The sequence below is a fragment of the Marinobacter sp. G5_S1_61_S3 genome (assembly GCF_054968585.1).
The window spans coordinates 1-57,671 of record NZ_JBQKUK010000017.1; the positions used below are offsets into that span (position 1 = coordinate 1).

Here is a 57,671-nt window from a genome sequence, read left to right on the forward strand (position 1 = left end):
GAAAAAATACCCCCACCCCCCCTATCGACGTGCAGCTCAGGAATATCCAGGACCTTTCCAGTCGCTTTGTCTCTCTTCGCGAACACTCCGTGGTCAGCTCGGCGCGGGGTGGTATCTGGATTTTTCGCCAGAAAAAGATGTCTGAGCAAAGCGAGTTCTTTTTCAAGAAAAATACAGATGCCACCCCGCAAGCCCGCCCCCAAAACCATCAGGCTACGAAAGAGAAAGCAACTCCCAAAGCGTCAGGCAGTCTGAACCCGAACCCCGGAAACCTGACCAAGGGCAACCTCCGCCACTGTATGCAACTTCTCCAATTGCGACTGGAGCATGGCAATCGGCCGGGTTCCCTCCAGGGTCAGGGTGATATCGAGATGCTCCCCGGCGGATTCCACCGCCATTGTTGCAATCCGGAAACCGCGAATACGGACCACCTGGCAAAGACGCTCCAGGGCGGCCGCTTCCTGCGACATGCGGCAGCTGATTTTATAGCTCGGTGTTGAGGACTGGCTTTGCGGTTTCATGCAACGTGTTCCTTTTTGTTGGTGCGTCGGGTTTCGTCGATCATTTCGCGGTTGCTGGCGCCGGGTTTGACGATGGGCCAGACGTTCTCCTCACGGCTGATGGCTACGTGCAAAAGCATCGGGCCGTTGTAGGCCAGGATGGTCTCAATGCCACGACGGATCTGGTCAGTGCGGCTGATGTGCAACGCCGGGATGTCGAAGGCGCGGGCCATGGCGACGAAGTCCGGGTTGTCGTCCAGGTTGATCTGGCTTTCACGATTGCCGTAGAACAGTTCCTGTTGCTGGCGCACCATGCCCAGGCACTGGTTGTCCATGACGATCAGTTTTACCGGCAGGTTATAGCGGCGGATAGTGGCCAGTTCCTGGGCGTTCATCATGAACGAGCCATCGCCCGTCACGTTGATCACCGTACTATTGCGGTCGGAAAACTGGGCACCGATGGCAGCGGGCAGGCCAAAGCCCATGGTGCCCAGGCCGCCACTGGTGAGGTGGTGGCGAGGGTGGTCAAAGTCGTAGTGCTGGGCTACCCACATCTGGTGCTGGCCGACGTCACAGGCGATAACGGTATCATCCGGGGCAATTCGGGAGAGCTGGCGAACAAAGGCCGGGCCGGTGATCGGCGCCAAGGGTTCTTCGTTGTCGGCGGCATGGAAGCCGCCGGTGGTGTACCAGGTTCGGCACTGTTTCTGCCAGTCGCCAATGTCCAGCGGCTTGTCCTGTAAGGCGTTGGTCAGTGTTTCGAGAATGTCATTCAGGTCCCCCCGAATAGCCAGCTCGGTCGGGCGCAGTTTGTTGATCTCGGCGGCGTCGGCGTCAATGTGAATCATCTTTGCATTGGGGGCGAAGCCATCCAGGCTGCCGGTGGCGCGGTCATCCAGGCGGGCACCGATAACCAGCAACAGATCGCATTCATCCACGGCTTTATTGGCCGCCCGGGAGCCGTGCATGCCCAGCATGCCCAGGTTGTAAGGGTTGTGTTTTCCCGGGTTGCCGATACCTTTGAGCGTTACCACCGCTGGCAGAGCGGCGGATTCAGCAAACGTGCGAAAGCGATCTTCAGCGTGTGCCAGGCTGATGCCACCACCGCTGTAGAGTATGGGTTTGCGGGCCGCCCGCAGCATCGTGAGCGCTTCGGCCAGGTCTGGGAAGCTGATCTCCCGTGGCTCGGACCGGGGGAAGGGAGCATCGCTGACATCAGCCAGCAGCAGGTCCTTGGGTATATCAATCCACACCGGCCCCGGCCGCCCATTTTGAGCGAGTTCCATCGCCTCTTCCATGATCGCGGGCAGGCTGTCTGCGTCGTCAACCAGATAGCTGTGTTTAACGATGCCCAGCGTCATGCCCAATACGTCGGTTTCCTGGAAGGCGTCGGTACCGATCAATCCCGAGGGCACCTGGCCGGTGATGACCAGCATGGGGATGGAGTCCCGGTGAGCGTTGGCAACGCCGGTGATCAGGTTGGTGGCGCCGGGGCCTGAGGTGGCAATACATACGCCGAGCTTACCGCTTGCGCGGGCGTAGCCGTCGGCGGCCAGGGCGCAGGCCTGCTCGTGGCGGCACAGCACGTGTTCCACACCGACATCGTCCACCAGCGCATCGTATAGCGGCATGATGCAGCCGCCCGGATACCCGAAAACCGTGCTGATGCTGTGGCGGTGGAACGCGTCAAGAATGTGCTGTGCGCCGTTCATGGTTGTTATTCCTTTTTCCTGATGCAAAAAAAAGCCCCCGGGACCTTTCGGTGCCGGGGGCTTTCGTGTGTTTGTCGAGTCTGTTTCTATCTCACCCGCTTGTCCACGCAGAAGCCCCCGGACGGTACCACGACCACCAGGACTAGCTTCACAAGGACAACCACTGCGTTGAGATTCATAAAATCAGTATCTGCTCTGAATCTGAGAGAAGTTTATGTGTAGAATCTACCCCACGAAAACAACCGGATGCAACCGTTTTCTGACAGTTTCTAAAACGACTGCCTGGACTGTAAACCGACATCACCCGAATTTAACTGCGAGCGATCAATGACCAAAGCAAAACTGGGATCTATCGGATTGTCCTTTCTGGTACTGGCTTTATTGGTGGTATGGATGGCAACCGGTGACGTCAAGGAAGCGCGGGACGAGGCACCAGAGGACACACCTGAGGAGTCGGTCAGCGCGCCCTCCGTTCAGGTGGATGTGTTGCGTACAAGGCTTTACGAGCCCGGGTTAATGCTGCAGGGGCAGTTGGAGCCCTGGCGAACCGTGTCAGTTGGCGCTCGGGTAGCCGGCACGGTAGAAGAGCTGATGGTGGAGCAGGGTGACCAGGTTGAGGCGGGGGATGTCCTGCTTCGACTCTCCGAGGATGGGCGACGTACCTCGGTAGAACAATGGCAGTCCCGCATTCGCAAATTGGAAGCCGATTTATCGGCTGCCCAGAAGCTCCGATCCCGGAATCTCACCTCCGAATCCGAAGTGTTGACCCTGCAAAGTGATCTGTCTGCGGCAAGAGCTGAGCTCACTCAGGCACGTCTTGCTGTTGACAACCTGGAGCCACGAGCGCCTTTTGATGGAACGGTGAATCGACGGGATGTCGACCTTGGTGATCTGGTCCAGGTCGGGTCACCACTGTTGGAGCTGGTACGCGTTGATCGGCTGAAAGCGACGGGGCAAATCCCGCAGCAGTCAGTGAGCGCCGTCGAAGAAGGGCAGGCCGTAACCATTCGCACGTTGGATGGCGACAGCCTGGAAGGTGTGGTGAATTTCGTGGCCAGTGCCGCAGACCCGGACACCCGTAGTTTCCCGGTGGAGGTGTCCATAGATAACCCGGAACGTAAGCGGGTTGCCGGCGGTAGTGCCACGCTGCGCATTGCGCTGCCGGAAGTGGAGGCGATGTTCATTTCGCCGGCCTATCTCAGTCTTGGGGATGATGGCCGGCCCGGTGTTCGCTATGTGGGCGACAATAACGAAGTGGTGTTTACCACGGTCAAACTCCTGAACGTCACCACGGATGGCGCCTGGGTCACTGGCCTGCCGGATGAAATCCGGTTGATTACCCGGGGCGCGGGTTTTGTATCCATCGGGCAGCAGGTACGCCCGGTTGATCGTGATTCGGACCGGGGCTAACCGATATGCGAACCTTGATTTTCGCCGCTCTCGACCGCAGCCGGACCACACTGCTGACACTGGCTTTCCTGATCCTGGGTGGTGTTGCGGCTTTTCAGACCATCCCCAAAGAAGCGAACCCGGACATCACCATTCCCATGATCTATGTGTCAATGACACTGGAGGGAATCAGCCCGGAAGACGGTGAGCGCTTGCTTATCCGGCCCATGGAGCAGGAACTGCGTTCCCTCGAGGGCGTCAAGGAAATGCGTGGTACGGCTTCCGAGGGTCACGCCTCGGTGATGCTGGAATTCGACGCCGGGTTTGACCCGGACATCGCGCTTCAGGATGTGAGGGAAAAGGTTGATACCGCCCGCAGCAAGCTGCCTCAGGAAGCTGACGAACCAAGAGTCAATGAAATTAACGTGGCGCTGTTTCCGGTCATGTCGGTTGGCCTCTCCGGGCCTCTTTCCGAACGCGAGCTGGTCACTATTGCCCGGCGTTTGCAGGATGCCATCGAAGGCATTCCGGAAGTGCTGGAAGTGGACATTGGTGGTGACAGGGAAGACCTCTTGGAGATCGTTGTCGATCCCCAGGTGCTTGAAAGCTATGGCGTCGACTTTGATCAGTTGGCGACGTTGGTCACTCGCAACAATCAATTGGTTGCTGCCGGAAGCCTGGATACCGGTGCAGGTCGCATGACCATGAAGGTTCCGGGCGTTATTGAATCCGTGGAAGATGTTATGGCCATGCCGGTCAAGGTAGGCGGCGACACCGTCGTGACCTTTGGCGACGTGGCTATGCTTCAGCGAACCTTCAAAGACCCGCGAGGGTTCGCCAGGATCAACGGTGAGCCGGCGCTGGTGCTGGAAATCTCCAAGAGGACCGGTTCCAACATCATCGAAACCGTGGAAAAGGTGAAGGCGCTGATTGAACGTGCCGGGCCGCAACTGCCCGACGAGCTCGAGGTTCGCTACATCATGGACCAGTCTGGCGAGGTCCGGGACATCCTTAGTGATCTGCTCAACAATGTGCTGACGGCCATCGTGCTGGTGATCGTCCTGATCATTGCCGCCATGGGTCCCCGTTCCGCCCTTTTGGTGGGGCTCACCATTCCCGGTGCGTTCCTGACCGGTATCCTGGTGATCTGGGGAATGGGTTTTACTCTTAATATTGTGGTTCTGTTCAGCCTCATACTGGTGGCTGGCATGCTGGTGGATGGGGCCATCGTGGTGTCGGAGCTTGCCGACAGGAACCTCTCCGAGGGCCAGAACGTAAAGTCTGCATGGGGCGAGGCGGCCAGCCGCATGGCCTGGCCCATCATCGCGTCAACCGCCACCACGCTGGCGGTATTCATCCCGCTGTTGTTCTGGCCGGGCGTGGTCGGCGAGTTCATGAGCTTTTTGCCCACCACCGTCATCATCTGTCTGACCGCCTCGTTGGCCATGGCTCTCGTATTTTTGCCGGTCCTTGGCAGCATCAGCGGCGGAAAACGCCGTCCCCAGTCTGCGATCAGTGGTCGGATGACGGACGTCTACCGTGGCGTTCTCGGGCGACTATTGGCAAAGCCCGGTTTTACACTTCTTGGCGTGCTTGGCGTCGTTGTGGTCATCTATGCGGCTTATGGCAAGTTCAACCATGGTGTTGAATTTTTCCCGAGCGTGGAGCCGGATTCAGCGCAGGTACATGTCAGGGCCAGAGGGGATCTGTCGGTGCAGGAGCGCGATGCCATCGTTCGGCAGGTCGAGCAGCGTTTACAGGGAATGCCTGAGGTGAAAGCCCTCTATGCCCGCTCAATGGTCAGCCCCGGAAACCAGATGGCGCCGGACGTCATCGGTGTGCTGCAGTTCCAGTTCACGGACTGGTTTGAGCGCCGGCCAGCGACACAGATACTGGAAGATTTCCGTTCACTCACTGCGGACATTCCCGGCATTGAACTGGAGTTTCGCAAGCAAGAGGGTGGTCCTGCGGATGGCAAGCCCATTGAGCTTATGGTCAGCAGTATGGACAGCGACCAACTGGAACGGTATGTCGCTCTTGTCCGGGAACGGATGTCTGGCATCGACGGCTTCGTGGATGTCGAAGACGACCGCAGCCTTCCGGGCATCGAATGGCGCCTGAACGTTGACCGCTCAGCCGCCGCCCGATTTGGTTCAGACGTGCTCAGCGTTGGCAGTGCGGTGCGACTGATTACCAACGGACTGGTGCTCGCCACCTATCGTCCTGAGGACGTGCGCGACGAAGTCGATATCGCCGTGAGAGTGCCTAATAACTGGCGGGAGCTGGATCAGTTCCAGCGCCAGACGATTAACACCAGCCGTGGGCAGGTACCGCTCTCGGAGTTTGTTGAGTTGGCACCTGGTGACAAGATTGGCAGCATTACCCGCGTGGACGGACAGCGCACCATTACGATCAAGTCCGAGATAGAGCCGGGTCGCCGTGCGGACGAACTGCTGATGGAGTTGCAGCAGCAAATGCCTGAAACGCCCGAGGGTGTATCCGTCCGATTTGCCGGCGAGAATGAGGACCAGGAACAAGCCTCGAATTTCCTGGCATCGGCGTTTCTGGTCGCGATTGCCCTGATGCTGTTGATCCTGGTGACCCAGTTCAATTCGCTCTACCAGACCATGCTCATTCTATCGGCCATTGTGCTTTCCACAGCGGGCGTATTGCTTGGCCTGCTGCTCAACGGGCAGTCGTTCGGAATCGTAATGGTGGGCATGGGCATCATTGCCCTTGCGGGCATCGTGGTGAACAACAACATCATTCTGATCGACACCTACAACCAGATGCGAAAAAGCGGTATGGCGGCATTCGAGGCCGCATTGGAGACCGGATGCCTGCGCCTGCGACCGGTATTGCTGACGGCCATCACCACCATACTCGGGCTGATGCCAATGGTGCTCGGGGTAAATGTGGATCTCCTGACCCCGTCTTTGGGCATCGGTGCTCCGTCCACGCAGTGGTGGACTCAGCTATCCAGTGCTATTGCCGGCGGGTTGGCGTTTGCAACGGTGCTCACGCTGTTGCTGACCCCGGCGCTGCTGGTTTTGGGTGACAAGACCGGCCAACGGGTACGTGGGTTTGTAAACCGATAGTGGTGTGGTTTACAAACCGCGTTGGCCGGGTGGAGGGAGATTAGCGTCGAATGCGGCTTGATAAGTCCCGTGCCGCCTTCGCCATGCTTTCAAGCTTTGGAACCATAGTGAGGTTTTCCTCCGCAGCGCGGTTCATCGTTTCGGATATCTCTGCAACTTCGGTCACGTTACGGTTAATTTCCTCGCTGACGCTGGTTTGCTCTTCGGCCGCCGTTGCCACTTGAGTGGTTGCGTCATTCACGCTGCCCATGCGGCGATTGATCTCGCCCAATGTCTGCCTGACCGCCTCCACCGACTGCCCGCTCTCCTGAGTGACAATCTCGCTTGCCTGCATATATTCAGAGGCGTCTCTGGACCCGGTGGCTATGGTGTCGATGATTCGGTCAATCTCCACGGTGGCTTCCTGGGTCTTGGCTGCCAGATTCCTGACTTCGTCTGCGACTACGGCGAACCCTCGGCCCGCCTCTCCAGCGCGGGCGGCCTCAATGGCGGCGTTTAGTGCCAGCAGGTTGGTCTGGTCCGCGATTTCGCGGATGACTTTCATTACGTCGCCAACCTTCTTGCCGTCGGAAGTGAGCTGATTGACGGTTCGTGACGAGGTCTGAATCTGGTCAGCGAGTCGATTCATGCTGTCCACTGCGGCGTGGATCTGCTTGTCAGCTTCGCCCGTCTGGCCGGATGTTTCCTGCACTTGGTTTGCAACTGCCGCGGCGTGTTGTGCGACATCTTGAGCGGTTGCCGACATCTCGTTCATGGCCGTTGCGATCTGGTCAATTCGCTGATGGGCAAGTTCGGATTGGGATGAGACTTTGCCGGCATTGTCCCGGATCATTGAGCCCGTGAGTTCGAGTTCGCGAGCATTTTCTTCCATCAATTCGCCGGTTTCTGAGAGAAAGCCCTGTAGCTTGCGGGCGCTATCAGCCAGTCGACCCAATTCATCCCGACGGATTAGAGTTGCGGGATCAGACAGGTCACCTTCCCCCAGTTTGTGCATTTGGCCAATCAGTGTTTGCGTCGGTCGGACGACGGAACGAACCAGGACAATGACGCAAGCGATCGTTCCCAGAAACACTGCGAGTAGCATCAGGCCACCGACGCGCCAGGTGCTCGTGGTGACGGATTCGTTCAGGGCCGCGGCCTCGGCCACACCCTGTTGACGAATGAGTGCGGAAGCTTCTTCAATCAGCCTTGATGGTTCCCGATCGATGCCGCTGACGGCCCGATCGCCTTCGCCGTGCTGGTAGCCTGATGCCACAAAGTCGGCGAACCCGGTCCGGTAAGCTTCACCCATCTTCTGGTGGGAGCGCTGGAACTGACTCATCAGTGCGCGGGCCTGATCATCTTCCAGCCTTGGGATAAGACTATCCAACTTCTGCTGGATGAGGGCTTCCTGTTCCTGGAACTGGGTCCAGTACTTTTTACGCTGACCGGCATCCGAGCCGCGAATCAATACGTTTTTCCATTCCTGGACCTGGGTCTTGAAATCACTGAGGATGTCCTGCGCCTCCAGTGCCCTGACCATTTGTTGGCTGGCCAGCCGGTGATAGTCGTTCTTAGCCTGGAGGGAGTAGTTGAAGTAGTAGCCGGCAACCAGTATGACGACCAAGTTTGCGGCAATGACAACGCTCAGCACACGATTGAGAATGCTTCGGGAATACCAATTCATAACGTAGGGGGCCTGTTTCTAGCTAGAGCTTTCGATCGCGCGTAGTAAAACACGATCGGTCGGCTCACGCACTACGAAATGGCGGGCGTCAATACAATTACATATGATCAATCAGAAGTAGTGACTGGCCACTAGATGGGAGTGAAATACTGTTCCAGCAGGGCTTCAAAGGGCAGAGGCCTGCTGTATCGATAACCCTGCAGGTAATCACAGCCCCGCTGGAAAAGCCATTGTTCATGGGCTTCGGTTTCGACGCCCTCAGCGACGACTGAGAGCCCAAGCCCTCGCGCCAGGCCAATGATCGAGAGGGTAATGGCGCAGTCGTCCTCGTCGTCTGGCAGTTGGCTGATGAAGGAACGGTCAATCTTGATCCGCGAGAAGGGCAGGCTCTTGAGGCGGGACAGTGAAGAATAGCCGGTTCCAAAGTCGTCTATGGACAGGCTTGCACCGTCGGCCACCAGCTCTTCCAGGATACTGTTCAGTGAGTTGAAATCCCCTTGAATGGAATCCTCGGTTACCTCGAAATGCAACGCGCTGGCCGGCACGCCATATTCATGGCAGGTTTCCCTGATCAGGCTGGGCAGTTCCGGTATCGATACCTGCTCGGCCGCCAGGTTGACGGAAATCTCTGGCAGCGTAATGCCCTGGTTGTGGGCCTGTTGCCAGTGTTCGCACACGCGGCGAAGCACGCACTCCCCCAACGCATACATCAGGCCACCGCTTCTGGCTATCCCCAGAAATTCAATGGGTGACAGCCAACCCCGTTGCGGGTGTTGCCAGCGTACCAGGGCTTCCAGCGACTCCAGTTTCATCCCGGCGGCGCTCATGATGGGTTGATAGAACACCTCCAGGGTGTGGTTGCTGATGGCTGCCCGCAACTCGTTTTCCAGAACGAATCGCGAACGGGCCGTTACCTGGATGCTCGAATCAAAGAAGCACGCCTGGTCCCGGCCCCGCTGCTTGGCGTTGTACATGGCGGCTTCGGCGCCACGCAACAGCTCTTCGGTGGTTTGACAGTCTCCGGGCAAGTGGCAGATGCCCAGGCTCGCGCCAACGGAGATGGAGTGGCCAGTGAGGCGGATGGGCCTGTTGATTTCCTGCCTTATACGCGAGGCGGTCAGTTCCAGAGAGTCCCGCATGGTGTGGTTGCGCACCATGAGGGCGTACTCATCGCCTCCAATCCTGGCCAGTAGATCTTTGCCTGGAACAGAGAGCTTTTTCAGGCGGCGACCAACTTCGGCAATAACGTTGTCACCCACTTGAGGCCCAAGCCCATCGTTGATGGATTTCAGGCGGTCCACGTCAATCCATATCAGCGCCAGGCTACCAAGCCCTCGTCGGTCTATTTTGTCGGCGAGGTGACCGATACGGTCTCGCAGGGATTCGATGTTTGATAGCCCGGTCAGTGAATCGTAACGGGTAACGTATTCAAGTGCGCGTTGTGAGTGGAGCCAGGCTTCGTGGGTATTGATCAGGCTGATGGTATCGGCAATAGCGATGACGAAGGATATTTCCGGCAAGGTCCAGTCACGTTGGTGCGTTGATTCCAGACAAATGACGCCACTGAGTCGGGCGCCATCAAACACCGGTGCATCAAGCATCGATAGGATGTTCAAGGGTATAAGGTAGCCCGGCGCGAATGCCCGGGTGCGGGGATCGTTCTGGGCGTCCCGGACAGACAGCACGCGTTCGGTTTCCAGGGCCGAGAAGTACTCCGGGTTGCCGGACTGGTACAGGCTGGATTTGTCACCGGTGGCAGCGTCCGCAGTATGAAGCCACTCGGATTCAATGCGATCACGTTCCTCTGGAAACTGCCAGACACTGACCCGGTCAACGTTGAGCAGCCTCGCACAGAGCGCCGTCAGGTCTGCGAGTTTTTGCGGGCGCTTCTTGTCGATAAACGCCGGACTGTGGCTGAGTTCCGTCAGTGCCTTGTGAAAGGTCACGAAGGTGTCCGTATCGTGCATAGTCTCTGGCTGTCAGTTTCGAGGACGATAGTAGGTGTACGACAAGGAGCGGCGTTTGGTCGCTTTGCGCCAGCATTTTTCATTTTTCGACTTTCTCATACTGGCACCCGGCCCCGATACTGTCCACTTTGAAGTCATAAGAGTGGGACATGGGTCGTCACCAGCGTTCGGAAGTACCGCAGTTAGTTAGGCTTTATTGTCTGATTGAGTCATTTTAAAGGCGCCTGCGGCGAAATGCCGGTTTCTGGTTTATGCTGGTAGCGAAAAAACAACAAATTTATTGTCTCTCTTGAACTGGGAATATCTTTGCAAAAGGGTCTGACGCAGATTCTGTTCGCCATTATGCTGTTTGCGCTGCCTGCTCTGGTTTCAGCGGAGCCGGCGGTTTGGGACAGTTATGCCAAGCGGTTGGAGCTTCTCAGGTATGTGGAGTATTGGCAGGAACCCGCCGGCGCCGTTCCCCTGGATTCCGTGAGACAGCTTCCCGAAAGAGAGTGGCAGTCAAACGGAAAAGACAGCGTTAGCCTGGGATACGGTGATGAGGTTTACTGGTTCCGGGTAAATGTTCGCAACCCAGGGGCCGCCACGGCTCCCCTGTTCCTGGAAATCGGGTATCCGGTGTTGGACCATATCGAGGTCTATCTGCTCGAAGATGGCGAGCTTGTAAAACGACAGTTATTGGGTGATAAGCAGCCGTTCTACCAGCGCCCAATCTACCACCGCAATTTTCTTGTCCCGCTCTCCCTTTCACGTGACGACGAGCTCTCCATCTATCTTCGAGTGGACACCACCAGTTCCATGCAGGTGCCCCTGACCCTTTGGGATCAGGATGCTTTCTACGTGGCCGAGCAGGCCCGCAGCCTGTTCGAGGGCATTTACTACGGCATTGTGCTGGTGATGATCCTCTACAACTTGTTTGTGTATATGGCGGTTGGCGAGCGGAGCTTCCTGCATTATGTGGGGTACATTTCGGCCATGCCCCTGTTCCTGGCGAGCCTGCATGGCGTTGCTTTCCAGTATCTCTGGCCGGAGGCTACCTGGTGGAATGACCAGGCGATCACCGTGTTCCTCAATCTGGTCGTGCTGTTTGGCGGCACCTTTAGCCTTCACTTTCTCAATGTGACGTCAGCCAACCACCCGTTTCTCAACAGACTGACGGTGGGGATTGTCGTTATGGCTGGTGTGATGGCAACGGCGGGATTGCTGGTTCCGTATCGACTCTTGATCCTGCCGACCATTCTGCTTGCTTTCCTGGGCTGCACGACCATGCTGGTGCTCAGCATTGTGCGCTGGCTGAAAAAGGACCCCGCAGCGAGGTATTACGCGTTGGCTTGGGTGTTTATGCTTTTCGGAGGGATTGTCCTGGCGTTGAGCAAGTTCACCGTGTTGCCACGCAACCTGCTGACGGAGAACGCAACCCAGGTGGGATCCGCCATGGGCGTCATTCTGTTATCGATGGCGCTGGCAGACCGGCTCAACAGGGAAAAGAAGCGTGCTTTCGAGGCCCAACAGCGCCTGTTGCTTGAAGAACGCAAAGCCAGGATGGCTCAGGAAAAGTCCCTTCGTATTCAACAGGAAGCCAATACGTTACTTGAACAGAGAGTACAGGAGCGCACCCGGGACCTCGAGTCGCTCAACGATCAGTTGCGCGAACTCAGTGCCACCGACGCGCTCACCGGGCTCAAGAACCGTGGTCACTTTGACCGTACCTTCAGCTCGGCGGTGGTGAAGGCGTATCGATTTAGTCAGCCATTGTCACTGCTGCTTCTGGATATCGATCATTTCAAGAAGTTCAACGACACACATGGTCATCTGGTCGGCGACGATTGCCTGCAGATGGTGGCCAACTGTATCCGCGACTATGTCACGCGCCCACAGGATTTGGCTGCCCGCTACGGCGGCGAAGAGTTTGTGGTTCTGTTGCCGGATACCCCGAAAGAGGGGGCGCTGAGAGTGGCCGAGAAAATCCGGAGCCGGATTGAGGAAACCGGGTTCCGGGTGTCGGATGAAGTCTTGCACCTGACGGTGAGTATTGGTTTGTGTGCCGTCTGTCCCAGCCAGGCGGATGCCACCAAAGACATCTTCAGTTGGGCCGATGGGGCCCTCTACGAGGCCAAGGGGCGTGGGCGGAATCAGGTCGTCGTCTGCGAGCCCCCCTCCGTTCAGGGAGCGGAACCTGTCATGACCTGATGGGCTGGCTGTCTATCCTGGGCCAGTTCATCGTCTCCTCCAGCAAAAACGCCAGTTCCAGCAGTGTCTGCTCACCCCCGTGCTTACCCATCAGCTGAATAGAAACCGGCAGACCCTGCTCAGTGAGGCTGGCTGGCAGCGAAATGGCGGGTGCGCCGGTGGCGTTGGCCAGTGGCGTAAAGCTGACGTATTGGGTCAGGCGGTCGAACAGGGTATCAAAGTCGACCGTGGGGCTCAGGTAGCCGATTTCGGGCGTGGTGTGACCCAGTACCGGAGTGAGAATGGCATCGTAACTGGCCATGGTGCGAGCGTAGTCCTGATACGACCGGTGCAGGCGCCAGAGTGCCGCCGGTAATTTGTAGAACTGCCTCCGGAAGGCTTTGTCCAGCCCAAGGGTTAGCCCGTCCAGCTGTGACTTGTCAAAACTAGGGTGAATCAACCGCTTGCCATTTGCGCGCACACCAAAGGCCAGCATTCCCCAATAGAGCGCAAAATCATCAGGGAAAGATGAGGCAACGGGAACTCCTACAGGTTCCACCTTGTGGCCAAGCTTTTCGAGTAGTTGTGCTGTATTTTCAACGGCTGCGCGGGTTTGATTGTCGGTGGCGTGACCGTTGATGGAGTCGGTCACCAGGCCAATACGGAGTGAGCGTGTGGCGGGGCGCTCTACCTTTCCTATGGCCGGGAGTTTCGGGTTTCGGAAAAAGCGTTCCGCTCCGTGATAGAAGTTGGCGGTATCCCTGACCGTGCGCGTTACCACACCATCACTGACGATATTGATGGGGAGTGTTTTAGCCGCATCGTTGTCGATCAGCCGTCCCCGGGTTGGTTTCAACCCCACCAGCCCACAACAGGCGGCTGGAACGCGGATGGAGCCACCGCCATCGTTGGCGTGTGCGATGGGGATGACACCTGCGGCAACCAGCGCCGCGGAACCTCCTGATGAAGCACCGGTGGAATATTGAAGGTGCCAGGGGTTGCGGCTTGGGGTGTCATGGGCGGGTTCGGTGGTGGCATTGAAGCCGAACTCAGGCAGGGTGCTTTTGCCAAAACACACCAGGCCCTGGGCCAGCAACTGACGGGCGAAAGGGCTGGTTTCGTCGGCCGGGTGGGAATGGATGGCCGCAGTGCCATGGGAGGTGGGGAATCCCTTCACCTCGGTGTTGTCTTTGATCACCGTGGGAACGCCCGCAAAGATGCCAGGCACCGTTTTTGCAGCCGGAGTTTTATTTGCGATCATGCCGGCACCGTCGTCCGGAATGGGGGTAACCAGGCCATGGATAAAGGGTTCGGCTATTCGCGCCCGGGCCAGGGTAGCCTGGAGGACTTCGCCGGCTGATACGTCGCCGTTGTGAATCAGTTCGGCCAGCCCGGTGGCGTCGTGCCGGCCCAGCAGATCGTCACTGAACGTGTGCATTGATTGCGGGTGGGGTTGCAACGGATGTTGGGCGGTCAAAGCAGATACTCCGTGTTGTTTTCGGGACTGTATCCACTGTATATAAAACCTAAACGTGACGATATGTCATATCAGGAAATTGCATCGCGGCGCACGACAAGTAGAGGGGATGTAAGTAAAGGCCCTCGCCGGGCCTTTCGTTAGTTGCGGGCGTCCTTTATTACGTCGTAGGCGTGGCTGATCTCACGGGTGCGCTCTTCTGCCATTTCCCGCATGCTTTCCGGCAGGCCGCGCCCAGCCAGTTTGTCCGGATGATTCTCGCTCATCAGTTTGCGGTAGGCTTTCTTGATCTCGGCGTCGCTGGCGGAGGGCGACACCCCGAGAACCTTATAGGCATCGTCGATCTGGCTGGCGGACGATGGTTGGCCAGACGCACCTGCCTGGCCGGCGTGAGCGCCCCTCAACATGGCTTCCAACTGGTCTACCTGGGCCTCGGGCAGTCCCAGCCCCCGGGCAATACGCACCAGCATCTCATGTTCGGCCGGGTGGACCACACCATCGGCGGCAACGGCAGACACCTGTACCTGAAGGAACATCTGCAGTAATGCGGGCTGGCGGCCACTCACCCGCAGGAAGTGTTGCAGTTCCGCATCCAGGTCGAAGTCATTGGCCTTGCCACGGTTGAAGGCAGCCTTGGCGCGCTCCCGGTGTTCGCCGGAGAGACGAAACCGATCGAACAGGCGTTCCGCCACCTGGATCTCATCGCGAGTGACAACGCCATCGGCTTTGCACAGGGCGCCCATCACCGCAAACACGGATTCCAGGAAGTCCGTCTGCACATTGCGCAGTTTTTGCCACAGACGGCTCTTGATGTATCGGGTCAACAGTACGCCTGCCACAGCGCCAATCAGGAGGCCGGGAAAGCGGCCAAACAGGTAGCCGATCAAACCGCCGATAAACAGGCCGAACATGTCAGTGTCCTTTTCAAGTGTTTAAAACTGCGCAAAGTATACGGGTTTCGGCGAAGAATTCGAAAATAACCCGTCGCGATGGAGGAATGTTCATGTCAGAAAGCGTTCTTCATTCACGGCGTCGATTTGTTCCGGACGCAGGTGTTGCTCTGCGTATCTGCGGTAGATACCTGTCTGGACGAACAACTGGAACACCGCCCGGTCGATGTGTCCGTCATTCACCATTCCCTGCATGATGGTCAGGGATTCGGTCAGTGTCTTGCCCTCCTTGTAGGGGCGGTCCACGGCGGTCAGCGCCTCGAAAATATCCGCCACCGCCATGATCCGCTCGGGAATGCCCATGTCGTCTGCGTTCAGCCGGCAGGGGTAACCTTGTCCATCCATGCGTTCATGGTGGGTGCCTGCCAGGTGGGGCACGTTCGCAAGTCTGTCAGGCAGGGGCAGGGCGTCCAGCATGCAGATGGTCTGTACGATGTGGTCGTTGATCCGGAAGCGTTCCTCGGGGGTCAGGGTTCCTTTTGCCACGGTCAGGTTGTGGAGCTCACCCTGATTAACGGCATGTTCTGGAAGTGTCATGTCGAATCCCCACCGGTTTCGTGGGTCGTCTTTGGCAACGGGTGGTTTGTGTTCCCCCCAGGGACGAAGGTGGCCGGGTTTGTCTGCCAGCAGAGGTTCTGTAGCAGGTGGCGTCTGCTCCGGTGTGCCAGTCAAAACCTGCTTTTCGTCGCCGGATAATCCCAGCCTGTCACTGAAATGACGCACCCAGGTGCGTTGGCCGATCTGTCGGATGTGCTCTATGTCGTCCTCCGACATGAATTCGCCACCAGTGTTGGCGTTGGCGACTGCGCGAAAGGCTTCCTGCAGCTCTTCCTGTTCCCGATCCCGGTCGGTTTCCGCCTGCTGAGAACTCTCTCCAGCCAGTTGCCTTTTCAGGCACCGAATCTCCGCATCCTGATGCAGAACTTCAAAGCGGGTGCGAATCTCATGGATGCGGTTGTAGATCGTTTCCAGTTTGACGGCCTTGTCCACCACATGCTCGGGGCTGGTGATCTTTCCACAGTCGTGAAGCCACGCTGCCAGGTGGAACTCGTAGCGCTCGTCGTCGTTCATGGTGAAGTTGGCAAAGGGTTCTGCGGGGCTCTGGATAGCTTCATCGACCATCATCTGGGCGAGTTTTGGTACGCGGTCGCAGTGGCCACCCGTATACGGTGACTTGGCATCAATGGCGTTGGCAACAAGGCGAATGATGCCCTCAAGCAACGCCTGCTGGCTTTCAATCAGTTCACGGGTTTCGATCGCAACGGCGGCGGAGCCGGCGATCTCATCGACGAATACGATCAGGTCGTCGCTAAGGTGGGTGTGCTCACCATGCTCCATTTCGATAACGAGGGCCCCAATCAACTGTTTGCGCCGGTTTCGGAGAATGGCGAATACCGGATGGCCGGAAAGGGCGTTACGGAGCGCCCTTATCACGTCGTTGTCGTCGTCCTTGGCGTTGACGCCGGTGATGGTCTCCGGCGGGTGTATGTCGCGGTCCACGGAAAGCCTGAGTTCGCTGTTCTGACGGCTCATCAGGTAGATAGCGCCCCGGGTCTGCCCGAGGATGTGAACGATCTGTTCGAGAATATCCTGCAAAAGGCTATCCAGATCCTGACCCCGATTGAGTGCGGTCGCAATGCTTTGGAAGCTGCGGATCGTACTGGCCATATCGTCCAGGGCGACGCTGAGTTGACGCGCTTCGCGAATATGGGAATCAACGGAAACGGACGTGTCGAAACGAAAACGGGAGAGTGCCCCCACCCGGCGTGTCAGCAATTCCAGTGGCCTACCCACACGACGGCCCAGGAACCAGCCGATGACCAGCAACAGAAGTGCGATAGCACTCGCCAGGATAGTCTGACGGGTCAAAGCTGCCCAAACATCAGCCAATAGTTCGTCGGCGGGAATGGCCACGGCGATTTTCAGGTTCTCCTGGTCCAGGGACTCAAGGGGCTCGGTCATGCCGTACCAGTCCCGGTTTTCAGTGGTAAAGCGGTTTACCAATTCACTCGTGGCTTGCATGCCATCGCGTTCCAGGACGGCGTTGATGGCTCCGTCATTCAGCCCCTGTGGCTTTGTTGTGTTGGATGTTGTTCCGCTGTTGGTGGTATCAGGCCCTGTGTAGGCCAGGGGGGAACCCTCGGCATTGACGATGGCAATCCGGGTGCCGGGCGTCTGCCGCAGTTCGGCCAGCTGCGTACCCAGGTCGGTAACAGTTACATCGATGCCAAACACGGTATTGTTGTCCATCCCCTTCGCAGTGGCTTGCCGTCGGGAAAGCGTCAAACCGGTTTCACCCGTGGTAAAGAAAACATAGGGCGCGGTCAGTTCCGTCGTACCGGAGGCATCAGCGAGCTCGTACCAGCCACGATCTCTGGGATCAAAGCGGTAGTCGGAAGGCGTGCGGCGTTCCAGAAGGGTGCGGCTGGCATCGTAGAAGTGCCATATGGGTTGCGGCCTTCCATCCTCGGCCCTGGTGATGGACTGGAGCAGGTATTGCGCATTGGTGGGGGCGTCAGGAAACTGCATGGCGCCAGAGCTACGTATCTTGCGTAGCAGGAAAAAATCGCCGTTGTCATAGCCAGCGTAAACGGCACTGACGATGTCGCTGCTATCGAGAATGTCTGCGACAACCGGCATCCGGACCAGGCGTTGTTGCAATGTATCGGCGACGGCCAAAGGGTCGTGGCTGAGGACCGCGAGGGCGGTTGACGGCGGGCCTGTAATGGCGCGGATACGGTCATCTACACTGACGGCAAGCTGGCGGGCCGTGGCGCTGGCGGCAGTTATCTTGGCGCTTTCCATGCCGCGAAAGCTTTGCCCGACCAGTACAATGGTGAGTGCCAGCATGCCGAGGGTGATTGTAGAGGCAATCAGAAAGGCAAGCGATACCTGTGCGGACTGGCGGTTCCGACGCATGGTTCATCCTTAAACGGTGGTCTGGCGTAGCGAAGCGCAGGGGACTGCACTGCCCTAAGGGTAGACGTTAAACTCCCGGTTTTCCTGATCATACGGTGAACGCGTAATGACCATGGATTTGTTCGAGTCATCTTCATCAGAGCCCTGGGTCGAGCCGCTCTGCGACGGGGCAGTTGTCCTTCGCCGTTTTGCCCGGGCCGACGCCAGCCGATTGCTGGAGGCGATTTCAGTCGTGGCGGAACAGGCCCAGTTTCGGCAAATGCAGACACCCGGTGGCCACACCATGTCGGTGGCGATGACTTGTTGCGGAGACTGGGGCTGGGTGACGGATGCGGGCGGTTATCGGTATCAGCAAACCGACCCGCTTTCGGGGGAACCCTGGCCTTTGATGCCGGCCGTGTTTCGGTCCCTGGCGGCAAAGGCAGCAAGCGCGGGGGGCTACTCGGGGTTTGAGCCGGACGCCTGCCTGGTGAACCGCTATGCACCTGGCGCCAAAATGGGGCTCCATCAGGACAAAGACGAGGACGACTTCGATCAGCCGATCGTTTCTGTGTCCCTGGGCACGCCGGCAATGTTCCAGTTCGGAGGCGCCCGGCGCAGTGACCGGCCGCAGCGAGTGCCCCTTGAGCATGGTGATGTTGTGGTCTGGGGCGGCCCGGCGCGGCTCCGCTACCATGGCGTGTTAACGCTCAAGCAGGCACTGCATTCGCTGACGGGCGCCTGCCGTTACAACCTGACGTTTCGCCGTGCGCGGTAATGGTGGGTGATGGCACCCTCAAGCGTGGTGGTCAAACGCTGTAGCAACTCCCCGCTGTGTCGCCAGAAGTGCCAATAGAGGGGCACCTTCAGCTCATGACCCGGTGCAAGATTGACCAGGCCCCCATTGTCCAGCCAATGACTGGCCTGGATTTGCGGAATCATGCCGTAGCCCATGCCGGCCCTGGCAAGCTGGACGAAACCTTCGGAGGAGGGGCACAAATGGTAGGGGAAACGGCCGTGGTAGCCACAGCCGGCCATGAATCGGTGCTGTAGCTGGTCGTTGGGGCCAAATACAATAGCCGGAGAGGTGGCGAAAGCTTCTGGTGTGATGCCATCCGGAAAAAAATGGCGAACATACTGTGGGGTCGCCAGCGGCATGTAGGTCATTTCCCCCAGTGCCACGCAACGCCCGCCAGCAATGGGCTGGCTGCTGCTGCACAGACAGGCGGCCACATCGCCATCGCGCATTCGCTTCAGGCCTACGTCCTGGTCCTCAATTACCAGATCGAGCAATAAACCCTCTCGGCTGCAGAACTCCCCAACCACAGCGGCCCACCAGGTGGCCAGGCTGTCGGCGTTGATAGCGATACGCAGGCGGGTGGTGTCCTCGGCAAGGGCGGGTATGGTTTTGCGCAGGTCCCTTTCCAGAAGCTGTACCTGCTGGAAGTGGTTCAGCAGCTTGTTCCCGGCCGGCGTTGCCTGCAGTTCCGGGTGCCGGACCAGAACCGGCTGGCCCAGGCGTACTTCAAGTGACTTGATGCGTTGTGATACGGCGGATTGCGTGAGCCCGAGTATCTCCCCGGCACGCTCAAACCCACCGTTCTCGATCACCGCGGCAAGTGCCTGCAGAAGCTTGTAATCCAACATAAGAAATATTCATGGGATATAAGGTTTATGATTTTTAAGTATAGCTCTTACCCCTTAAGCTTCCAGCAAATTCGGAGGGAAATATGCTGACAAGTTATCTGACAGGGCTGCTGGTGTGCGGCGGCATCATCATTGCGATTGGCGCTCAGAACGCCTACATCCTGGGGCAGGCGATTCGCCGGGAACATCATTGGTATTGCGCCGGCATTTGCATGACGGCGGATATCTTGCTGTTCACGGCAGGCATGTTCGGCGTTAACGCCGCGTTGATGGCCGTGCCTGAAGCGCTGGACGTGATGCGCTGGTTGGGTGTGGCGTTCCTCAGCTGGCTGGCGTTGCTGGCCTTCGCTCGTGCTGCGAAAGGACGTGATGCCCTGGATGCCAGGAAAGCGGATGTTTCGAGCCTGCGGACCGTAGTGTTGACCACCCTGGCGGTAACGCTACTGAATCCCCAGGTGTATCTGGATACCTTGTTGCTGATCCCTGCCATCGGCGCGCAACAGGCCAGCCCGCTGGTGTTTGTGGCCGGCGCCAGCAGTGCGTCTGTCATGTGGTTCTGCCTGCTGGCGTTCGGCGGGGCGGCGCTTTCTCCCTGGTTGTCGAGCCCCATGTCCTGGCGGTTCATTGATGGCGCCATTGGTTCCATGATGGCGATCATTGCCTTTCACCTCGCCAGCAACGGCCTGTCCGGGCCGGTGGCGTAAACAGGGCCCGGTCTCCGGGCCCGCCGGTTACTTTTCCGGCACCGTTCTGGTATGCTTCGCCGCCTTTAATTCGCAGCTTATGAACGTACCTTAATGAACGTCCCCACGACAGTTACGACGATCACTCCGCCCTAGCGTCCTGTGCTCCCAGGTTTGCGTCCTGATTGAACTCCGGTAGTCACTTCATGAGGACTACAACCGGTTTTTACGTCCCGAATTTGCCCTCTCTGACTGGATACCAACGATATGGTGAACAAGCTTAAGGCCGACTGGCTTTCCAATATACGCGGCGATTTGCTTGCCGGCATTGTGGTGGCGCTGGCGTTGATTCCCGAAGCCATCGCTTTTTCCATTATCGCCGGTGTGGACCCGAAAGTGGGTCTGTATGCCTCGTTCTGTATTGCGGTGGTGATTGCCTTCGTCGGCGGCCGCCCCGGTATGATCTCCGCCGCGACAGGCGCTATGGCGCTGTTGATGGTGACTCTTGTAAAGGAGCACGGCCTGGAGTATCTGCTTGCAGCTACGCTGCTGACCGGGTTGCTGCAGATCGGCGCTGGCTATCTGAAACTCGGTGGCCTGATGCGCTTTGTGTCCCGTTCCGTGGTGACCGGGTTTGTGAACGCGCTGGCTATCCTGATCTTTATGGCGCAGTTGCCAGAGCTGACTAATGTCACCTGGCACGTTTATGCGATGACCGCTGCCGGACTGGGTATCATTTACCTGTTTCCACTGGTGCCGGTCGTCGGCCGCATACTGCCATCGCCGTTGATCTGTATTGTCTCGCTGACCATCGTCGCGATGGTCTACAACATCGATATCCGCACGGTCGGTGATATGGGGCAACTGCCGGATACGCTTCCGATTTTCCTGTGGCCAGACGTGCCACTGAATCTTGAAACCCTGATGATCATCCTGCCTTACTCCGTCGGTCTGGCCATTGTTGGCCTTCTGGAATCCATGATGACCGCCACCATTGTGGACGACCTCACGGACACAACCAGTGACCGTAACCGGGAGTGCAAAGGGCAGGGCGTTGCCAATATTGGCTCTGGCCTGCTGGGTGGCATGGCTGGTTGCGCGATGATCGGCCAGTCCATTATCAACATCAAATCCGGCGGCCGAACCCGGCTTTCCACGCTGACAGCGGGTGTATTCCTGCTGGTTCTCGTGCTGGTGCTGGACCAGTGGCTGGTACAGATTCCAATGGCGGCCCTCGTAGCCGTGATGATCATGGTGTCCATCGGTACCTTCAGCTGGGCGTCGATCAAGAACCTGAAAGAGCACCCCCTGTCCACCAATATTGTGATGGTGGTGACCGTTATTGTCGTCGTCGCCACGCACAACCTGGCCTTCGGCGTGCTGGCAGGCGTGCTTCTGGCGGCCCTGTTCTTCGCCAACAAGGTGGGCCATTACATGCTGGTGACGTCCGACTTTGACGAAGCGACTGACACCCGCACCTACAACGTTGTCGGGCAGGTGTTCTTCAGTTCCTCGGAAAAATTCACGGAATCCTTTGATTTCAAGGAAGCAGTGGATAATGTGGTGATTGACCTGACCCGGGCTCACTTCTGGGACATCACGGCAGTGGGCGCTCTGGACAAGGCCGTTATCAAGTTCCGTCGCGAAGGTGCTGAGGTGGAGATTATCGGGCTGAATGAAGCCAGCGCCACCATTGTTGACCGCTTTGGGGTGCACGATAAACCCGACGCCGTTGACCAGTTGATGGCGCACTGATATGACACAAGCCAAGGAATTCAAAGACGTAACCGGTCAGAATAACAACCACAAGGATCACCAAGGCGAGGTTGAAATGCTACGAGTAGTTGCCTGTATCGACGGCTCCCGGGCTGCACCGGCGGTGTGTGATTACGCTGCCTGGGCCAGCAAGCACATGGAAACCCCGATGACTCTGCTGCACGTTCTCGACGAGGAACGCTATCCAACAGAGCCGGACCTGGCTGGTAGCATTGGCTTGGGAAGCCGTGAACAGCTGATGGATGAGCTTGCCGAGCTTGACCGCAAGCGTTCCAAGCTGGCCCTGGAACACGGCCATCACATGCTCGATGAGGCAGAACACCGGGTGAAGGAACAGGGCATTGACGACGTGATCAAGCGCCAGCGCCATGGGGATCTGACGGAATCCTTGCTGGCCCTGGAAAACCAGACCCGTCTGCTGGTCATGGGGCTGCACGGTGAGAGCAGTTCAGACCGTGACGTACATGTGGGCAGCCAACTGGAAACGGTGATTCGTAGTGTCCACCGCCCGATTCTTCTGGTTCCGGACGAGTACGAGCAGCCAAAGAGCGCCATGCTGGCTTTTGACGGCAGCGCCACGGCGTTCAAGGGCGTGGAACTTCTGGCGGGTAGCCCGGTACTGAAAGGCATGCCGATTCATCTGGTGATGATTGGAGCGGACACCAATGACCGCTGGGAACAGCTCAAGAAAGCAGAGAAGATGCTGGGTGACCTTGGCTCCGACATCACCCTCGCGATCCGCGCCGGGGATGTAGAGCCAACGCTCCACGCCTACCAGGAAGAACACGACATCGACATCCTGGTAATGGGTGCCTATGGCCATTCACGAATTCGACAGTTCCTGGTGGGAAGCACCACAACCACCATGCTGAAAACCGCGAAAAAGCCGCTGGTGATCCTGCGCTAATGCTGAACCAGCGGCGCTCTGTTGCCGGGCTGATGTCGGCCCGCTACTTTCTGTCGGGGCTGCTAGTGCTGCTGGTCTTGCTGACAGGCTGTGCCGGCAGTTTGCCGCCGGCCACTCATTCCGGAGCCGAAACCGCCGTGTTGACTGACGACAGTTTCCTTTCCAGCCAGTCCCGGCAACGGCTGGCTGACGCGAACGGTCAATCCGGTTATTACCTGCTGGATTCTGGTCAGGATGCCTTCCTGTACCGAGCCGCTATGATTGAGGCGGCTGAACACCGTATTGATGCTCAGTACTACATCTGGAATCGTGATGACTCCGGACTGCACCTGGCCGGCCGGCTGTTACTCGCAGCGGACCGTGGTGTTAAGGTCCGGCTGCTGCTGGATGACTTTAACGCCGAGGGGATCGGCGAATTGTTTGCTTCCCTGGATACCCACCCAAATATTCATATTCGCATCTTCAACCCAGCCAGAAACCGCAGTGGCTGGGGCCGATGGGTATCGTTCCTGATGGATTTCCAGCGAATAAACCGCCGAATGCACAACAAGACATTTGTGGTTGACGGGACTGCGGGCATTGTCGGTGGTCGCAACATTGGTGATGAATATTTCGGCTTCGATGAGAGCCGCTATTTCAGGGATCGCGATGTCCTTGCCCTGGGGCCGGTGGTTGAGGGTATGGCGGATAATTTCCAGGCTTACTGGAGCAGCCCCTGGGCTTACCCCGCTTCCGATCTATACACATCCATGCCTACTGGCGCGGAGTTGGCCGAGACGCTGGAGGGGCTTCGGCAGCAGGCCATCGCACAACCCCGGCTTCCCATCTCTGCCCCCACCGGGGCGGAACAGGGCAGGTCTGAACTGACCAGCGTGTTCAGCCGAATGACGATTGCTCAGGGGGAACTGGTGTTTGACCCTCCCCCTGAACATATGGACGCGCCATCCGAGACACCCAAACGGAGCGCACTGGCGTTGCAACGCCTGGCGCAGACAGCCACCCGGGAAATCCTGATCGAGTCCGCCTACCTCATTCTTGCCAGGGAACAGTTGCAGGCCCTGGGTGCCAATGAGCGCCCGCAACTGGAGGTTGCCGCGCTGACCAACTCTCTGGCTTCCAATGATCTGGTCACCAACCATGCCGGTTATGCCCGCTGGCGTCCCTACATGCTGGAGCAGGGCATAGACATCTACGAACTCAAGCCTGATGCCGAGGCCTGCCAGCAATGGTTGAGTGACGACGACTTCTGCGCCACGGGCGAGGTCAGCCTGCACTCCAAATCAGTGGTTTTTGATCGCAGCACCCTGGTGGTGGGGTCCTTCAACGTTAACCTCCGCTCCATCTACCTCAACGGTGAAACCGTATTGATTATCCACAGTGCCGAGCTGGCAGAGCGTGTGGCGGCAGATATACGGCTGACCATGGAGCCCCGTAATAGCTGGGAGGTGGCTCTGGACGAGGAAGGAGATCTCCAGTGGCGCAGCGGTGAGGCAGTGTTCACCAGCGAGCCGACCGTCCATTGGTGGCGCCGGGCGAAGTCCGGGTTCTTGTCGTGGTTGCCTATCGAGAAGTACCTTTAGTCTGGGCTTTGCCCGGGGTGTCAGGCAGCGCTCCCTGCTGCCACACCCGAGGCCCAGGCCCACTGGAAGTTATGGCCGCCAAGGTGTCCGGTAACATCCACCACCTCACCAATAAAGTACAGGTCAGGCTTGTCCAGAACCGCCATGGTCTTGGAGGACAACTGGCGGGTATCCACGCCACCCAGGGTTACTTCGGCCGTTCGATAGCCTTCGGTGCCGGCAGGTTTGATGGTCCATTGATCCAGGGCGCGGGCCACCTGTTCTATGTCGCTGTTCTTATAGCCCTGCAGTGGGCCGGCCCAGCCGTGAACGTCGTTCAGGGCCTGGGCGAAGCGTTTGGGCAGGTGTTGCGCAAGGTATTGGGCCACCGTGGATTGCGGTTTTGATTTACGCAGGTCGTGCAGGTCCTGTTCTACGTTGGTGGCGGGCAGCATGTTGACGCTCAGGCTGTCGCCGGGGTGCCAGAAGCTGGAAATCTGCAGCATCGAAGGGCCACTGAGCCCGCGGTGGGTGACCAGCATCGGTTCGCGGAAATGTTCGTTGTTGCAATGCACATCCACAGGGCAACTGACGCCGGACAGGGGCGCCAACTGTTCCTTCAGCTCCGGGTGTAGGGTGAAGGGCACCAACCCTGCCCGGGTGGGCAGTACGGCAAGCCCGAACTGTTTCGCAATATCGTAGCCAAAGCCGGTTGCGCCCATGGTGGGGATGGACAGCCCACCGCAGGCGATGACCAGGGATTCGCAGGTCAGGGTACCGCTGCTGGTTTGTAGCTGATAGCCGTGATCGACACCGCTGATTGTTTTAACGCTTGTCTTGAGCTGCACTTCCGCGCCAGCCCATTCGCATTCGGTGAGCAGCATATTGAGTATTTCCTTGCTGCTGTCCTTGCAGAATAGCTGCCCGGCGGCCTTCTCCTCGTGCTCGATGCCGTGGCGTTCCACCAGGTCCAGGAAGTGCTGGGGGGTGTAGCGTTTCAGGGCGGAGATGCAGTAGTGGGGATTGTCCGAGAGGAAGTTCGCCGGCGTGCTGTTGAGGTTGGTGAAGTTGCAACGGCCACCGCCGGACATAAGGATCTTCTTGCCGGGTTTGTTGGCGTGGTCGATCACCAGCACGTTGCGGCCACGGTAGCCTGCAGTCAGAGCGCACATCAGGCCTGCGGCACCGGCGCCTATGATGATGACGTCGTAGCTCGCCGTGTTCATCTGATGTTTTCCCGCTGCAGGCCTACGGAGTTCCGGCACGGGTTGAGGGCGGTCAGGGATACGCGGTGAATACGTCCCTGTACGCTCGACAAAAATATCCCTGTTTTTGACGATCTCTGACAGCTCTCAACCCGTGCCTTGCCAAACATCTGTGCTTGTACCGCCCTGCATGTATTAGTTGGGCGCAGTATACATTTTTGCGGAGACGTTAGGGCAGTTGCACGGAACCTTCCATATAAAACGCTGCCTGGCCCGCAATGGCGACGCGGTCGCCCTTCAGTTCACATCGCAGAACGCCGCCCCTTGCGGACACCTGATGTGCCAACAGGTGATCCTTGCCGAGCTTTTCGGCCCAGTAGGGCACGAGTACGCTGTGAATGGAGCCTGTAACCGGGTCTTCATCAATGCCGGCGCCAGGGGCGAAGTAGCGGCTGACGAAGTCGCAGTCTTCTCCCGGTGCGGTGATGATGACGCCCTGATTGCCCAATTCTTTGAGCTTTCGGATGTCAGGTAGAGCGGCTTTTACAGCGGCTTCGTCCTTGAGGGCCACGAGATAGTTGGTGTCGTTGGGCACGAATAACGAGGTCGCCGGAGCGCCCTCGAGTGCTTCGAGAATCTGGCTAGGCGTTGGGCGTTCTTCGGAGGCCAGGTTGGGAAAGTCCAGTTCCAGCCAGCCGTCGTCGGTCTGTTTCACTCCCAGGGGCCCGCTTTTGGACTGGAATCGGATTTGCCCCTTTTTCCATCCGAGTTTGTTGAAGATAACCCAGGCGCTGGCGAGAGTGGCGTGACCGCATAGCGGCACTTCAGTGCCTGGGGTGAACCAGCGTATGTGGAAGTCTTCGTCCGCTTCCTCGGGTAAGGGCACCAGAAAGGCTGTTTCCGAGAGGTTATTTTCCAGTGCCAGTTTCTGCATGGCGTTGTCCGGCAGCCACTCTTCAAGCGGCATGACGGCCGCTGGATTGCCGCTGAAAACCTGACTGGCGAAGGCGTCGACCTGATATATCGGTAGTGTTTTCATTCCCTTTCCTTTTGCGAGATTCGATGGATGATAGCCAGAGTCACCATTCTCCGTTTATGCAGACAACCATAACAGATTCAGATATTGTGATTTTGGACCGGTACAGGCTTTTCTGTTCGACATCTGTACTGGTGAGAATCTGTTTGATCTGTACTGCAGCCATTCTGGATTGATCTGGCAGGATGAAGCGATGGGCATTCTCTATAATCAGGTAGCAGACCAGTTACACGCATTGATTCGCGATGGGGTTTATCGCGAAGGCGAGCGGTTGCCTGGTGTTCGGGCCCTCAGCCGCCAGTTTGGCGTAAGCGTTTCAACGGTGCTTCAGGCCCACCAGACGCTGGAGGCCCGAGGCTACCTCGAAGCGCGGGAGCGCAGTGGCTATTTTGTGCATCTGCCCAGGCGGGATACGCCAGAACCAGTAATGCAGAAGCACAAAGCCAAGCCGGTGCCGGTGAGTGCCCGTGACATGGCCCTTGACCTTTGTGCTGATGAAGAGAAGCGCATGGTGCCTCTGGCCGCTGCTGTGCCACATCCCGATTTTTTGCCCGTGCGGCAGATCCAGCATGCCACCCTCTGGGCTGCGCGGCGTGGGCTGGAAACATTAGACTATGCCTTTCCCGGCAAGATCGAATATCGCCGTCAGGTGGCCCAGCGAATGGCGGCGTTGGGGATTATTACCACGCCCGACGACATTCTTGCCACCAACGGCGCCCAGGAAGCCATTATTCTTGCCCTGCAGGCGGTCACTTCGCCTGGGGATATCGTAGTTGTTGAGTCGCCGTCATTCCCGGGTATCCTCCAGGCGCTGGACGTGGTCGGGCTCCGGGTCATTGAAGTTCCCACGCATCCTTCGGAAGGGCTGAGCCTGGAGGGACTGGAGTTGGCGCTGGAACAATGGCCGGTGAAGGCATGCGTGGTGGTCCCCAATCACAGCAATCCCATGGGCGCGACGATGTCTGATCTTCGCAAGCAGCAGATGGTAAGGATGCTGGAAGCGGCGGGCGTTCCGTTGATTGAGGACGACATCTACGGCGACCTGTATTACGGCACCCATCGACCCAGACCGGCAAAGGTCTTTGACCGCACCGGCAACGTTATCTATTGCAATTCCTTCTCCAAGACCATCTCGCCCGGTTTGCGTCTGGGATGGATGATGCCGGGAAAATACCTCGCCGAAGCACGGCAGCAGAAGTATTTCAGTAATCTGGGTACGGCGAGTGTGCCGCAGATTGCCGTAGCGCATTTCCTGGAGCAGGGCGGTTACGACCGATACCTGCGTTCTGCCCGGCAGCGTTACCGAGAGGCAACGGACCGCATGCGTGCGGCCGTAGGGCGATCGTTTCCGGAAGGCACTGCCGTCAGCCGTCCCCAGGGCGGTTTCGTACTGTGGGTTCAGCTTCCGGGTAAAGTGTCCGGTACAGAGGTGTTTCGCCGGGCGCGGGAGGAAAATATCAACGTAGCTCCGGGCCTGATGTTCTCCATCACCGACAAGTACGAAAATTGCCTGCGGCTGAACGGTGCCAACCCTTGGAGCGAGCGGGTTGAACACGCCATTGCCCGGCTTGGCGCCATAGCGACCGCGGTTGCTGCCGAATCCTGAGCGTGTTTGGGGCCGTTGTTCGCCCCTCTGCTCGCTGACAACCTGTCATTTCGTGACAATCTGTCCAATTTTTCGGGTTATCACCTTCCTTCCGTATTGAATTCGGGTTTAAACTGAAGTCTCTGATCAATTTTCGTACGCGACGTTGCCGCTGTACGGTGAATGCCGCTCCATAATCACAATAACCCGGAGGCAGTCATGACCATCAGTTCCACGCCCGAAGGCGTTTCGGTTGCACCTCGACACATGCACTTCGATATTGCCGACGACCTCAAAACCCTGTGGCACGGCAATGACACCTTCCGCACGGCGTTCTTCAATGCGCTTTCGCTCCAGTTCCCCGATGGTGAGCAGCAGTTTATCAATGCGGTTCGGCTCTACCGGGACAAGGTGGACGATCCCAAGCTTAAGGAAGAGATTCGCGGGTTCATTGGCCAGGAGGCGCTGCATAGCCGGGAGCACAAGCACTACAACGAAGCGTTGAAGGCTCGTGGGTACAACATTGATGCCATTGATGAGCGATTCCGCAGGCATATGGCGTGGGTAGGCAACCTGCCGCCCAGTCGCCAACTGGCCGGAACCTGCGGCGCCGAGCATTATACCGCGGTGCTGGCGAATGCCATTCTCCGTCACCCGGAATGGATGGAAGGGGCCACACCGGACATGGAAAAGTTGTGGCGCTGGCACGCCATCGAGGAGACTGAGCACAAATCGGTGGCTTTTGACGTCTATCGACACTGCGTTGGCAATGAGCGTCTTCGCCGGATTGTATTCCTGTTTGTGACCTGGAATTTCTTCAAGTACACCTTCCTGAACACCTGCAGCCTGTTGAAAACCGACGGCAAGTTGTGGAGCCTCGGCACGTGGATCGGTGGTATTAACTTTCTATGGGGTAAACCGGGGGTGTTGCGCAAGTGCATGCCGGACTTCCTGGCCTATTTCCGCAAGGGGTTTCATCCGTGGCAACAGGATAACCGTGAACTGATCGAGAAAAACCTCAATGAACTTGAACTGAAGCCATCCGCTCGCTAGCAGGGTGCTGAAATATTGACCGCTTTGTGTAAGACTGGGCCTGCCAAAAACAATGACAATAAAGGGAAGCAACCGGCTGGAATAGCTTCCCATAGCTGGAGGCCCCATGCGCGTTGGTCTTATCGTTGATTCCGCCTGCGATCTGCCCTATGAGTTCAGTCGCAAGCACGATCTGTTTGTTCTGCCGGTCACGGCCGTTATCGATGGCCAGACCTACATCGACGAGCACGACCCGGTCAGGACCCAGGAATTCTACCAGAGCGGCCTGTTGCAGAAGGGCCACCACGCCGAAACACACGCCTTCTCCGCCGAACAGATCCACGACCTGTTCATGGAAAAAATTGTCACGGAATTTGACGTTGCCATCTGCGAAACGGTCACCCGGTCTCGCAGCCTGATTTTCCAGAATGCCACGGAAGCCATGAACAGTGTGATGGGGCACTATCATGAGGCCCGCCACGCCGCCGGGCGGGAGGGCAAATTCTCCATGCGAGTGATCGACAGCAAACAGATCTTTGCCGGTCAGGGTCTGCTGGCGGCTCACACCCTTCGCCTGATTGAGCAGAAGCTTTCGAAAAACGCCTTACGCAATGAAGTCGACACGTTTACCGACAGAATCTACACCTGCGTGATTCCCCGGGATTTGCACTATATCCGCGAACGGGCCCGTCGGCGTGGAGACAAGAGTGTGTCGGCTCTGGTGGCGTTTCTCGGCAAGGCACTGAACATCACCCCGGTCATTTTTGGTCAGGGCGCTGAAGGACAACCGGTTGCCAAAACCCGGAGTTTCGACGTGGCAGTGGAAAAAGTGATGAACTATGCCACCGCGAGGGTCGAGGCAGGACTGTTGACGCCCTATGTCAGCCTTTCCTGCGGCCTGACCTGGACTGAAATCGAGGACCTTCCAGGATTGAATCGCCTGCGTGATGCCTGTGAGAAAAACGGTGTTGAGCTGTTGCTCTCCCAGATGGGCATTACCAGCAGCATCTACATCGGCCCCGGCAGCCTGTGCCTGGCGCTTGCCGCAGAACCCCACGAATTCAGCGATTTCCAGTAGCCGGGGCTATCGGGCGCCCAGGCACCACCTCCCGTTTCTTGGCTCACTCGCACACCAAAGGCTGTATCTTCGGCAAACGCAGCCGGTCGGGCTTCGTGTTAGCCTCATGTCGTTCTCAATTCAGAAGCCCACTTCCAGACAGCACCGGACCCCGATTATGACCAAAGGTAAAACGGATCTCGCCAATGCGTTGCTCGAGCAACACGTAAAACACGAACTGGCTTCCCTGAAAGGGGCAAAGTTGCGGCGCTTTCTCGAAACCGAAGTGGATGAACTGTTTGACTACGCCGGGGCCATCACCCTGAACCGGCTGACCTCGGCGGAACAGGTTATGGGCGTGATCCAGCGCATTGTGATCAACATGGAACTGGATGCCGGTATCCCGGAACTGGCGGCCGAAATGGCCACGGAGGTATTGAACGCGCCAGTCCAGCGCACGTCCCGGTTACGGGATATTATCACCCGAGAACAGGCCACCGGGTTCCTCGAAGAGGCCCTTGAGCTACGTCAGCAGCGTGAGCGGGTGATCAGCGAGATCATGGCTCACCCGGTCTATCAGGAGCTGGTTTCAAACGTGGTGTATCAGGGCGTGGTGAACTACCTCTACGAGGACAACCTGATTACCAAGAGTGTTCCCGGTGTCGGCTCGATGATGAAGTTTGGCAAGCGCATGGCCAACAGGGCGGTTCCGGGCCTGGACGAGACCTTTGAGCGCCGTTTCAAGGCCTGGTTGTCCGACAGCCTGCCGGGGTTGATCAGCCGGAGTGAACAGTTCCTGAACAAGTCGCTGAGCGACGAGGAGCTGCGCGACAGCGTGATGGCCGTATGGGTGTCACTGGAAGACCGCACCATCGAAGAGTTGCACGAGGGGCTTGGAGACATACAGCTCCAGGAGTTTGTGGTTCTGGGGTATGAGTTCTGGCTGCAGTTCCGACAGACGGCCTATTTTGAGGGGTGTGCCAGGGCCGTGGTGGAGCACCTGTTTACCCTGTATGGCGACAAGCCGGTAATTGAGCTGTTGGCTGCCGTTGGGGTCGATCGCGATGTAGTCATGGCGGAGGTGGATGCCTACGCACTTCCTGTGATAGACGTGCTGCGGGAGGAGGGGTATCTTGAGGCCCTGATCCGTCGTCGTCTTGCGCCATTCTATAAGTCGGCCGCGGCGAAAAAACTTCTGCAGCAGGAGAGCTGAGCACTCCTGCGTTCGCGTGGGATGTTTGGCAATGCTGGTACCAACGGAGCTGTTCTGGGCCTATCTGGTGGCCATCTCGCTACTGACTGTCACGCCAGGGGTGGACACCCTGCTGGTGATGCGGAACGCCGGACGCGGTGGATTGAAACATGGTTTGCGGGATGGCTGTGTCACCAGCGTGGGCATCTGCTGTGGGTTGTTTATTCACGCGACCCTGTCCGCTCTGGGTATTTCGGTGCTGCTGGTAGAGACGGCCTGGGCGTTTACCGCGGTCAAATGGGCAGGTGCCTGCTACCTGATCTGGCTGGGGTTGAGTTCGTTGCGTCAGGCCATGGCCCGGGGCCCCGCAAACGCCGATGAATCCTCGATATCGAGCGCCGAACCGCCATTGATGAAACCGGTATCAATCTGGGTGGCGTTTCGAGAAGGCCTGCTGTCCAACGTGCTGAATCCGAAAACGGCGCTGTTCTATATGGCGTTGCTTCCTCAGTTTATCGATCCCGCCGGGAATGCATTCCAGCAATCGCTGTTCCTTGCGGCGGTTCACTTTGTGCTGGCGATGGCCTGGCAATGTGGGCTGGCGTTGGTGGTGGTCAAATCAAGAAGGCTTGGCGTGGGGCAGGGCGTAAAGCGCATGCTGAACGCGCTGACTGGTGGCTTCTTCGTCGCTATCGGGGCAAAACTGGCGACGCAGTGAAGTGGTGATGTATGAAAAAGGGGAGCCGAGGCTCCCCTTTTTGATGGTAATACGCTGAACGCAGCTATTACTTTTCGAGGTACTGCAGCTTGTCCGGCTTGCCGTCCCACTCTTCGGCTTCTGGCAGCGGGTCTTTCTTTTCGGTGATGTTGGGCCACTTGCCTGCCAGGTCGGCGTTGAGCTCCACAAACTGGACCTGATCCGCCGGTAGCTCGTCTTCCGAGAAAATGGCCTCAGCGGGGCACTCCGGCTCACACAGGGCGCAATCGATGCATTCGTCCGGATCGATTACCAGAAAGTTCGGGCCTTCGTAGAAGCAGTCAACCGGGCATACTTCCACGCAGTCCGTGTATTTGCACTTGATGCAGTTATCAGTAACGACAAACGTCATAGTCAGTTTCCTGGTCCAGTAGTCAATCTCATCAGTGTAATAATAATTGCGCGATATTGTATTGAGCGGCCTGCCCTGTCGCAAGCGCTGAGGCGCACTATCGTTATTACACAGATCAATTCTGCCGCTGAGTTCCGCTATTTCCCCAGCAGTTCTTTCAATTCGTACAGTCGGTTAAGGGCATCCCGCGGAGTCAGTCCGTCCACGTCCAGGTCGGCCAGACATTCTTCCACTTTGCTGGGCTCCAGGCTGGCGAACATATCTGCCTGCATTACCAGCTCGCTAACGCGGGCGGTGCGTGGCTGTTTTTCAGGTTCAGCCGGCGCCACGGCGGTATGATCGGCTGCCGGCCTGGCTGGTGCCGCACCGCCTTCAAGGTGGGACAACTGCTCCTTGGCATTGCGAATCACGTCCTGGGGCACGCCAGCCAGCTTCGCCACCTGCAAACCATAGCTCTGGCTCGCCGGGCCGTCATGAACGTTGTGCAGGAACACGATGGTGTCGTCGTGCTCGGTGGCTGTCAGGTGAACATTAACGGCGTGCTCAAGATCGTCGGCCAGTTGCGTGAGCTCGAAATAGTGAGTGGCAAACAGGGTGTAGCAGCGAATGTGTTTGGCCAGGTGTTCCGCTGTCGCCCACGCCAGGGACAGGCCGTCGAAGGTGCTGGTGCCGCGCCCAACCTCGTCCATCAGCACCAGGCTGTATTCCGTGGCGTTGTGAAGGATATTGGCGGTCTCAGTCATTTCCACCATAAAGGTTGAGCGGCCGCCGGCGATGTCGTCTGACGACCCCATGCGGGTGAAAATACGATCCAGTGGCCCGATGACCACGCGGTTGGCGGGCACATAGCTGCCGGTGTAAGCCAGCAGGGCAATCAGTGCTGCCTGGCGCATGTAGGTGGACTTACCGCCCATGTTGGGGCCGGTGATCACCAGCATGCGCCGTTGCTGGTCCATCAGCAGATCATTGGGCACGTAGGGATCGCTCAGTAGTTGTTCTACCACCGGGTGGCGGCCTTCTTCGATATCGAAGCCGGGCGTGTCACTGAATTCCGGGGCATTGAAGCGAAGGCTGGTGGCCCGCTCGGCAAAGTTGCTGAGCACATCCAGCTCCGCCAGGGCCTGAGCCGCGTCCTGCAGGGGCGCGAGTTCGGCGGCGACAGTTTCCAGCACCTCGTCGTACAGGGCTTTCTCTCGTGCCAGTGAGCGGCTCTTGGCGCTCAGGGCCTTGTCTTCGAATTCTTTCAGTTCCGGGGTGATAAAGCGTTCGGCGTTTTTCAGGGTCTGGCGGCGGATGTAATCCACTGGCGCCTGCCCGGACTGGGCGCGGGTAATTTCGATGTAGTAGCCGTGTACCCGGTTATAACCCACTTTCAGCGTGCTGATTCCGGTACGTTCGCGCTCACGAGTCTCAACGTCCAGTAGGAACTGACCTGCGTTCTCGCTGATGTTACGCAGCTCGTCGAGCTCTTCGTCAAAGCCTTCGCGGATAACACCACCATCCCGGATGACCACCGGCGGGTTGTCGATGATGGCTCGTTCCAGCAGGTCCGATAGTTCGGGGTACTCGCTGATCGTTGTGGCGAGTCTGACGACGTGGTGGGAATTGACCGGTGTCAGTGCGTTCTGTAAATCCGGCAGGCTTAGAAAAGCATCCCGCAGCCGTGCCAGATCCCTTGGGCGCGCTGAACGCAGCGCCACGCGGGCCAAAATCCGCTCGATATCACCGATGCTTTTCAACAGGTCATGAACCGGCTCATAGTGAAAGCCGTCCAGAAGTGCTGAAACCGCCTGCTGGCGTTGTTCCACCACGGTAATGTCCCGTAAGGGCCGGTTAAGCCATCGTCTTAGCTGGCGCCCACCCATGGCGGTCGCCGTCCGGTCCATCACCCAGGCCAGGGTGTGCTGGGTGCCGCCCATGAGGTTAGTGTCGATTTCCAGGTTACGGCGGCTGGTGGCGTCCAGGATTACCGCTTCCTCGCGCCGTTCACGGCTGAGTTTGCGAATGTGGGGCAGGGCGGTGCGCTGGGTTTCTTTGGCGTACTGCAGCAGGCATCCGGCGGCGCAGATGGCCAGCGTGAGGTCTTCGCAGCCAAAGCCGGTCAGGTCGCGGACCTGCAGTTGCTGGGTAATCACGCGGCGGGCGGTGTCGGACTCAAACAGCCATGGGCCCTGGCGACGGATACCGGTATAGCCGTCCAGTACGTCCTGATAAGGAAAGTCCTCACTGATCAGGATCTCCGCTGGGCGCAGGCGCTGGAGCTCCCCTTGCAGGCCCTCGAGATCGTCCAGTTCAGACACGGTAAACCGTCCGCTGGAGATGTCGAGGGAGGCAAAACCAAACTGCTCCCGGTGGCTGTAGATGGCGACCAGGAGGTTATCCCGGCGGTCCTCCAGGAACGCATCGTCGCTCAGCGTGCCCGGCGTCACAATGCGAACCACCTTGCGCTCTACCGGCCCCTTGCTGGTCGCCGGGTCGCCAATCTGCTCGCAAATGGCGATGGATTGACCAGCACGAACCAGACGTGCAATGTAGCCTTCAGCGGAATGGTAAGGAATGCCCGCCATGGGAATCGGGCTGCCCCCGGACTGCCCTCGGGCCGTCAGGGTGATATCCATCAGCTCGGCGGCTTTCTTGGCATCCTCGTAGAACAGCTCGTAAAAGTCCCCCATGCGGTAGAACACCAGTTCATTGGGGTGTTCACCCTTGATCTTGAGGTATTGCCTCATCATCGGGGTGTGGTGGGACAGATCGGTCTGGGCTGCTGACATGAACGGTTCCGGATCCATTGGCTTTATGTGAAGGCAGGGATTGTAAGAAAATAACCGCCATGATGAAACGAAGGAGATCATTATGCCACTGACTGACGAGGCATTGGCGGAAGCCGGCACGCAATTGGCTGACGTATTAATGCAACGCGAGCTTACGATAGCCACTGCCGAAAGTTGCACTGGCGGCTGGGTTGCCAAGGTGCTGACCGACCGCGCGGGCTCTTCTTCATACGTTCTGGCGGGACTGGTGACCTACAGCAACGATGCAAAAAGGGGCTTGCTGGGTGTGACTGAACCGTCGCTGGGGGAGCACGGAGCAGTTAGCGAACCGGTGGTACGGGAAATGGTTGCTGGTGCCCTGGCGGCCACGGGTGCGGATGTGGCTGTTGCGATCAGTGGCGTGGCGGGCCCTGGTGGCGGCAGTGACGACAAGCCGGTAGGCACGGTGTGGTTTGCCTGGGGGCGCTCTCCGGCTGACACCGAAGCGGTGGTTGAGCAGTTCCAGGGTGACCGTGATCAGGTTCGGCGCCAGGCGGTTCTTTATGTGTTACAGGGAGTTAGGGGCTTTCTGGAAAAGCCCTGAAACGGAGGGGTTGGTCTTGCCTTCGTGTTGTGTTTTAATACTGTTCAAATATACAGGAGTCCGGTTTTTCCGGGTTCCGCAGTCCATGATTTTGGCCGCCGGGCTCCCGTCCCGATAACGGCATTGGCGACAGAGGGTTTGCAACGATGGAAGACAACCGCAAGAAAGCACTGGGTGCAGCACTGAGCCAGATCGAACGCCAGTTCGGCAAGGGCGCCGTCATGAAGATGGGCGACCAGCCCAGGGAAGCGATCCCTGCGGTATCCACCGGTTCCCTGGGCCTGGATGTGGCGCTGGGAATAGGCGGTCTGCCTTATGGTCGTATCTGTGAGATCTACGGCCCGGAAAGCTCTGGTAAAACCACGCTGACCCTGCAGGTGATTGCCGAGGCCCAGAAGGCTGGAAAAACCTGTGCGTTTGTGGATGCGGAGCATGCCCTGGACCCGGTCTATGCCGAAAAGCTGGGCGTGAACGTGGATGAACTCCTGGTATCCCAGCCGGACACCGGTGAGCAGGCGCTGGAAATCTCTGACATGCTGGTACGCTCCAACGCTGTTGACGTCATCATCGTGGACTCCGTGGCAGCGCTGACGCCCAAGGCCGAAATTGAAGGTGAGATGGGGGACAGCCATGTTGGTCTCCAGGCCCGCCTGATGTCCCAGGCGCTGCGTAAGCTGACGGGTAACGTCAAGCATGCCAACTGCCTGCTAATCTTTATCAACCAGATCCGCATGAAAATTGGTGTGATGTTCGGCAGCCCCGAAACCACCACCGGCGGCAACGCCCTGAAATTCTACTCATCCGTTCGCCTGGACATTCGCCGCATCGGTGCCGTTAAAGATGGCGATGAAGTGGTGGGCAACGAAACCCGAGTGAAAGTGGTCAAGAACAAGGTATCTCCGCCGTTCAAGCAGGCCGAGTTCCAGATCATGTACGGCAAGGGCATCTACCACATGGCCGAAGTGCTCGATATGGGTGTGAAGGAAGGCTTCGTGGACAAGTCCGGCGCCTGGTACGCCTACAAGGGCGACAAGATCGGCCAGGGCAAGGCCAATGCCTGCAAGTTTTTGGAAGAGAACCTTGAGATCGCCAATGAGATCGAAGCGGCGGTGCGTGACAAGCTGATGCCCAAGCCGGCCAAGAAAGAAGAAGCTGCAAAGGAAGAGGCAACAGCAGACGCGAACGGTGAGCTTCTCTAAGCTCTGTTATTAGTTCCTGCGTTATCGGGGAGATAGTATGGATGCGAAGAAAAAACTACTGGTTGTCGCCCATGCACCCTCCCCGAATACCCTTAAACTAAGGCAAGCCGTAGAGCAGGGCGCAAAACACGAAGACATCGAAAATGTCGAGGTCACGGTGCTCCCTCCGCTGGAAGCAGGCCCGGAAGATGTTCTGGCCTGTGATGCCATCATCCTCGGTACCACTGAAAACCTTGGTTACATGAGTGGTGCGTTAAAGGATTTTTTTGACCGCAGTTACTACCCCTGCCTTGAGAAAACCCAGGGTTTGCCCTTCACCTTCTACATCCGCGCCGGTCTCGACGGTACCGGCACCCATCGCGCTATCGATTCCATCACCACGGGCCTGCGTTGGCGGCTGGTGCAGGAGCCATTGCTCTGTCATGGCGACTATCGGGACGAATTCGAGGATCAGTGCCGGGAACTGGGGCTCTACATGGCCGCCAGCCTGGATGCCGGGCTGTTCTAGGAAGCTTTAGTTGGCGTAGCGGTTGTACAGGCCTTCAATGCGGGAAAGGGCATTGTCCACGGTTCGTGAATACCCCTTTTTGTCGAAACAGTAGCTGAACTGGATGCTTACCCGGTAACCGGTCTGATAGGGCTGGCAACTGATCACCCGGGCGGCGACACGGGATTCGCGGATGTACTTGCCATGAAAGTCCATATAGAGACGGGCGCCAGACTCTACTGGCCTTGGGCAAAGCACCGCCATGCCATAGCGATTCAGGTCCAGGCAGGTGACAGCGGTCGAATTCTTCCCTCGACCAAAGAAGCCACGCTCCTGCAGCTGTACCTTCAGGCACATGGCAGGGTAGCGGTCCTTGATTCTGCGGTCTGCGGAATCACTCATCATACGTTGGCATCCGTTGCGTATCTTGTGATTATTATTGGCCCGTTCTTCCACCGGGACGTTGAAGTCTAGTGCCCACGATGGTGACTGAAAAATGACCAAGCGAAGAACTGTGACCGGGTTATCAAAATGGGGCTGCAGTGTGCCAACAGCAAAATCATGCCCCTAATGACATGGTGTTCAGACCTGGGTGCTGACCAGTCGCCCCCGGCGGTCTTCGGTGGGAGCGGCCTTGCCGGTTTTCGGGTTCAGTAATCGCGGGCTGCGCCTGGACCGCTTCTTGCGGCGGTCTGGCCCCTCAAAAGCCACCTGTGCCCGGCGTCGGTCGGGCTGTACACGTCGGTCGCCCTGCGGTTTTTCCGGCGACGGTGACGCCTGTTGCGGCTGCGGTGCGGTAAAGGGTTTGCGTTTTCGCAGTGACTCCAGCACCGTCAACGGTTGTGACTGATTTCGATAAATATCCATTGAATGAGTGTCCCGCCCTGAGGTTGAGGCCTCTGTTATTATGCCCGATTGATCAATTTATCGACAAGTTGGGCTAAATCTTTAGCGAGAGCGCGACAGGGCCGGCCCCAGATTCTACAATGAGCGGCCAACACCAAAATGCTTTCATACCGTTACAGGACCGAACCTTGAAGTCACTGTCCCTGAACCAGCTCTACAAAGCCTGTGTTTTAAAAGATCTACCGTTCAAGACCACGCGACAGCTCGAGCCCCTGGCGGAAATTGTTGGCCAGAATCGGGCCCAGGCAGCGGTGCGTTTTGCGCTTGCCATGCCCCATGGCGGTTACAACGTCTATGCCGTGGGCCGTAACGGCTTAGGCAAGCGCACGATGATGCTCCGTTATCTGGAGCATCACGTGGACACTGAGAATCAGAGCCACGACTGGTGTTATGTCGCCAACTTCGAGGAACCGCGAATTCCCCGTGTTCTTCAGTTGCCCGCCGGTAAGGGCACCGAGCTCAAACAGGATATGGAAAAGTTGATGGGGCGTCTGATGAAGATGATCCCCCAGACGTTCGACAGCGACAGTTTCCTTGAGCGTGCAGAGCAGCTGAAAAACGGGTATGGCAAGAAGCAGGAAGATGAACTGGAGAAGGTGGCAGCCCAGGCCAAGCGAAAGAAGGTCAGCCTGAATATTACGACACCCGGCGGCTATCGGTTGGTGGCGATGAATGGCGAGGAACCCCATACCGCTGAATCCTTCCAGGCGTTGACAGAAGCTCAGCGGGACAAGTTCGAGAATGATATCAACAAGCTCGAGAAGAAGCTGCGTCAGGCCCTACGCAAACTGGCGGATTGGGAGCAGGAATACGCCGAAAGCCAGCAGGCACTCAACGAGGAAACGCTGGAAAGCATCTCCGGACACCAGATCGACGAGTTGATCGAGAAATACAGGGATATGCCGGAGGTGGTTTCGTACTTCGAGGAAGTGCGTAAGGATCTGTCCGAGAGCCTGGAAATTTTTCTGGAAGACAATGAAGAGCAGGCGGCCATCGCCTATGCGTCGCTGGATAAAAAAATGCCCCGGCGCTATCTGGTCAATGTGCTGGTTCACCAGAAAACCGACGAAGTGCCGGTTGTGGTCGAGGACAATCCCACCTACCACAACCTGTTTGGCTACGTGGAAAGCGTAACCTTCAAGGGTTCGGTGTTTACCGACTTCTCGCTCATACGCCCTGGCAGTATTCACCGTGCCAACGGGGGGTATCTGCTGATGGATGCGATCAAGGTGCTTGAGCAGCCATTTGTCTGGGACGGGTTGAAGCGTGCCTTGCGATCCAAGTCCATCCAGATCAACTCGCTGGAACGGGAGCTGACCCTGTCGGGCACGATTTCATTGGAACCCGAAGCTATTCCGCTGGACGTAAAGATCGTACTGTTTGGCGATCGGGAAACCTGGATGCTGTTGCAGGAATACGACCCCGAGTTCGCTGAGTTGTTTCGGGTCACCGCAGACTTTGAAAACGAGATGATGCGTACGGACGAGAGCCAGCTCCTGTACGCCAAGTTCATCGCCAGCCTGGTGAACGAAAAGAAGCTGCTGCATTGCAGCAACAAAGCCGTGGCACGTGTGATTGAGCACAGTTCGCGCATGGCAGAACATCAGGATCGGCTGTCGCTGCACGCAGCGGATATCGCCAATCTGCTGAGGGAGTCTGATTACTGGGCGAGACAGGCGGGGGCAAAGCTGATCCAGAACTCCCATGTGGATCAGGCATTGGAGAGCGCCCAATATCGCAGCAGCCGTATCCGTGATCAGTTTTACGACTCCATCCGCGATGGCACCACGCTGGTGTCCACAACGGGCACCTGTGTTGGGCAGGTGAACGCGTTGTCAGTGCTCTCTACCGGCGGATTCGAGTTTGGTTTGTCCAACCGTATCACCGCTACCTGCTATTATGGAGATGGCGGTGTGATGGATATCGAACGGGACGTCAAACTGGGTGGTAACATTCACTCGAAAGGGGTGATGATCCTCAGTTCCTGGTTGTCTGCCCATTTTGCCGTTACGGATCCCATGCATCTGTCGGCCAGCCTGACCTTCGAGCAGAACTACGGCGAAGTGGACGGTGACAGTGCTTCGCTGGCGGAACTGTGCGCCCTGGTGTCTGCGTTATCCGGCCTGCCTGTCAGGCAGGACCTGGCGATTACCGGGTCGGTGAACCAGTTCGGAGAGGTTCAGCCCATTGGTGGCGTGAACGAGAAGGTTGAAGGCTTTTTCAGCACTTGCAGGCTGACCGGGGAACTCACTGGCACCCAGGGGGTGATCGTACCCTCCACCAACGTCCAGAACCTGATGCTTGAGCAGGAGGTTGTCCAGGCTGTTCGCAATGGACAGTTTGCCGTGCATGCGGTCAGCCGTGCCGAGGAAGCAATTACGCTGTTGCTCGGTAAACCGGCAGGCAAGGCTGATGACAAAGGCAGGTACCCTAAGCAGAGCGTTTTTGGCATTATCCAGCAACGTCTGGAAAAAATGCGCGAGCATGAGCGTCAGGAGCATGCCCGGGACGACCACAAAGATCCGTCGATTCATTAAGAGCCACGGCGGTCATTGAAAGGAGAGACAAGGCACATGACTGATACCCAGCAAACGGTCTACGTAGTTGAGGACGATGAGGCGGTTCGTGATTCTCTTGAACTGCTGCTGAAATCCGATGGCAAGCCGGTCAAGACTTATGACAATGCCAACGCATTCCTCAAGGATTACTCCGAAAAAATGGCCGGCTGTATCGTACTGGATATCCGCATGCCGGGCATGGATGGTATGGAACTCCAGAAGAAACTGAATGAAAAGCACTCCATCCTGCCAATTATCTTCGTTACCGGGCACGGTGATGTCCCCATGGCCGTGGATGCCATGAAAGAGGGCGCGGTCGATTTCATTCAGAAACCCTATCGTGAAGAGGCCCTGCTCCAGAAAATCGAAGCCGCCCTGGAACAGGACAAGGAGCAGCGCAAAACTCTCGGTGAGAAGCAGGAAATCCTGCGCCGCGTAAAAAGCCTGACGCCCCGGGAACATGAAATCATGGATCGGATGATTGCCGGGCAGGCGAACAAGGTCATTGCCATCGAACTGGAGATCAGCCAGCGTACCGTGGAAATTCATCGCTCACGGGTGATGCATAAGATGGGCACGCATTCACTGGCACACCTGGTCCGTATGGTTCTGTCCGTAAAGGACCTTATCGACGCGCGCTGATTTGGCCGGCATCATGCATTCATCATCGTAACCGGCCGTACTTCTATGACAGATGCTGTCCTTGAGACAACAGACGTAACGGTTCTGCTCGTTGACGACAACCCGCAGAACCTCAAGGTTCTCTATGAGACCCTGAAAGACAAGGGTTATCGCCTGCTCATTGCCAACGATGGTGAAAAGGCGCTGGACCTTGCTCATCGCCATCAGCCGGAAGTGATCCTTCTCGACATCATGATGCCGGAACTTGACGGCTATCAGGTGTGTGAACGCCTCAAGGCAGACCCGGTTACGTCAGACAGCGCCGTGGTGTTTCTCTCCGCTCTGGATGATCTGCAGGCGAAAGTCCGGGGATTCTCCCTGGGAGGCGCTGACTACATCTCCAAGCCGTTCCAGGCCCAGGAGGTGATTGCCCGGGTGAAAACCCATGCCAGGGTCATCCGCCTTGAGCGGGCGCTTCAGGCCCGTAATCGCCAGCTTGAAAACGATCAGGCCCGCATACTCAATTCCATCAGCGAAGGTATTTACGGTCTCGACGCCAGGGGTACCATCGTGTTCGCCAATCCGGCGGCGGCGCTGATCATGCGCAGGCCTGTTGAAGAGTTGATTGGTGAGGGTTTTTTCGATCTCCATTTCCGCACCGCCGGCCACGGATGTGAGTCACTTCCTGTTTATGCCACCTGTACCAAGGGTGTTGCGGAGAACCAGCGCGATATCGAGATGTTACGCGCAGATGGTTCACCGTTTCCGGTGGAGTATCGTGCGACACCGAAACTGGATGGTGATGAACTGCATGGCGCGGTGGTTGTCTTCCGTGACATCACTGCTGAGCTTGAAAGTGAGCGGGCACTGGACGACGCCCGGCACATGGTTCAGGAGCAGCGTGAGCAGTTGGCCCACTTCTCCCGCCTGACCACCATGGGGGAGATGGCGGCCGGTGTGGCACATGAGGTTAACCAGCCACTGACGGCCATCACCAACTATGCCCGCGTTGCCAAGCGCGTGTTGGCCAAGGAAGCGCCGGACCACGAGTTGCTTGAGGAAACGCTGGAGAAGATCGAAGCCCAGTCACACCGCGCCAGTGAGGTGATCCGACGCATCCGGCGGTTTATGAAGAAGCCGGCTGCCGGAAAGGATGTGTTGTCGATTGCGGCGCTGTTGGAAGATACCCGCCAGTTCGCAGAAGTGGATATCCGCAACAACGAAGGCGGCGTCGAGATTTCGGTGGCCAATGACGTGCCGGATGTCCTGGCGGACCCGATTCAGGTACAGCAGGTTGCGTTGAACCTGATTCGTAATGCCTTGGAGTCAACTCGCAGCGCCCAATCGGAAAAGCCTGTGGAGGTAACCGTGGCGATGTCAGGCACGGGCTGTGTCCGTGTGGCGGTCACCGATCATGGTGTTGGCCTGCAGGACGATGCGGAAGAAAAGCTGTTCCTGCCGTTTTATACCACCAAGGAAGAAGGCATGGGGATTGGCTTGCCCATGTGTCGATCCCTGATCCAGGCCCAGGGCGGTGATATCGGGTTTGAGCGGCCCGAGCACGGTGGTGCGTGTTTCTTCTTTACCCTGCCGGTCGCCGGTGCCGTGGGTTCGCCCTGTGCGTCCACTGACGGCTCCGGAGAGCCGACAGAGTAACCTCTCTCCCCACTTAACTTTCCCAATGTATCTGGCCGCTCAGGTGGGGTGCGTTTCCGGACGCATTCAGTAGCTGATAATCCCAGCCGTCTTGCCCCGCCTGCCAGTTGAGTTGTGCGGTTCCGGGAAGGAACAGCGGCTTCTTGAACTGGCAGGAGACGGATATCGCGTCCGGGCGCCAGCCGCTTTGCTGTTCCAGTAATGCCAGCACTCGGGCCTTGCTCCACATGCCGTGGGCAATCGCCCGGGGGAAACCGAAGGCCTTTGCGGTCAGCGCGTGAAGGTGTATCGGGTTTCTGTCACCGGATACCCCCGCGTATTGCCGGCCAATGGATTCCGCGGCACTGAAGTCGGTGGTCTCAGGGTAGTGGGGTAGTTCGGGAGGTTTATCGGCCGAGGCCTTTTTGCTTTTATCCGGCTGTCGGAACAGGTTGGTGCTCGTCTCTTCCCACACCAGCCTCCCTGCGGACCAGGCTTCGGTGACCAGATCGAACTCCAGGCCCCTCGACGTATTGTTCTGACCGTCCAGCCGTGCGGTGATGTCCAGCGTTTCCCCGGTGCCGATGGCTCGGTGCTGCGTGATGTTGTTGCGAAGGTGAACGAGCCCAAGCAGGGGCAGTGGGAAGTCTTTCTCGGTCAGCAGTTTCAGATGCAACGGAAACGCCAGGATGTGGGGCCAGGTGATGGGCACGTTAGCCTGTGTATCGAAGCCACATACCTTCCGGTAGCGTTTCAGGTTATCGTTGGCCGTACTGACACCGATTAATCGGGTGGACAGGCCGGGGATTCTGAGTTCGTCGCCGGATGGCTTGGTTTTCGGGAGTAGGGCCTTGCTGTAAAGCGACCATAGGCCGGGCGGGTGACGGTGGTAGATTGAAGTATCTGTCATATTGCTATCTCTCCTGGTACACCTGTGCGTCTGTGGCCTGATATGCTCTAATATAAGACTAAGGTCTCAGAGTCTGGCAAACCCGGCCAGTATGAGCATTGACCTGGCTTGCCAGCAAGGTTGTCCGGCCGGCCAAGCCGATTAATAAACAACTATAAAGCGGGATTTTATGCAGGAACTTCGCGATGCGGGTGTGATGTTGCGCCTGATTTATCAGGCCATGAAACGCAAAGGGATTGATACAGATGCCATTTTTGCCCGGCTGGGAGTGGATGAAGACTATGTCTACACCGAGCAGCTAAGAACACCTCACAGTGCCCAGTTGTATTTCTGGCAGGTGGTTGAGGATGTGTCGGGTGACTCCGACGCCGGCCTCCACCTGGGTCAGTTGTTACCGGCTTACAAGGGGCAGGTACTGGAATACCTGTTTCTGAGTAGCCCGACGTTTGGCGAGGGCCTGCGGCGGGCTCAGAACTATCAGCGCCTGTTGAGCGATGCTGCCAATACCGACTTCTTCATCGAGGGTGACGAGGCTTGCATGGTTCTGGATGCCGCTTCCAGCGAAGTCAGCCGTCTGCGGCACTTCAACGAATGCTTCGTGCAGGGTCTGATTACCTTTTTCAAATCGATCACCGATGACCGCTTCTACCCGTCGCGCATCGAGTTTGAGCATCAGCGTGAGCATGGCCAGGAGCATGTGATCGACGTGCTTGGCTGCGATGTCATATTTGGCGCCAAGGAAAACCGGCTGTATTTCCCTGCCACCCTGCTGTCCCATGCTTCACCCCATGCGGAACCGGAGTTGCTGGACCTCCATGAGCGGTTTGCCAGTGAGCAGGTGGCCCGTCTTGAGAAGAAAGACATCGTCGGACAGGTCGAGCGGATTGTTGCGGAACTGCTGGACAGCGGCGAGGTTACTCTGGATGCAGTGGCCGAACGTCTTGGCATTAAACCCCGAACCCTGCGTACCCGCCTGACTGAAGCAGAAACCAGCTTCAACCAGGTGCTGGCGGATTTCCGTTATCGCCTGGCGCGGCAGCTGCTGGCAACCACCGACGAATCCATTGACGAAATCGTTTATCTCACCGGCTTCTCGGAACCCAGTACTTTCTACCGGGCGTTCAAGCGTTGGTCGAGCATGACGCCTATCGAATACCGAAAGACCGCACAGGGAAAGGATGCCATGGTTGATGCCATGTAAGAGCCTTCCGAAAACCGAACTTTTTTCATGAAAAACGTTGACATGCAGGGCGGCCTCTTTATAATGCGCCCTCGTTGTCACCGAGCAGTCACACCCTTGATTGCGCCCGAGGTGGCGGCTCACGCGGAGCGGTAGTTCAGCTGGTTAGAATACCGGCCTGTCACGCCGGGGGTCGCGGGTTCGAGTCCCGTCCGCTCCGCCATTTTCCCTTCTTTGATTACCTCTTTTTGTTGTCATTCCCGATTCATCTCTCTGTAATATTGTCCATGCTATCGTTCTCCTGTTTGAAACTTGGGAGACGAACAATGTCCGATTACGAAGAAGAGCTGATGGATTGTCAGTTTGAAGACTATGATGATGACGATACTCTGGACGATGCCACTGAGTTGTAGTGGTGCTTTCAGGTTTTTAGAGAATACCTTTGGCAGCCTGCTCCGCCAGGTACTGTTTTCGATGTTCCCCCGGGCTGGTGTTGAACCAGCGACGCCACGCCTTATGAAATGCTGCCGGATTGGCAAAGCCCAATAGCCACGCAATTTCTGACAGCGATACCCGTGTTTCCCGTATGTACTCGATAGCCAGCTCCTTGCGGGTGTCGTCCACCAGTTCCCGAAATCCGGTGTTCTCCTCTGCCAATTGCCTTTGAAGTGTCCAGGGCGCGACGCCGAGCTTATGGGCGACGGTCATCAGGGTCGGAGTGCCGCCCTGTAGCAGGGGTGGGAGCTGGTCTTTCACCCGGTCAGCCGTGCTCCACCCGGCGCGGATACGTGACAGTTCCTGCGCGCACTGCCCTGACAGTGACTCGAACATGGCGGCCTGCGCCTGTAGCGAAGCGGCTTCCGCTATTCCCGGGGCCAGTCTGAGGCTGTTGCCTTCGGCACCGAACTTCACCGGGCACCCGAACCACTGTTCAAACACATCGTCGTAACCCTGGGAAGGGTACTCAATGCAGACCCGTTCAACGACCCCGTCGTGGCCGGTAATGAGCCTCAGGAATTGGGCCCAGGCTGCAAGGACCGAATCCACCACGAAGTAATTAAACACGTTGTAGGGTTTGATGGAGTAAAAATGCGCTTCACGGCCCTTGCCGGCTGTCCAGGGAACACCCCTGCTGTTGCGGCTGTTGAGTAGGGAATAATGAATCAGCGTGCTGATGGCTTCGCCAGCTGTGGCGGCAGATTGGGCGGCAAGCCCTGCGATACCCGCGTCCACGGGGCGAGACAGCTGGCCCATCGTCAGGCCGAGCGCGGGGTTGCCGGTGAGGGCGATAGCCGCCTGACCCATTCTCATGAACCGGGGGATGCTGATCCGGGCCGCAGGCGCTCCCAGTGCTTGTTCGTCCAGCCCAAACCGGCTCAGCAGGTCTGTGGGGTCCCGGCCTTCGGCCCGAAGTGCGCGGGCCATGACGGCGACGTACAGCACGCTGATATCGCCGAGGGGGTTTTTGTGTCTGGTGCTCGTTTTCATGATGCAGGTATTGTCCGACAAGTCGTTACAGGATATCAAACTGTTGTTTCGGGATATTGTTTGGGAAGGGCCGGATGGCTAATTTAGAGCCCATATCACGGCATTGCCGATCCAATAACAGGAGAGAGATCATGACCGAATCGACACCGGGCGTTAAACGTTACCCCAATTTGCTGGAGCCGTTGGATCTGGGGTTCACGCGTCTTCGCAATCGTACACTGATGGGGTCCATGCATACTGGCCTGGAAGAGGCGAAGAATGGTTTTGATCGGCTTGCCGCTTTCTACGCCGAACGTGCCCGTGGCGGTGCGGGTTTGATTGTGACTGGTGGTATTTCCCCGAATGTGGAAGGTGCGGTGTTCCAGCACGCGGCCAAGATGAACACCCAGGAAGAAGCGGACAAGCATCAGGTGATCACCCGCGCGGTGCATGAGGCCGACGGCAAGATCTGTATGCAGATTCTCCATGCCGGTCGCTACGCTTATCATCCGGAGCTGGTGGCCCCGTCCGCGATTCAGGCGCCCATCAACCCGATGAAGCCTAGAGAGCTGGACGAAGCGGGTATCGAAAAGCAGATTGAGGATTACGTCAACTGCGCGGCGCTCGCGCGGGAAGCCGGGTACGACGGCGTGGAGATCATGGGTTCGGAAGGTTACTTCATCAACCAGTTCATCGTGGCCCATACAAACCATCGTACTGATCAGTGGGGTGGCAGCTACGAGAACCGCATTCGACTGCCGATCGAGATTGTTCGCCGGGTTCGCGAGCGTGTGGGCAGCGATTTCATCCTTATTTACCGTTTGTCGATGCTGGATCTTATCGAAGATGGCAGTACCTGGGATGAAGTGGTGCAATTGGCGAAAGAAATCGAGAAAGCCGGCGCAACCATTATCAACACCGGCATCGGCTGGCATGAAGCCCGTGTACCGACCATTGCTACCTCTGTGCCTCGAGGCGCGTTTACCAAGGTAACGGCCCGCCTGAAAGACGAGGTCAGCATTCCCCTGGTGACCACCAACCGCATCAACATGCCGGATGTTGCCGAGAAGATCCTCGCGGAAGGCGATGCTGATATGGTGTCCATGGCCCGTCCGTTCCTGGCGGATGCGGACCTTGTTCTGAAGGCTGCCGAAGACCGCGCGGACGAAATCAACACCTGCATCGGTTGCAACCAGGCCTGCCTGGATCATACCTTCAGCGGCAAGCTGACCTCTTGTCTGGTCAACCCCCGTGCCTGTCACGAAACTGAGCTGACCTACGTCAAAACCGCCGAGCCCAAAACGATCGCGGTGGTTGGGGCCGGCCCCGCAGGCCTGGCGTTTGCGACGGTAGCGGCGGAGCGTGGTCATAAAGTAACGCTGTTTGACGCCGGTAGCGAAGTGGGTGGTCAGTTCAACGTGGCCAAGCGGATACCGGGCAAGGAGGAGTTCTACGAAACCCTGCGTTATTTCCGGGTCATGTTGGACAAGCACGGGGTGGACGTACGCCTGAATACCCGTGTGGATGTCGATGCCCTCAAGGCTGGTGGATACGACCATGTGGTGCTGGCCAGCGGCGTCAGCCCGCGCACACCGGAGATTGAGGGAGTGGATCACCCCAGTGTCATTGGTTACCTGGATGCGCTGTTGGGTCGCAAGCCCGTAGGGCAGAAAGTGGCGGTGATTGGTGCCGGTGGCATCGGTTTCGACGTCTCGGAATTCATCGTCCACAAGGGCACCTCGGCGGCGCTGGATCCCGAGCACTTCATGCGTGAATGGGGAGTGGACCTGAGCGTTGGTCATCGTGGCGGTATTCAGGGCATGGAGCCGGAGGTGCCGGAGCCGGCCCGCGAGGTGTACCTGTTGCAGCGCAAGGCATCGAAAGTCGGTAAAAACCTGGGCAAGACCACAGGCTGGATTCACCGCACTTCACTGAAGAATCGCCAGGTGCAGATGGTTCCGGGCGTGAGCTACCGCAAGATTGATGATGACGGGCTGCACATAACGGTGACCCCGAAAGGTGCCGAGCAGGGAGAGGATAGGGTATTGCCGGTGGATACCATTGTTGTGTGTGCCGGCCAGGAGCCTTTGCGTGAGTTACAGAGTGGGCTTGAAGCCGCTGGAATTAAGGTGCACTTGATCGGTGGCGCCGACGTGGCCGCGGAACTGGATGCCAAGCGCGCGATCAATCAGGGCAGCCGCCTGGCAGCGGAGCTCTGAGTGCCACGGGCGTGCGGGCCCTGATCACAAAACGTTGCAGTTTTACTCTACCTTCAGAGGTTTGACCCGCTAGACTATTACCCGGAAGTCTGTCAGTTTGAAGCCGGCCCCGCGCACTGTGCAGGGCCGGTTTCTGGTGTCTGACGAAAAAACGGAACACTTTTGGTGTGTTTGTCGTGTAGCGGTCGGGTTTTCGGAGAGTGGGGAGTTAGCAATGGGGTCTGCCGACCAGGCAAGCGATGGTTATTCGGCGGTGTTTTTCATGGACGGCAGCGACGTGTCGCGCCAGATGCGTGCGTCTGAGTTCGGGGCCTTTCTTGATGGCTACGTTGGCCTGTCCGACCTGGCAGATACCGATGTAAAGGCCGTTTACGTATTGCTTGGCAGCGACCTTCTGGTGCGTTCGCTGGTTTTCTTCCGAATCTATTTTGATGAGGAAGGCAGGGCTGACAGCCATTGGAACTTGCCCGTAGAAAAACTGGCCCGCAAAGGTGCCAAGGGCCCGGATATGGGTGCTGGTCCGATTCGATTGGTGTGTCGCAGTCAATGCCCGAAGTCTGCCAGTGCCGAGGATTTCTGGGATCCTGATATGACCCCGGGAAGCAACCACTTTCAGGCCATTCGGCGCGCCGTGGATGCGAACACACTGAGGTTCCGCAAGGTGGAGCCCACGCCGGAAGAGGATATTCCTGTGTTGGGTGCCGAGTCCCGTTCCCAGGAAGAACCTGAGGTTTCCGCAGACCGGGTGCGGCTTGCCCGTGTTATCCGGGAACAGCGGCTTCGCATCAAAACCCTGCAAAGTGTTCATCGCGATGCGCTGTCTGATCTGCAGCGTGAAAACCGCCATGAGATGCAGGCCCTGCGTAATGAAACCGCCGAACTCCAGCAGAAGTATGAGCGCCAGAAACTCAGCAATGAACAGCTGAAAAAACGCCTTGCTGAGCGCAATGAGCAGTACCTGATGATGCAGGAGCAGATCGCCAGTGGTGAGGCCCGTAATGAGCGCGAGGGTGCTACGGCGGATGCCGAGGTGGTGTTGCTGCGAGAGCAACTGGAGCGCCGTCAGCGCGAACTGGAATTGAGGGACGAAAAGATCGTGGTGCTGGAGCAGGAAAACTATGACTTGCGACACCAGCCGCCAACCGAAAATTCAGTCATGGATCATCTGCAAAACCATTCGGTCTTCCTGGTGGCCTACCACGCCGGGGTAGGTCATATTACCCTGCCTTACGATGATATCGAGAGCTATTTCCGCAACCCTGTGGCCTACGCTGCTGAGCGTTGCGGGCTCAATGAGCCGGCCTACCGGCAATGGCTTGACCACTATGAACACCCGGTCTGCCATCATAAGCTTACCAACGGTAAACCCTGTGGTGAGCCCGTCATGCGCATCAGTCAGCCGGCTGAGTTTCGGGCAGAGGTGGATGATCGCTGCGAACAGCACCGGCCGAAGGACTCCAACTAACCTGCCTCTAGCGATTTCCTGCGGGATCTTTTTTCAGAATCGGGCCGTATTTCGTTACTATGGGTGCTGATACGCCCCCGGGTGATGAATCAGCTCCGCCCCGGCCCAACCCAGACACCCACAGGAAGCTACATGGATCAATTCAGAAACATTGGCGTGATTGGCCGCATGGGCAGCGTAAAGGTGGTCGAATCGCTGCGTCAGCTCAAACAGTATCTGGTGAGCAATAACTATCACGTGATCATTGAGGAGGACACCGCCAGTATGCTGCCTGGTCATGGTCTTCAGGTGGCCAGCAAGAAGCTGCTGGGTGAAATTTGTGACCTGGTTATTGTGGTGGGTGGTGATGGCAGTCTGCTGGGCGCTGCCCGGGAACTGGCCAAATCCAAGATTCCGCTGCTGGGTGTGAACCGTGGTCGTCTTGGTTTCCTGACCGATATTTCTCCGTCTGACCTGGAGGAACGGCTGGGCAAGGTCCTGCAGGGGAAATACATCGAAGAGACACGTTTCCTGCTGGATGGGCACGTGGAGCGCAATGGCCAGCCCCTGGGCTTTGGAACCGCCCTGAATGACGTGGTGCTGCATCCCGGCAAATCGACCCGGATGATCGGGTTCGACCTCTACATCGACGGACATTTCGTATACAGCCAACGCTCGGATGGGCTTATCGTGGCTACGCCGACCGGGTCGACCGCCTATTCGTTATCGGCGGGCGGGCCGATCATGCATCCGAAACTCGATGCCGTCGTGCTGGTGCCCATGTTCCCGCACACGTTGAGCAGTCGCCCGATCGTGGTGGACGGCAAGAGCGAGATCAAGCTGGTGATCGGTGAAACCAACGAAACCTATCCGCAGATCAGTTTCGACGGGCAGATGAACATTGCCTGTGCCCCCGGCGACATCATCCGAATCACCAAGAAACCCTTCAAGATTCGCCTGATTCACCCCGCGGATCATAATTTTTACGCCACATGCCGGGACAAGCTGGGCTGGGCCAGTGAGATTGCAGCGAGCTAACAACATGCCAGGACAGGAAAGATCCGCGAGCCGCGGCTACGACATTATCGGCGATATTCACGGATGCGCTCATACCCTGGTGCGGCTACTGGACCAGATGGGCTATCGCAAGGTTAACGGTGTCTATGAACACCCCCGGCGCCAGGCCATATTCATTGGTGACATCATTGACCGCGGGCCTCGTATCCGTGAGGCACTACATCTGGTCAGGGACATGGTCGAGCATGGTTCCGCCCGCATCGTAATGGGAAATCACGAGTACAACGCCCTGGGCTACTGCACCCGTGCCCGCCCCGGCAGTGGCAAGACGTTCCTGCGGGAGCACAATGCCCGGCACGACCGGTTGATCCGCGAAACCCTCGAACAGTTCGAGCATTACCCCCACGAATGGAACGAGTTTCTGGAGTGGTTCTACACCATTCCCCTGTTTATCGATGAGCCGGATTTCCGGGCAGTACATGCGTGTTGGGACAGCGACCTGATCACCAAATTCAAGGAAAATCAGGGGGGTGCCTGTATCGATGACGAGTTCCTCCATGCGTCGGCGGCGATTGAGTCCTTCGCCGGCCAGGTCATGGATACCTTGCTGCGCGGCACGGATCTTCGCTTGCCGCCGGGCGTGAAGATTACCGGTAAAGACGGCTACGTCAGGGAGTTTTTCCGCACCAAGTTCTGGGCTGATAATCCGAAAACCTACGCCGACGTGGTGTTCCAGCCCGACCCCTTGCCGGAGGACGTCGCCTGCCGTGAGCTGACGGACGCTGAGCGAGGCCAGCTGATCAGCTATCCCGCTTCAGCGCCACCGGTGTTCGTGGGCCATTACTGGATGGAAGGCGAGCCGGCACCACTGAAACACAATGTGGCCTGCATCGACTTCAGTGCGGTCAAATACGGCAAGCTAGTGGCTTATCGCCTGGATGGCGAACGTACCCTGTCCCGTGACAAGTTCGTTTGGGTGGATGTGGAGAGGCCGGAGCAGCCGGACTATCCCACCAGCGAAGACAGCGTGGCGAGGTAACCTGTGTATCGCGTGAAACAGATTGATACCGACATAAACCTGGCTGGTTTCAGTCGTTGGCTGAAAGAGCAGGGGGTGGAGCACCGGATCACCGAGGAGGGTGGGGCACAGGTGCTGTGGCTGGAGAACCCTGAGCATACGGAGCCGGTGTTACAGGCTCTTGAACGCTTCCTGAAGGAACCCGAGGTGCAGGACGCTGTCAATACGACAGCGCAATCGCCGGTGTTTGTCGGGGGGCGTTGGCAGCCGTCGCCACGCCACGCACCCATGGTGCTCGCCATGATTGCCCTGGCCGTATTGATGGCTTGGGTGACGGCCATGGGACAGAATCAGCTATCCACCCTGTTGATGTTCGTCGATCCGCGTTTCTATGATGTTGGTACCATGGCGGATCGAATCCAGGCGCTGTCTTCTACCTTGGCTGGTGGGCAGGTCTGGCGCCTGATCACGCCGGATTTCCTGCATTTCAGCTGGACCCATATCATCTTTAATTCCGTCATGTTGTGGTTCCTGGGCAGTCAGGTTGAGTGGTTCGATGGCCGTGCGCGGTTACTTGCCCTGTTCGTAGTGACCAGCCTGCTGTCCAACGGATTGCAGTACATCGTGAGTGGGCCTCTGTTTGGCGGTCTGTCTGGCGTTGTGTACGGCATTCTGGGTTATTGCTGGTTGAGCCAGCGGCGCGTGCCCCGTTTCCAGTTCCCGCCTGCACTGGTGACGTTTGCCGTGGCCTGGATGGTGATTGGCTTTACGCCATTTACCGAAATGGTGGGGTTGGGGCAGATGGCAAATGAAGCCCACCTGGGAGGCTTTGTGGCTGGCCTTGCCCTGGCGGCCATTTTGCCGGTACCAAAAAAAGCCCCGCGAAACCGCGGGGCATGAAAAGAGCGTACAGCTCCTGATGAGAGAGACCAAATGAATACGACCTTCGTCATTTGGTGAGTTAATGATAATCATTATCGTTTATTGTTGTCAACGGGTTTCCTCACATTTTTTGCTAGCAAATGATTGGAGAACGAAATGACCTACGAAGAGCTGATCAAACGGCTGGACCCCGCTGTTTATCAGAGCCTCAAGCGCGCCCTTGAGCTGGGCAAGTGGCCGGATGGTCGTAAACTGAGTGACGAGCAGCGGTCGATCTGCATGGAGGCCGTTATTTATTACGAAGACCACCACAACACACCGATGGAAGAGCGGGTTGGTTACCTTGACCGCGGCGAAAAGGCGGGGACTGCGTGCGATCCCAGCGTGTCGCGCACAGCAGGGAAATCGTCAAACGGTACCGCTGGCTCAGATCAGTACTTTGAGGTGAAGTCTTGACCGCATTGGTTGATGTGACCGGTCGCCTGCGCAAGATGCCTGCAGAGGCCGGTGATCCGGTCAGCTATACCATCCGGGTGGGCGATACCCTCATCCCCCTTAATGAGATGGTCGGGTACCCGTTGCAGTTTGATTTCGATGGCGTGATACGCTGCATCAACTGTGATCGTAAGACCAACAAGAGTTTCAGCCAGGGTTACTGCTATCCCTGTTTTCGCAAGTTGGCCGCCTGTGACAGCTGCATCATGAGCCCGGAAAAATGCCATTACCATGAGGGCACCTGCCGTGAGCCGGAGTGGGGAGAGACTCACTGCATGATTGAGCATGTGGTGTATCTGGCTAATTCGTCCGGTCTCAAGGTGGGCATAACCCGTGGTTCTCAGGTGCCAACTCGCTGGATAGACCAGGGTGCCGTCGATGCCATCCCGATGGTCCGGGTGACTACCCGACAGTTAGCAGGTTTTGTGGAAGTCGCGTGCAAGAAGTACGTCGCGGACCGAACCAACTGGCGGGCCATGCTTAAAGGCGACGTGCCGGATCTGGACCTGGTTGAAGAGCGTCGCCGCATGCTGGAGCTGGTCGCCGACGATTTGTCGGAATTGCGCGCCGCCCACGGTGAGAACAGTATCCGGGCTGTCGATGAAGACGGGTTGGCTCTGAGCTATCCGGTCGAGGTATGGCCCCGGACGGTAAAAACTCATAATCTGGACAAGTCGCCCTCGGCGGACGGCGTGCTCCAGGGGATCAAGGGCCAATACCTGATCCTGGATACCGGTGTTATCAATATCCGTAAATACACCGGTTATGAAGTCCGCTTCCGGGTCTTCCCAAACCACTGAGCCCGGCCCAACGAATTCTGGAGAAAGTGAATGCGTACCAGTCAGCCACAGACCATTTTCCTCAAGGATTACCGCGTGCCCGCCTTTCTGGTGGACCATGTGGATCTGCGTTTTGAACTGTTTGAAGATGGGGCCAGGGTTCACTGTACCCTGGCCATGTGCCGGAATCCCGACAGCGATTCCTCGGACAAGAGCCTTGAACTCGACGGCGACAGCCTGACCACACTTGAATCGGTGAGCCTGGATGGCAAACCCCTGGAGGGCAGCGCCTACGAGGACCGTGACGACAAACTCACCCTTCATGAAGTGCCGGATCAGTTTAACCTGGGGATCGTGACCTGGATCGAACCCCAGAACAACACGCGCCTGGAAGGCCTGTACAAATCGTCGGGCATGTTCTGTACCCAGTGTGAAGCCGAAGGCTTCCGCTGCATTACGTACTTTCCTGACCGGCCCGATGTGATGGCCCGTTTCCGCACCCGTGTTGAGGCGGATAAAACCCGCTATCCCATCCTGCTGTCTAACGGCAACGATGTTGAAAAGGGCGATCTGGCCGACGGCAGGCATTTTGTTACCTGGGAAGACCCATTCCCGAAGCCCTGCTACCTGTTTGCTCTGGTGGCCGGTGACCTCCTGGAGAAGCGGGACACCTTTAAGACAATGTCAGGTCGTGACATTGATCTGCGCATGTACGTTGAGCCCCGCAACGCCGAGAAGTGCGACCACGCCATGGACTCCCTGAAACGCGCCATGCGCTGGGACGAGGAGGTGTATGGCCGCGAGTACGATCTGGATATTTTCATGATCGTCGCAGTGGATGACTTCAACATGGGCGCCATGGAGAACAAGGGGCTGAACATTTTCAACTCCTCGTGCGTACTGGCCAGCCAGGAAACCGCGACGGACATGGCGTTCCAACGCATCGAGTCGATCGTGGCCCACGAGTATTTCCACAACTGGTCCGGTAATCGCGTGACCTGTCGCGACTGGTTCCAGCTTAGCCTGAAAGAAGGCTTCACGGTGTTTCGGGATTCCTGTTTTTCTGCCGATGTGGGTTCGCCCACTGTGAAGCGGATTGAGGATGCGACCATGCTTCGTACCGCTCAGTTCGCCGAGGATGCGGGGCCAATGGCGCACCCGGTTCGTCCGGAATCCTATATGGAGATCACGAACTTCTACACGCTGACCATCTACGAGAAAGGTTCGGAAGTGGTGGGCATGATCCATACGCTGCTGGGGCCCGATCTGTTCCGCAAGGGCAGTGACCTGTACTTTGAGCGGCATGACGGTCAGGCGGTGACAACAGACGACTTTGTCCGCGCCATGGAGGATGCCAGTGGTCGTGACCTGTCGCAGTTCCGTCTCTGGTACGAGCAGTCTGGCACGCCAGAGCTGACAGTGCGGGATGAGTTTGATGACGCTGCTGGCATCTATCGCCTGACCATCAAACAGTCGATTCCGGATACACCGGGACAGACCGACAAGAAGCCGCAGCACATCCCGTTTGCCATCGGCCTTCTGGGTGCCGAGGGTGAGTCGTTGCCACTGAAGCTGGCTGCAGATGATGCCGATGCGCCAACGGACCGAGTCCTGGAGTTGACCGACGCCAGTCATACCTTCGAATTCCACGGCTTGTCGGAGCGGCCAGTGCCTTCATTGTTGCGGGGGTTCTCGGCGCCGGTGCGGGTATTCTACCCGTGGACACGGGAGCAGCTCACCTTCCTGATGAGCCATGACTCGGACGGTTTCAATCGCTGGGACGCGGGACAGCGCCTGGCGGTGGAAGTTATCAACTCACTGGTGTCGTCCACCGATGGGAACGTGGACGCCGGCCTGGTTGAGGCGTATCGCAGCCTGTTGGCGGACTCGTCTCTGGACCAGGCGCTGGTTGCCAAAATGCTGCAACTGCCATCCGAAGCCTATCTGATCGAACTGGCTGATCAGCCCAACGTACCTGCCATCCACAGAGCCCGTGAACGCGTGCTTGCGCATCTGGCGAGATCGCTGAGGGACGAGCTTCTGGCCTGCTATCACCGCAACACCCTGAGCGGCCACTACGAGGTGACGCCGGAGGCCGTGGCGCGTCGAAGCTTGCGGAATACCGCCCTGGCCTGGCTCCTGCACATCGATGATGAAGAGGGCCGGACGCTGGCGACAAGCCAGTTTAACGAGGCCGATAACATGACGGATTGTATGGGAGCCCTTCGTGCCCTGGTGAACTCCGGTTACGAAAAAGAGCAGGAGCAGGCACTCGCAGACTTCTACCATCAGTGGAAGGACGACCCCCAGGTGGTTGAGCAATGGTTCGCGGTGCAGTCGGGCAGTACCCGCACCGGAGGCTTGCGCAAAGTCCATGAACTGATGGAGCACCCGGCGTTCGACTGGAAGAACCCCAACAAGATCCGCTCGGTGATCGGGGTGTTTGCCGGCCAGAATCTCCCTGCCTTTCACGCAGAGGATGGAGCCGGTTATCAGTTCCTTGCGGAGCAGGTGCGAAAACTGGATGACAGTAACCCACAGATTGCGGCCAGGCTGGTGTCTCCGCTGACCCGCTGGCGCAAATTCGCGCCGGTTCACGGCGAGCAGATGAAATCGGCGCTGGAGACCGTTCGTGACAAGTCTGGATTGTCGCGGGATGTCTACGAGGTGGTTCACAAGAGCCTTGCCGGCCAATAGGGAAGCGAGATCGCTGGGGTATCCGTCTGCCGCAACGCGGGGCCTGTCACAGGCGGATACAAAATCGCACTTTCGGTCGATAGACAATATCGGCCAATCGGCTACTCTGTCAGGAGCCGATATTCCATGACAACACAATAAGAAAAGCCTTCTACAGGGCTTTCAGACAGGTTTAAGGTTAAAAAATGA

Annotated in this window: 45 protein-coding genes and 1 tRNA gene (1 of these 46 running past the window's edge); 30 read left to right on the top strand and 16 right to left on the bottom strand. The window is 57.7% G+C overall.

From position 1 onward, the window contains the following. Window positions 1-242 precede the first annotated feature (242 nt). Both ACTRWH_RS16465 and ilvG read right to left on the bottom strand, forming a co-directional pair. On the bottom strand, window positions 243-521 hold the full coding sequence (locus ACTRWH_RS16465; protein WP_126810413.1) for an ACT domain-containing protein: 279 nt from the start codon (window positions 519-521) through the stop codon (window positions 243-245). Continuing rightward, window positions 518-2,212, bottom strand: coding sequence for an acetolactate synthase 2 catalytic subunit (gene ilvG / locus ACTRWH_RS16470; protein WP_462826647.1), 1,695 nt, complete (start codon window positions 2,210-2,212; stop codon window positions 518-520). Before ilvG ends, ACTRWH_RS16465 begins: the two co-directional genes overlap by 4 nt. Window positions 2,213-2,539: 327 nt before the next feature. Between ilvG and ACTRWH_RS16475 the strand changes: the two genes are divergently transcribed. After that, window positions 2,540-3,622, top strand: coding sequence for an efflux RND transporter periplasmic adaptor subunit (locus tag ACTRWH_RS16475; protein WP_041334683.1), 1,083 nt, complete (start codon window positions 2,540-2,542; stop codon window positions 3,620-3,622). Between the two features lie 5 nt (window positions 3,623-3,627). Further along, window positions 3,628-6,699 (top strand): efflux RND transporter permease subunit, encoded by a 3,072-nt coding sequence (locus tag ACTRWH_RS16480; protein ID WP_213479484.1) that lies wholly within the window; start codon window positions 3,628-3,630, stop codon window positions 6,697-6,699. A 40-nt stretch (window positions 6,700-6,739) separates the two neighbouring features. On the opposite strand, the gene ACTRWH_RS16485 is transcribed toward ACTRWH_RS16480, so the two are convergent. Together ACTRWH_RS16485 and ACTRWH_RS16490 are read right to left on the bottom strand one after the other, a co-directional pair. Continuing rightward, entirely contained in the window at window positions 6,740-8,365 is a 1,626-nt protein-coding gene (locus ACTRWH_RS16485; RefSeq protein WP_462826648.1) for a methyl-accepting chemotaxis protein, read from the bottom strand. Between the two features lie 131 nt (window positions 8,366-8,496). After that, window positions 8,497-10,311: an EAL domain-containing protein gene (locus ACTRWH_RS16490; protein ID WP_462826649.1), complete on the bottom strand. Its 1,815-nt coding sequence runs from the start codon at window positions 10,309-10,311 to the stop codon at window positions 8,497-8,499. A 327-nt stretch (window positions 10,312-10,638) separates the two neighbouring features. On the opposite strand from ACTRWH_RS16490, the gene ACTRWH_RS16495 reads away from it, so the two are divergent. Beyond that, window positions 10,639-12,522, top strand: coding sequence for a sensor domain-containing diguanylate cyclase (locus ACTRWH_RS16495; RefSeq protein WP_258955189.1), 1,884 nt, complete (start codon window positions 10,639-10,641; stop codon window positions 12,520-12,522). On the opposite strand, the gene ACTRWH_RS16500 is transcribed toward ACTRWH_RS16495, so the two are convergent. From ACTRWH_RS16500 to ACTRWH_RS16510, 3 genes are all read right to left on the bottom strand, one after another. Next, complete coding sequence (locus ACTRWH_RS16500; RefSeq protein WP_227517770.1) at window positions 12,512-13,978, bottom strand: amidase; 1,467 nt, start codon at window positions 13,976-13,978, stop codon at window positions 12,512-12,514. The genes ACTRWH_RS16495 and ACTRWH_RS16500 overlap by 11 nt on opposite strands. 140 nt (window positions 13,979-14,118) lie before the next feature. Next, a complete protein-coding gene (djlA, locus tag ACTRWH_RS16505; RefSeq protein WP_036204533.1) occupies window positions 14,119-14,889 on the bottom strand; it encodes a co-chaperone DjlA in 771 nt (256 codons plus the stop codon). Between the two features lie 90 nt (window positions 14,890-14,979). Further along, on the bottom strand, window positions 14,980-17,847 hold the full coding sequence (locus ACTRWH_RS16510) for an HD domain-containing phosphohydrolase (protein ID WP_462826650.1): 2,868 nt from the start codon (window positions 17,845-17,847) through the stop codon (window positions 14,980-14,982). Window positions 17,848-17,953: 106 nt separating this feature from the next. Between ACTRWH_RS16510 and alkB the strand changes: the two genes are divergently transcribed. Beyond that, window positions 17,954-18,604, top strand: coding sequence for a DNA oxidative demethylase AlkB (alkB, locus tag ACTRWH_RS16515; protein ID WP_036204535.1), 651 nt, complete (start codon window positions 17,954-17,956; stop codon window positions 18,602-18,604). On the opposite strand, the gene ACTRWH_RS16520 is transcribed toward alkB, so the two are convergent. Then, window positions 18,574-19,473, bottom strand: coding sequence for a LysR family transcriptional regulator ArgP (locus ACTRWH_RS16520; protein ID WP_228210538.1), 900 nt, complete (start codon window positions 19,471-19,473; stop codon window positions 18,574-18,576). The genes alkB and ACTRWH_RS16520 overlap by 31 nt on opposite strands. Window positions 19,474-19,556: 83 nt before the next feature. On the opposite strand from ACTRWH_RS16520, the gene ACTRWH_RS16525 reads away from it, so the two are divergent. The 4 genes from ACTRWH_RS16525 to ACTRWH_RS16540 all read left to right on the top strand — a co-directional run bounded on the left by ACTRWH_RS16525 (window position 19,557) and on the right by ACTRWH_RS16540 (window position 24,419). Beyond that, window positions 19,557-20,177, top strand: coding sequence for a LysE/ArgO family amino acid transporter (locus tag ACTRWH_RS16525; protein ID WP_007151886.1), 621 nt, complete (start codon window positions 19,557-19,559; stop codon window positions 20,175-20,177). Between the two features lie 246 nt (window positions 20,178-20,423). Next, a complete protein-coding gene (locus tag ACTRWH_RS16530; RefSeq protein ID WP_036204539.1) occupies window positions 20,424-21,911 on the top strand; it encodes a SulP family inorganic anion transporter in 1,488 nt (495 codons plus the stop codon). Window position 21,912: 1 nt separating this feature from the next. Next, window positions 21,913-22,839, top strand: coding sequence for a universal stress protein (locus tag ACTRWH_RS16535; RefSeq protein WP_041334700.1), 927 nt, complete (start codon window positions 21,913-21,915; stop codon window positions 22,837-22,839). Next, window positions 22,839-24,419, top strand: coding sequence for a phospholipase D-like domain-containing protein (locus ACTRWH_RS16540; protein WP_462826651.1), 1,581 nt, complete (start codon window positions 22,839-22,841; stop codon window positions 24,417-24,419). Before ACTRWH_RS16535 ends, ACTRWH_RS16540 begins: the two co-directional genes overlap by 1 nt. Window positions 24,420-24,439: 20 nt before the next feature. Here ACTRWH_RS16540 and ACTRWH_RS16545 read toward each other — a convergent pair whose 3' ends face one another. Both ACTRWH_RS16545 and ACTRWH_RS16550 read right to left on the bottom strand, forming a co-directional pair. Further along, window positions 24,440-25,624 carry an aminoacetone oxidase family FAD-binding enzyme gene (locus tag ACTRWH_RS16545; RefSeq protein ID WP_462826652.1) on the bottom strand — a complete coding sequence of 395 codons (1,185 nt, stop codon included), beginning with the start codon at window positions 25,622-25,624 and terminating at the stop codon, window positions 24,440-24,442. Between the two features lie 208 nt (window positions 25,625-25,832). Continuing rightward, window positions 25,833-26,642 carry a PhzF family phenazine biosynthesis isomerase gene (locus tag ACTRWH_RS16550; RefSeq protein WP_462826653.1) on the bottom strand — a complete coding sequence of 270 codons (810 nt, stop codon included), beginning with the start codon at window positions 26,640-26,642 and terminating at the stop codon, window positions 25,833-25,835. Between the two features lie 190 nt (window positions 26,643-26,832). Here ACTRWH_RS16550 and ACTRWH_RS16555 point away from each other — a divergent pair, with 190 nt between their 5' ends. From ACTRWH_RS16555 to ACTRWH_RS16575, 5 genes are all read left to right on the top strand, one after another. Then, a complete protein-coding gene (locus tag ACTRWH_RS16555) occupies window positions 26,833-28,245 on the top strand; it encodes an aminotransferase class I/II-fold pyridoxal phosphate-dependent enzyme (protein ID WP_462826654.1) in 1,413 nt (470 codons plus the stop codon). Window positions 28,246-28,443: 198 nt separating this feature from the next. Further along, entirely contained in the window at window positions 28,444-29,277 is an 834-nt protein-coding gene (locus tag ACTRWH_RS16560; protein ID WP_075195840.1) for a metal-dependent hydrolase, read from the top strand. A gap of 106 nt (window positions 29,278-29,383) precedes the next feature. Then, window positions 29,384-30,334 carry a DegV family protein gene (locus ACTRWH_RS16565; protein ID WP_036204559.1) on the top strand — a complete coding sequence of 317 codons (951 nt, stop codon included), beginning with the start codon at window positions 29,384-29,386 and terminating at the stop codon, window positions 30,332-30,334. A gap of 157 nt (window positions 30,335-30,491) precedes the next feature. Continuing rightward, window positions 30,492-31,526 (top strand): hypothetical protein, encoded by a 1,035-nt coding sequence (locus ACTRWH_RS16570; RefSeq protein WP_228210810.1) that lies wholly within the window; start codon window positions 30,492-30,494, stop codon window positions 31,524-31,526. A 31-nt stretch (window positions 31,527-31,557) separates the two neighbouring features. Beyond that, the gene (locus tag ACTRWH_RS16575) at window positions 31,558-32,223 is read left to right on the top strand and encodes a LysE family translocator (RefSeq protein WP_036204562.1); all 666 of its coding nucleotides are present in this window, start codon (window positions 31,558-31,560) and stop codon (window positions 32,221-32,223) included. Window positions 32,224-32,290: 67 nt separating this feature from the next. Here ACTRWH_RS16575 and fdxA read toward each other — a convergent pair whose 3' ends face one another. Both fdxA and mutS read right to left on the bottom strand, forming a co-directional pair. Continuing rightward, window positions 32,291-32,614 (bottom strand): ferredoxin FdxA, encoded by a 324-nt coding sequence (fdxA, locus tag ACTRWH_RS16580; RefSeq protein WP_007151871.1) that lies wholly within the window; start codon window positions 32,612-32,614, stop codon window positions 32,291-32,293. A gap of 137 nt (window positions 32,615-32,751) precedes the next feature. Beyond that, on the bottom strand, window positions 32,752-35,385 hold the full coding sequence (gene mutS / locus ACTRWH_RS16585) for a DNA mismatch repair protein MutS (protein WP_228210811.1): 2,634 nt from the start codon (window positions 35,383-35,385) through the stop codon (window positions 32,752-32,754). 82 nt (window positions 35,386-35,467) lie between these two features. Here mutS and ACTRWH_RS16590 point away from each other — a divergent pair, with 82 nt between their 5' ends. The 3 genes from ACTRWH_RS16590 to ACTRWH_RS16600 all read left to right on the top strand — a co-directional run bounded on the left by ACTRWH_RS16590 (window position 35,468) and on the right by ACTRWH_RS16600 (window position 37,675). Then, on the top strand, window positions 35,468-35,968 hold the full coding sequence (locus tag ACTRWH_RS16590; protein ID WP_228210812.1) for a CinA family protein: 501 nt from the start codon (window positions 35,468-35,470) through the stop codon (window positions 35,966-35,968). A 146-nt stretch (window positions 35,969-36,114) separates the two neighbouring features. Continuing rightward, complete coding sequence (recA, locus tag ACTRWH_RS16595) at window positions 36,115-37,167, top strand: recombinase RecA (RefSeq protein WP_036204567.1); 1,053 nt, start codon at window positions 36,115-36,117, stop codon at window positions 37,165-37,167. Between the two features lie 37 nt (window positions 37,168-37,204). Further along, the gene (locus ACTRWH_RS16600; protein ID WP_041334718.1) at window positions 37,205-37,675 is read left to right on the top strand and encodes a flavodoxin family protein; all 471 of its coding nucleotides are present in this window, start codon (window positions 37,205-37,207) and stop codon (window positions 37,673-37,675) included. A 6-nt stretch (window positions 37,676-37,681) separates the two neighbouring features. On the opposite strand, the gene ACTRWH_RS16605 is transcribed toward ACTRWH_RS16600, so the two are convergent. Both ACTRWH_RS16605 and ACTRWH_RS16610 read right to left on the bottom strand, forming a co-directional pair. Then, entirely contained in the window at window positions 37,682-38,056 is a 375-nt protein-coding gene (locus tag ACTRWH_RS16605) for a PilZ domain-containing protein (RefSeq protein WP_228210813.1), read from the bottom strand. Between the two features lie 180 nt (window positions 38,057-38,236). Beyond that, window positions 38,237-38,521, bottom strand: coding sequence for a hypothetical protein (locus ACTRWH_RS16610; protein WP_228210814.1), 285 nt, complete (start codon window positions 38,519-38,521; stop codon window positions 38,237-38,239). Window positions 38,522-38,688: 167 nt separating this feature from the next. On the opposite strand from ACTRWH_RS16610, the gene ACTRWH_RS16615 reads away from it, so the two are divergent. Genes ACTRWH_RS16615 through ACTRWH_RS16625 form a run of 3 tightly spaced genes read left to right on the top strand, consistent with a single transcriptional unit; the run spans window position 38,689 to window position 43,395 of the window. After that, on the top strand, window positions 38,689-41,097 hold the full coding sequence (locus tag ACTRWH_RS16615; RefSeq protein ID WP_228210815.1) for a Lon protease family protein: 2,409 nt from the start codon (window positions 38,689-38,691) through the stop codon (window positions 41,095-41,097). Between the two features lie 36 nt (window positions 41,098-41,133). Beyond that, complete coding sequence (gene fixJ, locus ACTRWH_RS16620; RefSeq protein ID WP_007151863.1) at window positions 41,134-41,760, top strand: response regulator FixJ; 627 nt, start codon at window positions 41,134-41,136, stop codon at window positions 41,758-41,760. A 45-nt stretch (window positions 41,761-41,805) separates the two neighbouring features. Further along, the gene (locus tag ACTRWH_RS16625) at window positions 41,806-43,395 is read left to right on the top strand and encodes an ATP-binding response regulator (RefSeq protein WP_041334723.1); all 1,590 of its coding nucleotides are present in this window, start codon (window positions 41,806-41,808) and stop codon (window positions 43,393-43,395) included. A 13-nt stretch (window positions 43,396-43,408) separates the two neighbouring features. Here ACTRWH_RS16625 and ACTRWH_RS16630 read toward each other — a convergent pair whose 3' ends face one another. Continuing rightward, window positions 43,409-44,284, bottom strand: a complete 876-nt coding sequence (locus ACTRWH_RS16630; RefSeq protein ID WP_228210816.1) for a MaoC family dehydratase — start codon at window positions 44,282-44,284, stop codon at window positions 43,409-43,411. 169 nt (window positions 44,285-44,453) lie between these two features. Between ACTRWH_RS16630 and ACTRWH_RS16635 the strand changes: the two genes are divergently transcribed. Both ACTRWH_RS16635 and ACTRWH_RS16640 read left to right on the top strand, forming a co-directional pair. Next, window positions 44,454-45,485: an AraC family transcriptional regulator gene (locus tag ACTRWH_RS16635; RefSeq protein ID WP_127400825.1), complete on the top strand. Its 1,032-nt coding sequence runs from the start codon at window positions 44,454-44,456 to the stop codon at window positions 45,483-45,485. A gap of 125 nt (window positions 45,486-45,610) precedes the next feature. Beyond that, window positions 45,611-45,687 (top strand) — tRNA-Asp (locus ACTRWH_RS16640). Between the two features lie 206 nt (window positions 45,688-45,893). On the opposite strand, the gene ACTRWH_RS16645 is transcribed toward ACTRWH_RS16640, so the two are convergent. After that, a complete protein-coding gene (locus ACTRWH_RS16645; protein WP_228210817.1) occupies window positions 45,894-46,952 on the bottom strand; it encodes an AraC family transcriptional regulator in 1,059 nt (352 codons plus the stop codon). 131 nt (window positions 46,953-47,083) lie between these two features. Between ACTRWH_RS16645 and ACTRWH_RS16650 the strand changes: the two genes are divergently transcribed. The 9 genes from ACTRWH_RS16650 to ACTRWH_RS16690 form a co-directional block, all read left to right on the top strand. After that, complete coding sequence (locus ACTRWH_RS16650) at window positions 47,084-49,150, top strand: NADPH-dependent 2,4-dienoyl-CoA reductase (protein WP_228210818.1); 2,067 nt, start codon at window positions 47,084-47,086, stop codon at window positions 49,148-49,150. A gap of 214 nt (window positions 49,151-49,364) precedes the next feature. After that, complete coding sequence (locus tag ACTRWH_RS16655; RefSeq protein ID WP_041334726.1) at window positions 49,365-50,615, top strand: DNA repair protein; 1,251 nt, start codon at window positions 49,365-49,367, stop codon at window positions 50,613-50,615. 132 nt (window positions 50,616-50,747) lie between these two features. After that, window positions 50,748-51,632: an NAD(+) kinase gene (locus ACTRWH_RS16660; RefSeq protein ID WP_007151855.1), complete on the top strand. Its 885-nt coding sequence runs from the start codon at window positions 50,748-50,750 to the stop codon at window positions 51,630-51,632. A gap of 4 nt (window positions 51,633-51,636) precedes the next feature. Further along, the gene (locus tag ACTRWH_RS16665; RefSeq protein WP_036204586.1) at window positions 51,637-52,650 is read left to right on the top strand and encodes a metallophosphoesterase; all 1,014 of its coding nucleotides are present in this window, start codon (window positions 51,637-51,639) and stop codon (window positions 52,648-52,650) included. Between the two features lie 3 nt (window positions 52,651-52,653). After that, the gene (locus tag ACTRWH_RS16670) at window positions 52,654-53,529 is read left to right on the top strand and encodes a rhomboid family intramembrane serine protease (RefSeq protein WP_085681350.1); all 876 of its coding nucleotides are present in this window, start codon (window positions 52,654-52,656) and stop codon (window positions 53,527-53,529) included. 138 nt (window positions 53,530-53,667) lie between these two features. Continuing rightward, window positions 53,668-53,967 (top strand): YeaC family protein, encoded by a 300-nt coding sequence (locus ACTRWH_RS16675; protein ID WP_036204593.1) that lies wholly within the window; start codon window positions 53,668-53,670, stop codon window positions 53,965-53,967. Beyond that, a complete protein-coding gene (locus tag ACTRWH_RS16680) occupies window positions 53,964-54,806 on the top strand; it encodes a DUF2797 domain-containing protein (RefSeq protein WP_085681349.1) in 843 nt (280 codons plus the stop codon). Before ACTRWH_RS16675 ends, ACTRWH_RS16680 begins: the two co-directional genes overlap by 4 nt. 30 nt (window positions 54,807-54,836) lie before the next feature. After that, window positions 54,837-57,482, top strand: a complete 2,646-nt coding sequence (gene pepN / locus ACTRWH_RS16685) for an aminopeptidase N (protein ID WP_228210819.1) — start codon at window positions 54,837-54,839, stop codon at window positions 57,480-57,482. Between the two features lie 185 nt (window positions 57,483-57,667). Then, window positions 57,668-57,671, top strand: the start of a protein-coding gene (locus ACTRWH_RS16690) for a DUF1329 domain-containing protein (protein ID WP_036204601.1). It continues 1,385 nt past the right edge of the window; only the first 4 of its 1,389 coding nucleotides appear in the window; it begins with the start codon at window positions 57,668-57,670; its stop codon lies off the right edge, out of view.

Coding starts and splice junctions, on each gene's coding strand:
- ACTRWH_RS16635 (WP_127400825.1), top strand. CDS start 44,454: ATGCAGGAACTTCGCGATGCGGGTGTGATGTTGCGCCTGATTTATCAG.
- ACTRWH_RS16590 (WP_228210812.1), top strand. CDS start 35,468: ATGCCACTGACTGACGAGGCATTGGCGGAAGCCGGCACGCAATTGGCT.
- ACTRWH_RS16565 (WP_036204559.1), top strand. CDS start 29,384: ATGCGCGTTGGTCTTATCGTTGATTCCGCCTGCGATCTGCCCTATGAG.
- ACTRWH_RS16525 (WP_007151886.1), top strand. CDS start 19,557: ATGCTGACAAGTTATCTGACAGGGCTGCTGGTGTGCGGCGGCATCATC.
- ACTRWH_RS16480 (WP_213479484.1), top strand. CDS start 3,628: ATGCGAACCTTGATTTTCGCCGCTCTCGACCGCAGCCGGACCACACTG.
- ACTRWH_RS16675 (WP_036204593.1), top strand. CDS start 53,668: ATGACCTACGAAGAGCTGATCAAACGGCTGGACCCCGCTGTTTATCAG.
- mutS (WP_228210811.1), bottom strand. CDS start 35,385: ATGTCAGCAGCCCAGACCGATCTGTCCCACCACACCCCGATGATGAGG.
- alkB (WP_036204535.1), top strand. CDS start 17,954: ATGACCATGGATTTGTTCGAGTCATCTTCATCAGAGCCCTGGGTCGAG.
- ACTRWH_RS16650 (WP_228210818.1), top strand. CDS start 47,084: ATGACCGAATCGACACCGGGCGTTAAACGTTACCCCAATTTGCTGGAG.
- ACTRWH_RS16645 (WP_228210817.1), bottom strand. CDS start 46,952: ATGAAAACGAGCACCAGACACAAAAACCCCCTCGGCGATATCAGCGTG.
- ACTRWH_RS16485 (WP_462826648.1), bottom strand. CDS start 8,365: ATGAATTGGTATTCCCGAAGCATTCTCAATCGTGTGCTGAGCGTTGTC.
- ACTRWH_RS16575 (WP_036204562.1), top strand. CDS start 31,558: ATGCTGGTACCAACGGAGCTGTTCTGGGCCTATCTGGTGGCCATCTCG.
- ACTRWH_RS16570 (WP_228210810.1), top strand. CDS start 30,492: ATGACCAAAGGTAAAACGGATCTCGCCAATGCGTTGCTCGAGCAACAC.
- fixJ (WP_007151863.1), top strand. CDS start 41,134: ATGACTGATACCCAGCAAACGGTCTACGTAGTTGAGGACGATGAGGCG.
- ACTRWH_RS16535 (WP_041334700.1), top strand. CDS start 21,913: ATGACACAAGCCAAGGAATTCAAAGACGTAACCGGTCAGAATAACAAC.
- djlA (WP_036204533.1), bottom strand. CDS start 14,889: ATGTTCGGCCTGTTTATCGGCGGTTTGATCGGCTACCTGTTTGGCCGC.
- ilvG (WP_462826647.1), bottom strand. CDS start 2,212: ATGAACGGCGCACAGCACATTCTTGACGCGTTCCACCGCCACAGCATC.
- ACTRWH_RS16475 (WP_041334683.1), top strand. CDS start 2,540: ATGACCAAAGCAAAACTGGGATCTATCGGATTGTCCTTTCTGGTACTG.
- recA (WP_036204567.1), top strand. CDS start 36,115: ATGGAAGACAACCGCAAGAAAGCACTGGGTGCAGCACTGAGCCAGATC.
- ACTRWH_RS16540 (WP_462826651.1), top strand. CDS start 22,839: ATGCTGAACCAGCGGCGCTCTGTTGCCGGGCTGATGTCGGCCCGCTAC.
- ACTRWH_RS16605 (WP_228210813.1), bottom strand. CDS start 38,056: ATGAGTGATTCCGCAGACCGCAGAATCAAGGACCGCTACCCTGCCATG.
- ACTRWH_RS16600 (WP_041334718.1), top strand. CDS start 37,205: ATGGATGCGAAGAAAAAACTACTGGTTGTCGCCCATGCACCCTCCCCG.
- ACTRWH_RS16560 (WP_075195840.1), top strand. CDS start 28,444: ATGACCATCAGTTCCACGCCCGAAGGCGTTTCGGTTGCACCTCGACAC.
- ACTRWH_RS16545 (WP_462826652.1), bottom strand. CDS start 25,624: ATGAACACGGCGAGCTACGACGTCATCATCATAGGCGCCGGTGCCGCA.
- pepN (WP_228210819.1), top strand. CDS start 54,837: ATGCGTACCAGTCAGCCACAGACCATTTTCCTCAAGGATTACCGCGTG.
- ACTRWH_RS16520 (WP_228210538.1), bottom strand. CDS start 19,473: ATGTTGGATTACAAGCTTCTGCAGGCACTTGCCGCGGTGATCGAGAAC.
- ACTRWH_RS16610 (WP_228210814.1), bottom strand. CDS start 38,521: ATGGATATTTATCGAAATCAGTCACAACCGTTGACGGTGCTGGAGTCA.
- ACTRWH_RS16555 (WP_462826654.1), top strand. CDS start 26,833: ATGGGCATTCTCTATAATCAGGTAGCAGACCAGTTACACGCATTGATT.
- ACTRWH_RS16465 (WP_126810413.1), bottom strand. CDS start 521: ATGAAACCGCAAAGCCAGTCCTCAACACCGAGCTATAAAATCAGCTGC.
- ACTRWH_RS16530 (WP_036204539.1), top strand. CDS start 20,424: ATGGTGAACAAGCTTAAGGCCGACTGGCTTTCCAATATACGCGGCGAT.
- ACTRWH_RS16665 (WP_036204586.1), top strand. CDS start 51,637: ATGCCAGGACAGGAAAGATCCGCGAGCCGCGGCTACGACATTATCGGC.
- ACTRWH_RS16660 (WP_007151855.1), top strand. CDS start 50,748: ATGGATCAATTCAGAAACATTGGCGTGATTGGCCGCATGGGCAGCGTA.
- ACTRWH_RS16630 (WP_228210816.1), bottom strand. CDS start 44,284: ATGACAGATACTTCAATCTACCACCGTCACCCGCCCGGCCTATGGTCG.
- ACTRWH_RS16510 (WP_462826650.1), bottom strand. CDS start 17,847: ATGCGTCGGAACCGCCAGTCCGCACAGGTATCGCTTGCCTTTCTGATT.
- ACTRWH_RS16625 (WP_041334723.1), top strand. CDS start 41,806: ATGACAGATGCTGTCCTTGAGACAACAGACGTAACGGTTCTGCTCGTT.
- ACTRWH_RS16655 (WP_041334726.1), top strand. CDS start 49,365: ATGGGGTCTGCCGACCAGGCAAGCGATGGTTATTCGGCGGTGTTTTTC.
- fdxA (WP_007151871.1), bottom strand. CDS start 32,614: ATGACGTTTGTCGTTACTGATAACTGCATCAAGTGCAAATACACGGAC.
- ACTRWH_RS16550 (WP_462826653.1), bottom strand. CDS start 26,642: ATGAAAACACTACCGATATATCAGGTCGACGCCTTCGCCAGTCAGGTT.